Genomic DNA, 57,671 nt, shown 5'->3' with positions numbered 1-57,671 from the left:
GGCGTGCGCCCGTGCCTTGCCGGTCTCGGTCTGCACGATGTCCAGGATGGTGTCCTGCTCGGCCAGCACGATGTCGTGGAACCGGCGCAGCACCGCGACCCTTTCCCGCACCGGACGCCGCGCCCACTGGCGCTGCGCTTCGCGGGCGGTGGCGAACGCGGTCTCGATATCGGCGGTGGAGGACTGCGGCAGGTCGACGATCTTCGCGCCGGTCGCGGGCGCGAACACTTCGACCGCGGGGGCGCCGCCCGCGACGGCGTGCGCGAGCAACGGCCGCACCAGCGCGGAGGGCAGCGCGTCGGCGGTGACCGGGTGGGAGGCGGTGGTCATGTTCGGCCCTCTCGAGGACGGTGGGCCGCGTGCGCGCCCTATTAAATGAACAGTGGTGTTAGATTAATGTCTATGTCACTGCTCGTGTCAAGCTGTTCGTCGTGGCGCACAGGTATCCCGGGGGCCGCTTTGTGAGGTGGCACCATGCCCGCTGAGTCGACGGCCGCACGGCGCGGCAGACCGCCGCAGACTCCGGAACAGGCCGAAGAGGTGCGCGCCCGGATCGTGCTGGCGACGGCGGAAGTGTTCACCCGCACCGGTTCCCGCGGGCTGAGCGTCGCGCAGATCATCGAGCAGGCCGGGTTGGCACGGCCGACCTTCTACCGCTACTTCGCCAACGCGAACGAACCCCTGCTCGCGGTGCTCGACAGTTCCAACGACGGGTTGGTCGGCGGCATCCGCACGGCGTTGACGGGCACCGACGAGCCGGTCGAGCTGGGCATCCGATTGATCGACGCCTACCTGGACTGGGCGCGCGGGCACGGCCCCATGCTGCGGCCGCTGTTCGCCGAGCTGCACGATCCGGGCTCGCCGGTGTCGGTATATCGGGAGCGCGCGCTCGACGACATCCGCGCGCTGGTACGCGAGACGTTCGCCGGGCTGGGCCGTCCGGTGCCGAGCCCGCTGGACCTGGACGCCGCGCTGCACCTGTGCGAGTACGTCGTCTACCGGATCTCCGCCGGTACCGCACCCGGCGCCGAGCCGGACGCGGACACCGTCGCGGCGGCACGCCTGACCATGATCCGGGTGCTGCTCACGACGCTCGGCACGCGGGCCGATGTGGAATACGCGCTGACGCTGCCCACGATCTTCCCCGCCGAGCCTTAGCCCGGCCCGCGCGTCAGCGCGGAACCGGGGTGACGGGGCGGCTGTCGAGGACGCGCTGTTCGACCCGGTGGATCAGGCCGTGCACGCGCGGGTCCCGGGCCAGCCTGCTGTCCAGCACCACGTTGATCGCGCCGCGGAACAACGCGTAGGGCTCCCACTGTGGCGGCGCGATGGTGCGCGCGGCGCGACGGGCGATGCCGTCGGCGATGGATTCCGCCGCGTCGCGCACGGTGATGCGCAGGTTGAGCGGCCACGGCAGCAATGCGCCCAGATCGGCGCCCAGATCGTCTTCGTCGAGGGTGCCGTGGGTCATCGCCGTGTCGACGATGCCGAAGTACGCCACGCCCGCGGTCGCGCCGACCGCGGCCAGCTCCACCCGCAGCGCCCGCCCGAACTGCTCGACGGCGGCCTTGCTGACCATGTAGGGCGAACCGGCCATGCCCGGCGCGAACGCCGCGGCGGAGGAGACCACCACCACGTGCCCTTTCGCGGCGACGATGTCGTCCAGCGCCGGATGCACAGTGTTGAACACGCCGGTCACGTTGATGCCGATGACCCGATCGAAGTCGCCGGGATTCATCGTCCGGATGGTCGCGGGCTCGGGCACCACGCCCGCGTTGGCCACCATGACATCGATCCGTCCGAACCGCTCGCGCACCCGGGAGATGGCTTCGCGCATCCCGATTCGATCGGAGACGTCCGCGCGCACGACCAGCGCCCGCTCCCCCATCGAGCGCCCGACGGCCGCGGCGGTGGCCTCGTCGATGTCGATCAGCGCCACCGAAGCGCCCGAGGCGTAGAGCTTTTCGGCCAGCGCCCGGCCGATGCCGGTGCCCGCGCCGGTGATCACCACCACCCGGTCGCGGACATCCAAGTGCTCGGCGGGCGGGGAGAGAAGCTGACGCAGCAGATCGACGACCACGGCGCTCACCCCGCCCGCAGCCGGTAGGACTCGTGATCGAAACGACTTGTGCGCCTGCGATACTCGAAGCTCCAGTTCGGGTACAGCCCCGCGTTGCCGCCGTCGGCGGTCTGGTAGTAGCTGCGGCAACCGCCGGTCAGCCAAGCGGTGTCGCGACTGCGCTCGGTCACCTCGTCGAGGAAGGCACGCTGCACATCCTCGCGCACATCGATCCGCTGGATGTTCTGCGCACGCATGGTGGTCACGGCATCGACGATATAGCGCACCTGCGCCTCGATCATATAGATGGCGGACTGATTGCCCGCCGCCCCGAACGGACCCAGCGTGCAGAAGAAGTTCGGGAACCCGGCCATAGTCGTGCCGAGGTAACTGCTCGGCCGCTCCCGGTACCGCTCACCGATGGAGCGCCCGCCGATTCCGTGCACCCGATCGAAAACGGCGGGGGGAACACCGAATCCGGTACCCCAGATGATCGTGTCCACAGGGTGCTCCGCGCCGTCGGCGGTGACGATCGACCCGGCGCGGATCTCTCGGATGCCCTCGGTCACCACCTCGACGTTCGGTTGGGTCAGCGCCGGATAGTAGGCGTCGGAGAAGATCGCACGTTTGCATCCGATCACATAGTCAGGGGTGAGTTTGCGCCGCAGCTCGGGATCGCGCACCTGACGCAGCAGCTGGAGTCTGCCGAGCGCCTCGTACGGATGGCGGAATCGCTTGTCCACGAAGCCGACCAGACCGAACCCTTCGATGCCGGTGTAGTACAGGCCGCGCAGCGCGCGGCCGAGCGCGGGCACCCGGCGCAGCAGCGCGCGTTCGGCGGGCAGCGTGCGGCGATCCAACCGCGACACGATCCACGGCGCCGAACGCTGGAACACGGTCAACTCGCCCACCAGCGGTTGGATCTCGGGGATGAATTGGACGGCCGACGCGCCCGTGCCGATCACCGCGACGCGCTCGCCGGTGAGATCGTGCTCGTGGTCCCAGTGCAGTGAATGGAATTGCGCCCCTTCGAAGGTCTCCGCGCCCGGCAGCCGCGGGATCCGCGCCTCGCTGAACGGCCCGACGGCGGAGACCAGTACGTCCGCGGTCAGATCGCCGCGATCGGTGCGCAGCCGCCACCGCGTGCCTGCTTCGTCCCAGCGCGCCTCGAGCAGTTCGACGCCGAACCGCATGTGGCGCACCACGTCGTGGCGCGTCGCGACCGAGCGGAGGTAGGCGAGGATCTCCGGCTGCGTCCCGTAGGTGCGCGACCAATTCGGATTGGGCGCGAAGGAGTACGAATACAGATGCGAAGGCACGTCGCAGGCACAGCCCGGATAGGTGTTCGCGCGCCAGGTGCCACCGAGATCGTCGGCGCGCTCGAGCAGCACGAAATCCTCGATACCCGCCTCGCGCAGCGCGACCGCCAGACCGATTCCGGCTATCCCGGCTCCGATCACCGCGATCGGGACGTGCTCCGGATGCGCAGCCACTGCCATGTCCTCCTCCCACCCGCGGGCGACGTTGCCCGCCGAGCTCACAGATCCAGTTCGAGTTCGCCGCCGTGCGCGCGGGAGACGCAGGTCAGCATCGCCTCGGCGCGCTCGGACTCGAGCAGCGACCGGTCCCGGTGTTCCACCGCGCCCGCGAGCACCCGGGTCTTGCAGGTGCCACAGAAACCCTGCCCGCAGGAGTAGGCCACGCCGGGCAGCACGCGGCGGATCGCGCTGAGCGCGGACTCGTCGGCGGCGACCTCCACGTCGAACCCGCTGCGACGCAACCTGATCCGGAACGGCTCCCCGTCCCGCACGGGCAGCGGCGAGAACCGCTCGGTGTGCAGCGAGGCCGAGGGATCGTGCAGCGCGAGCACCCCGCGCGCGGCCTCGGCCAGCGGCGGCGGCCCGCAGACGTAGACCGCGGCGCCGGGCGGCGTCTGCTCGAAGATCATCCGCGCGTCGGGTACGCCGAACTCGTCGTCCGGCCGCACCACCACGTCACCGCCGGTGTAGCGAGCCAAGTCGTACAGGAACGGCATGCGCGTCCTGGAGCGGCCCAGGTACATCAACCGCCACGGCACCCCGGCATGCTCGGCCGCAGCGACCATGGGCAGGATCGGCGTGATCCCGATGCCGCCCGCGACGAACAGATAACACGGCGCGGCGACGAAGGGGAACGCGTTGCGCGGCCCGCGCACGCCCAGGCGGTCACCCACCCGCAGATCCCGATGGATCTCCGCGGAGCCGCCCTCGCCGTCGGCGATGTAACGGACCGCGATGCGGTAGAACCCGCGGTCGGCGGGGTCGTTGGTGAGCGAATACTGCCGCTGGCGACCGGAGGCCAGGAAGACGTCCAGATGTGCGCCGGGCGTCCACGCGGGCAGCGGGCCGCCCTCGGGGTGGCGCAGCCACAAGCTCACCACACCGTCGGCCTCCTGGCCGATCCGGTCGACGACCACCTCGAATTCGTAGCCGGTGCGGCGGACCGGATCCGGGCGCGAGAGCAGTCGCGCGGCGTCGCCTTCCACGAACAGCCGCTTGTAGGCGTCGGCCGCCGAGCCGATCAGGCGCAGTGCGGGCCCTGGCTGGAACCGCTCGACGGCGGTCACCCGCGCGCCGCCCGTGCCGCGGGCGACTGCGCGAGGTAACGCAGGGCGTTGTCCATCGGGCCGAGCTGCGACGGGTGGAAGCCCGGCCGCAGGTAACGCGGAATCTCGGTGAAGAAGGTCGTGAAGCTCGGCACCACACCGCGCACCGAGGCGCTGGCCATTTGGAGTGGCCAGAATCGGCCTTTGTGCTTCGACGGGTCCTTGTGGAACAGGTAGCCCCCGGAGATGACGAACAAGACGAGCAAGCCCGCGCTGGCCAGCAGCGCCTGCCGCGCCTTGCGCGCGTATCCGCCGTCGACGTGCATGTACGCGTCGTAGACGACGCTGCGATGCTCGACCTCCTCCGCGCCGTGCCAGCGGATCAGATCCAGCATCGCCGGGTGCATGCCCTTGGCCTCGAGCTTGTCGTTGGTGAGCAGCCACTCCCCGATGACCGCGGTGTAGTGCTCCATGCCCGCGAACAACGCCAGCCGCTCGCACAACCACTCCCGCTTGGCCCGGCCGGACAGCCCGTGGTCGCCGAGTATCCGGTCGACCAGCCAGGTGACCCGGTCGACCATCGGGCCGACCTCCAGGCCGAGCCGCTCCAACTGTTCGCGCGCCTTCTCGTGCGAACTGGCATGCATGGATTCCTGGCCGATGAAGCCGCGGACTTCCTCGCGTAACCGCTCGTCGTCGATCAGCGGCAGTGCCTCGGCCAGCGCCTGCGCCATCGCGCGCTCGCCTTCGGGCAGCACCAGGTGCATCACGTTGATGATGTGGGTGGCCATCGCCTCGCCGGGGATGTAATGCATCGGCACCGTGGCGAAGTCGAACTCCACGGCCCGCGCGTTGATGGCGTGTGTCTGGTCGGCATATACGGCAGAACCCATCTCGCACCCCTCGTGATCGATCGGTGGTCTTCGCAATGTATTGGTGACATCACATGCTGTCAACATCACATGATGTCAATTCGGCCGCTATGAGAGGATGACGGCCATGGACGAAGCCGACGGGTCGATTCCGGGCATGCGCCGCTGGCGCGGGCAATCCCCCGCCGATCGCGTCGCCGCGCGCCGGGAACAGCTGATCGAGGCGTGCACGGAACTGATGGCCACCGTGGGCGCGGCCGAGACGTCCATGCGAGGTGTCTGCCGTCAGGCCGGACTCACCGAGCGCTACTTCTACGAGAGCTTTCCGAACCTGGACGCGCTGCTGACCACCGTGCTGGACACCGTGGTACTGGGCGCGCGCGACCGGTTGCTGGACGAGCTGCCCAACGCACCCGTCGAACGCGACGCGATGTTCCGCCACATGGTCGCCGTCTTCACCGACTATCTGCTGGAGGACCGCCGCCGCGGGCGCATCATGTTCGTCGAGTCGCAGGCCACGCCCGTGCTCTTGCCGCGCGCCTATGAACTCATCGGCCTTTTCACCGCGCCGATCGCATTGGTCATCAGCGCGGGCGACTACACCGAGCCGATTCCCGACGAGCACGATCACGAACTCAACGCCAGCGCCATCTTCGGCGCGCTCGCCTATCTCTATCGCCCGTGGCTCGACGGCGAGATCCCGGTCTCCCGAGAGCGTTTCGACGCGCACACGTCCGACGTGCTCGAACGGATCGCCACAGCGCGCTCCTCGCTGAGCACCGAAGCCTAGCCCCGGACGCCGAGCGCCCGATCGGATCATGCGGCTCGACGGGCGCCACGTGAACGTGGCCGACCGGCCGCTCCGGGCCGGTGATCGATCACACGCGGCCGCCGGTCGAACGCAGCTCGACGCAGCATTCGCCCGCTGCCGGCGCGAGCATCGCCGTCACAGTGTCGGCTTCCAGGCCGTTCAGAAAGCCACGCAGGTAGGCGTGGTTGATTCCGCACACCAGGTCCGGGGCCTTGGCCGCGAGTGGGTGGAACGGGCAGTTCCGCAGGCGCACACATCCCGCGCTCTCCCGGCCGGGTTCGAACCCTTGATCGGTCAGCGTCGACTGCAGCAGCGTCAGCGCACGTTCGGCGCCGAGGCGTCCCGGCCGAAGTTGTTGCCGTAGCGCCTGTCCGTGTTCGGCGCCGCGGTCGCGGGCTATCCGCATCGCGGCCTCCCGCGAGGTCTCGTCGGCCGACTCGGCGAGGACGGCGTCGGCGAGTATCTCCGCGAGCACCTGGTGGCGGCGTTCGGGAATGCTGACCTGGACCTCGGTGTCGGCGGGCTCGTAGACCTTCGGCGTGCGCCCGACCCGCCGGACGCCGCCGACCTGCTCGTAGCGGGCCCGCAGCAACCCGGCCTCGACGAGCTTGTCCAGGTGGAACGCGGCCAGCTTGCGGGATATCCCCACCTGCTCGGCGGCCTCGTCCCGGGTCACCGGGCGACGGGCGCGCCGGATGAACCGATACATCCCGCGCCGCAGTTCGTCGTCGAGGGCGGCCACTGCACCGATCGCCGCATCGCTGGTCACAGGATCACGATAGCACTCACCACACTGGTCGAAATACGTTCCGAGTCGATATATGGCGAGCTCTTGACCATATCGGGAAATTTAACCAATAATAATTGTCGTAATCAGCCGACCGCATTCGGACCAGCCACGGCGGTGCGCCACGAGCCGCCCTCGACATGGGGAGCCAGCGTTCATGTCCCATTCCGCGTTACGAGTCGTCCACGACTCCGGCGCCACCGTCGACCTGACCGCCGCCGAGCGCGCGGCCGGCGAGTTCCTCTCCGCGCTCGGCGTCGGCCTCGACGACGAACACCTGAAGGCCACCCCGGGCCGCATGGCACGCGCCTACGCCGAACTGTTCACTCCCCGCCCGTTCGACCTGACCACTTTCCCCAACGACGAGGGCTACGACGAGCTCGTACTGGCCCGCCGCATCCCGTTGCGGTCGGTATGCGAGCACCACCTGCTGCCGTTCGTCGGGGTCGCCCACGTCGGTTACCTACCGGGCGACCGCATCCTCGGACTGTCCAAGCTCGCCCGCATAGTCGAACACTTCTCCTGCCGCCCCCAGGTACAGGAACGACTGACCAAACAGATAGCCGACTGGCTGGCGACGAATCTGAGCCCCAAAGGGGTCGGGGTCGTCATCGAAGCCGAACACACCTGCATGACCCTGCGCGGCGTGCAGGCGGTCGGCACGACCACGGTCACTTCCACCATGCTCGGCACACTGCGTGACGACGCCCGCTCTCGTCAGGAGTTCTTCTCCCTCACCGGGATCGCGCCCTGACCATCTCCACCGTCGAGCTACAACACCCCCGAGCAGCGACCGCCCACACTGCGGCGTCGCTCGGATCGTTCGGTGCGTCCAGTAGCGAGCAAACCTTCTGCGCCACAGCGATGTTCGGCGCGTATCGAAGCACTGGCCGCATCGCTCCGATCCCGCGCGGGACGCACGGTTCGCAGTGAAGTCACTCACATCCGACGAGAGAGACGCCTCCCCGAGTACTCGCACATTGCCGCCATTCGGCAATAGCCGATCGGTTGCCATTCCGAAAGCGACGCATTCGCCCACCCGGGGCGCCACGTACTGCCCGCGACGCGAAACACCGTGACAAGCCGAAACGGCAGCTCACATCGCAATACTGCGAACGCCATAGCCAGCCGATCACCGGTTGGTGATACCTCACGAAACAGATACCATCGGCAGTGATTTCCGTCTCAGACGGAAGGCCCGAAGGTGATATAGCCATTCGTTGTTACTGTCGGGTAGTGTTCACTGCACCGACGATCAGAGTCGATCCGGAACCGTATTTCCCCACGATTTCAGGAGCGCTCGTGTCTCCCCATTCTCGTTTCGAATCCATCGGCGCCTATCTGCCTTCCAGAGTCGTCACCACGGAGGAGCTTCTTTCCGGGCTGAAAGAAGCTCCTTCATTCGATCTTGAGAAAATAACCGGCGTCCGTGAGCGCCGGGTCCGCGACACCAGGCCGGAAAGTCACGAGGACTCGTTCACACTGGCCATGAAAGCTGTGGAAGACTGTCTGTCGAGGTCACAGTATGCGCCGGAGGAGATCGACGTCATCATCTCCGCCTCGATCACGCGGAGCAAGCACGCGACCAGGGTGTACATGGAGCCGTCGTTCGCCGGTTCGATAAGCCGCCTTATCGGTGCCAAGAACGCGATCACATTCGATATCACCAATGCCTGCGCGGGAATGCTGACCGGCACGTACATCCTGGATCGGATGATCCGGTCCGGCGCCGTTCGTAATGGCCTCGTGGTCAGTGGTGAAGCGATTACCCCGATCGCCGAGACCGCAGTTGCCGAGATTTCCCAGAAATACGATCCGCAATTCGCTTCGCTGTCCGTCGGCGACTCCGGCTGCGCGATCGTGCTGGATCGCGCGGTCGATGAAAACGACATGATCCACTACATCGAAATGATGACCGCCGCGGAATACGCGCAGTTGTGTCTGGGCATGCCGAGCGGCAAGACGCAAGGCATCGCGATGTACACCGACAACCGCAGGATGCACAACGAGGATCGCTTCCTGCTCGGCACCAATACCCAGCGGAAATTCCTCGAGGCGCAGGGCAAGACCTTCGCCGACGAGAAGTTCGACTACGTCATCCACCATCAGTTCGGCGCCACCGCCATCCCGTGGATGAACGCGATCGCCGAGCGCGAGTTCGGCAGTCCGATGCCGCCGGACCTGCGGGTCATCGAGAAGTACGGAAATACTTCCACCACTTCGCATTTCATCGTGCTGCACGATCAGCTCAGCGAGCAGAGCATCCCCGCGGGCTCGAAGTTGCTGCTGGTGCCCGCGGCTTCCGGCATCGTCACCGGGTTCCTGTCCACCACCATCTCGTCACTGAAGGTCTGAGGCCGGTCATGAGTGTGCGTATCAAGTCCAGCGCGATCAGCCGCGGCGGCGACACCAACAGCATCGTGGAGCACAACGGGCGCGCGGCCAAGCGGTGCCTCGAGCGTGCCGGCATCCGTCCCGACCAGGTCGGCCTGCTGATCAACGCGGGTATCTTCCGGGATTCCAACACCGTCGAGCCCGCGGTGTCGGCGCTGATCCAGAAAGCGGCCGGAATCGGCCTGGAGTACGCCAAGGACGACCCGAGGACGTTCTCGTTCGATCTGATGAACGGCGCGATCGGCGTGCTCAACGCGGTGCAGGTGGCCACGTCGGTCCTGGAGACCGGTAGCGCCGAGCACGTGCTCGTCGTCTCCGGCGACACCCATCCGTCCCTGCTGCGTTCCGTCGGCGACGACCGGTTCCCGTACGCCACCTGCGGCGCGGCGCTGCTGCTCGAACACACCGACGAGCCGACCGGCTTCGGCAGGGTGCACACCGTCGCGGGCGAGGGCACGCCCGCGGTCGAGGCCTACGTCGACGTGACGACCATGGGCAACACCGGCCGCGGCGCCATGACGGTGGAACGCGAGCCCGGCTTCGAGGACCGCCTGCTGGAGGTGGCCGTCGACGCCGCGCGCCTGGCGCTCGCCGAGTCCGACCATGCCTCGCTCGACGAGATCGCGCTGATCGCCTCGACGCCGAGCCCGGAGTTCCCGAAAAAGCTGGCCGCCGCGCTCGGCATCGACGAAAGCTCGGTTCGCACACCGGATCTGCGCGACGGCGACCCGCACACGGCCGCGCTCACCGCGGCCTACGACCAAGCGGTAGCGGACGACACCCTCGCCGCTCATCGCCAACTGCTGTTCGTCGCGGCGGGCGCGGGTCCCTCCGCGGCGGCGGCGCTCTACCGGCTGCCAGTCTTCGCCGGGGCGCCTGCGTGACAACGGGAACCTACTGGCAGGCCATCGATCGGTTCCGTGCGGTCGTCCGCACCGACCCCACCCGGGTGGCCGTGCGCTACGCGGACGGGGTCGGCCCCGATGGCCTGCCGGCCTACCGGCACCTGACCTATCGCGAGCTGGACGCGTGGTCGGACACGATCGCCCAGCGGCTCGCCGCGTCGGGTGTCGGCACCGGGACGCGCACCATCGTGCTGGTGCTGCCGAGCCCGGAGCTGTACGCGATCATGTTCGGGCTGCTCAAGATCGGCGCGGTGGCCGTGGTGATCGACCCGGGCATGGGCGTGCGAAAGATGTTGCGCTGCTTGCGCGCCGTGGATGCCGAGGCGTTCATCGGCATCCCGCAGGCGCATGCGCTGCGCGTGTTGTTCCGGCGCGGCTTCCGCACCGTCCACACGGTGGTGACGGTCGGCAGACGCTGGTTCTGGCGCGGCGAGTCGCTGCGGGACTGGGGCCGTACGCCCACCGGCTCGATGCCCGTGGGCCGCCCGGCCACCGAGGACGATTTGCTGCTCATCGCTTTCACCACCGGCAGCACCGGCCCGGCCAAAGCCGTACAGCTGACACACGGCAACCTGGCCGCGATGGTGGAGCAGGTGCATGTAGCACGCGGGGAGGTGGCGCCGGAAGCCTCCTTGATCACCCTTCCGCTGGTCGGCGTGCTGGATCTGCTGCTCGGCTCGCGTTGCGTGCTGCCGCCGCTCATCCCGAGCAAGGTGGGCGCGACCGATCCGGCGCATGTGGCCGACGCGATCGAGAAGTTCGGGGTGAGTACCATGTTCGCCTCCCCCGCCGTACTCATCCCGCTACTGGAATACCTGCGTGCCCACCCGACTCCGCTCGCGTCGCTGGAAAGCATCTATTCCGGTGGCGCGCCGGTGCCGGACTGGTGCATCGCCGGACTGCGCGCGGTGCTGGGCGAGGACGCGAAGGTGGTGGCGGGATACGGGTCCACCGAGGCGCTGCCGATGTCCACCATCGAGTCCAGGGAACTGCTGGACGGTCTGGTCGAACGGGCGCACCGCGGCGCGGGAACCTGTATCGGCAGGCCCTCCTACCAGGTGCAGGCGCGCGTCGTCGCCATCACCGACGACCCCATACCGACGTGGGCGCGGGCCGAAGAACTCGCGGGCGGCCTGGCGGACACGCGTGGCATCGGCGAGCTGGTGGTGAGCGGGCCGAACGTCAGCACCAGGTATTACTGGCCGGAACAGGCGAACGCGTTGGGCAAGATCGTCGACGGCGATCGGGTCTGGCATCGCACCGGCGATCTCGCGTGGATCGACGAACAAGGGCGGATCTGGTTCTGCGGCCGCAAGAGTCAGCGCGTGGTCACGGCGCAGGGACCGATGTTCACCGTCCAGGTGGAGCAGATCTTCAACACCGTCGCGGGTGTGGCCCGCACGGCGCTGGTCGGGATCGGTCGGCGCGGCGCGCAGCGACCGGTGCTCTGCGTCGAAGTGAAGCCGGGCGCCGACCCGGCCGTCGTCGAGCCGGCGCTGCGGGCCCACGGCGCGCAGTTCGACCTCACCAGGACGATCGCCGACTTCCTTGTCCATCCGTCGTTCCCGGTGGACATCCGGCACAACGCCAAGATCGGGCGCGAAGAGCTCACAGGGTGGGCGGCCGAGCGCCTCGGAACGGACACCTGATCATGAAAACAACCGCACTGCGGGCGGTTCCCGTCCTGGGATGGCTGTATCTGGCGGGCGGCGCGCTCGCCGCGACCACCGGCCGTGTCCCCGACAGCCGGATCCTGCGCACCGTCTGGTGGATCGACGCGTTCCTCAGCGTCGTCGTGCACGCGGCCCAGATCCCGGTGGCCTTGCGCGCCGCCGAGGGATCCGGCAGCGGTCGCCTCCGTACGGCGATATTGACGCAGATCTTCGGCCTGACCTGGTGGCGGACCCAGCCCGGCAAGGAGAAAAGGCAATGAGCAAAGTTCTGGTGACCGGCGCGTCCGGTTTTCTGGGCGGAGCGCTGGTGCGCAGGCTGGTGCGCGACGGCGAGCACCATGTATCCATCCTGGTGCGCCGCACCAGCGATCTGTCCGACCTGAGCGCCGACCTCGACAAGATCCAGCTCGTCTACGGCGACCTGACCGATCCGGCGTCGCTCGAGCGAGCGACCCGCGGCGTCGACATCGTGTTCCACAGCGCGGCACGGGTGGACGAGCGCGGCACCCGGGAGCAGTTCTGGAACGAGAACGTCCGGGCCACCGAGCGGCTGCTGGAGGCGGCCCGGCGCGGCGGGGCCGCCCGGTTCGTGTTCATCTCCAGCCCGAGTGCGCTGATGGACTACTACGGCGGCGACCAGATCGACGTCGACGAGTCGGTGCCGTATCCGCGGCGCTACCTGAACCTGTACTCGGAGACCAAAGCCGCGGCCGAGCGGGCGGTGCTGGCCGCCGACACCGAGGGATTCCGCACCTGCGCGCTGCGCCCGCGCGCGATCTGGGGTGCGGGCGACCGGTCCGGTCCCATCGTGCGGATGCTCGGGCGGGCCGGCGCGGGAACGTTGCCGGATTTGTCGTTCGGCCGCACCGTGTACGCCTCGCTGTGCCACGTCGACAACATCGTCGAGGCCTGTGTTCGAGCAGCCGCCTCGGACACGGTGGGCGGCAAAGCGTATTTCATCGCCGACGCCGAGAAGACCGACGTCTGGGGTTTTCTCGGCCAGGTGGCCGCCCAGCTCGGATACCAGCCGCCGACCAGGAAACCCAACCCCAAGGTGATCGATGCGGCGGTGCGCGTCATCGAGACGATCTGGCGCATCCCCGCCGTCGCGACACGCTGGTCGCCTCCGCTCTCGCGCTACGCCGTCGCTCTGCTCACCCGCAGCGCCACCTACGACACCAGCGCCGCCGCGCGCGATTTCGGCTACCGGCCGGTCGTGGACCGCGACAGCGGGCTGACCGCCTTCCTCACCTGGCTGGAAGGCCAGGGCGGAGCGGTCGAACTCACCCGCGACCTGCGCTGAGCACTTCCCCGTTACCGGAGACCAGCATGAGCAACGCCCCTGTCTTCCGCAGGAAGATCACCCCCACCGAACGCCTCTATTTCTCCACGCGACAGGTCACTCCGCCGTTCGTGATGCACATCGCCGTCCACGGCGAGGGCAGCCTTGATCCGGCCGCCGTGCAGGCCGCCGTCGACGTGGCCTCGGCGGCTGCTCCCGGCACCCGCCTCGTCCGCGACGGCCGCGACTGGGTGGACAGCGGTCTGGCCGCCACCGTGCGCGTAGTGCCGGGATGGTCGCTGAACTACAACGCACTGGAGCACGACGCGGTGCTCAACAGCCCGATCGGTCCCACGCCGGATCGCACCACCGAGGTGCTGCTGCTCACGGGTGCGCAGACCACCGTGCTGTTCCGCGCCTTCCACGGCGTGATGGACGGCATGGGCATGCGCATGTGGGTGGACGACGTATTCCGCGCCCTGCGGGGGCAGCGTCCGCTCGGCGCTCCCGACCCGGTCGCGGACGCCGAACTGGTCGCGCGGGTCGGCGCTGCGGGCAGACCGACTTTGGTGCTGCCCACATTCCAGGCGCCGTCCGGACGCGGCCGCCAGGATCCGGCGGCCCCGCGCTGGCTGCTGCGCCACCGCACGATCGAGGCGACCGGCAGGGGCATCGTCGCGCGCGTGGCGGCGATCCTGGCCGAAGAGTCGGAGACGAAGTCGCGCTTCATGATTCCGGTCGATCTGCGCAGGCACGATCCCGGCTCGCGGTCCACAGCGAACCTGGCGCTGCCCCTGTTTCTCGACGTGGCGCCAGGCGAAGACTGGGAGGCGGTCAGGGAGCGGATGCGGGTCGGTCTGCGGGAGAAACGCGAACTGAACGAATTGGACAACGGCAAGCTGTCGAAGTTCCCGGACGCCGTCATTCGCACGGTGCTGCGCGGGAGCAACTGGCTGGGAGCACGGCTGAACCGGAACATGGTGTCGGCCACCGTCTCCCACATGGGCGCCTGCGATCTCGACGAGATCGCCGTGCCCGGCTGGACACCGACCACCATGCGGTTGCTGCCGCAGCACAGCGGCGCGATGCCGCTGCTGTTCGCCATGGTCGAATCGCGCGGGAAGCTGGAGCTGACCGTCTCCTGCCGCAACGGCGTGGGCATCGAGCCCCGGCTGGAGGCGCTGCTGGACAAGATCACCGCGCGGCTCGAGGCCGAGCTCGCGCCGCACGATCTGGCCGCGGCATGACCGCCATCGCCCGGGGCGTCCTCGCCCGGCCACGGATGGTGCTCGTCGTCGTGACCGGGGTGATGCTGCTGTCCGGCCTCCTGGGCATCGGGGCGTCGGACAAGGTCACCGCTGCCGGGTTCATCGATCCCGGCAGCGAGTCCGCGCACGTGGATCAACTCGTGAGCGAGCACTTCGGACCGCAGAATCCCGACGTGGTCGTGCGCTACACCGCTCCGGAGGGACAGACGCTCGACGACATCGGCCCCTTGGTGCAGGAGGCGCTGGCGCGGATCGATCCGGCGGTGCTGCAACGGCCGATCGAAACCTATTGGAACGCTGGGTTCGCGCGAAAGCAGTTCCTGCGCGCGGCGGACGGACGGCACGCGCTCGCCGTGGTCTATCTCGCCGGTGACGCCAACCAGCGTGTCGCCGTGTATCCCGACATCGAACCGCTGCTTCGCGTTCCGGGTGTTCCGGCCGATCTGTCCGGCTACAGCGCGGTCTCCACGGAGATCAACGCGCAGTCCCAGCACGATCTGGTCCGGGCGGAAGCGCTCTCGCTTCCGCTGACGCTGCTCATCCTGGTGCTGGTGTTCGGCGGCCTGGTCGCCGCGTCCTTCCCGGTCGTGGTCGGCGGCCTGACCGTGCTCGGCGCGCTGGGCGCCATCCGCGTGCTCGCCGAACTCACCGAGGTGAGCACATTCGCGGTGAACATCGCCTCCCTGCTCGGCCTCGGGATGGCCATCGACTACGGGCTGTTCCTGGTCACCCGATTCCGCGAGGAGGTCGCCGAGGGGCACGACGTGCGCGCCGCGATCACCCGCACTTACTCGACCGCGGGACGCACCATCGCGTTCTCGGCACTGCTGCTGGTTTGCGCGTTCGCGGGTACGTTCGTCTTCCCGCAGGCGGTGCTGCGCTCGCTCGGCATCGGCGCGATCACCGCGGTCGCCCTGGCCGCCGGACTCTCGCTCACCGTGCTGCCCGCCCTGCTCGCCCTGTTCGGCGCGCGCATCGGCGCCGCGCGCGCGATCGATCGCACCGACCGGTTCTGGGGCGGCCTGGTCGACCGCGTGCTGCGGCGGCCGGGGCTGGTGACCGTGGTCGTCGGCGCCGTCCTGCTGGTCTTCGCGGCGCCGTTGGCCGGGCTGCGGCTGGGCGACATCGACCACCACGCGTTGCCCCCGGACAACGCCATGCGCGTCACCATCGAAGAACTCACCGCGCAGTTTCCCGCGGCGGGCAGCGGAGCCACCGCCGTGCTGCACGGCACGAACGGGCCGCCGCAGGCGGCCGCGGTCGATGCCGTCGCGGCGGCACTGGGCAAGGTCGACGGTGTGCGGCAGGTCGTCCAGGTGGGTCGCGCCGAGGATTTCGTCGTCTTCCACGCGTTCCTGCGCGATACCGATCGCACCGAAGCGGCGAGCGCCTCGGTGCGCGGCATCCGTGCCCTGACGCCGCCGGACGGCACCGTGCTGTGGGTCGGCGGCGACACCGCGGCCACCGTGGACAGCGTGCGGTCCATCGTCGCCGGGATGCCGTGGATGATCCTCGTAATGGTCGGCGCGACGCTGGTGCTGCTGTTCACCGCGTTCCGCTCGATCGTCTTGCCGCTCAAGGCCGTCGCCCTCGCCTTCCTGAGCCTCGCCGCGACCTTCGGCGTGCTCACCTGGATCTTTTGCGGCGGGCATCTGTCCGGTCCGCTCGGCGTGAGCACAGGCCCGATCACCGCGGGCATGCTGGTGCTGATCCTCGCGGTCGTCTTCGGGCTGTCCACCGACTACGAGGTGTTCCTGCTGTCGCGCATGGTCGAAGCGCACGACGCGGGCGCCGACACCGCGGCGTCGGTGCGCGTAGGCACGGTCAAGACCGCGCGCGTGATCACCGCGGCGGCGACCTTGCTGGTCATCGTCACCGGGGCGTTCACCCTCTCCCCGCTGACCCCGATGCGCTTCCTCGGTCTGGGCATGATCATCGCACTCGTCGTGGACGCCACGCTCGTGCGCATGCTCTTGGTGCCCGCTCTGGTCCAGCTGATGGGCCCGGCCAACTGGTGGTCACCGCGCCGCCGCATCATCCCGGCCACCGTCGGCCGCATCCGGGAACGCACGTCGGCAGCCTGACGGAATCCAGCGGTGCTAAGCGACCAGTTCCAGCAGGCCCCGTGGATCCCACGGCATCGGCCCGGTCGGGAAACTCATCCGGACCAGTCGATGCGGGGCGACCGCGTCGAAGTGGGCCACCGCGGGTGGCAGGAACCCGCCGATCACCTTTTCCACCATCGTGTTCAGCCCGGTGAGCCGCGGCCGCAGCCGTACCTGCCAGCTGGTGATGCGACCGGCGGGTACGTCGACGACGGTGCGCTGCTCCACTTTCGCACCGAGCGGGACGTGCACCGAGAAGGCGAGCCACAGGTCGACGCACTCTTCGGCGCCCTCGGCGAAGTCCAGGCCGCGCAGCAGCGTCAGGCCGCCGGCGAGCGGCATCACGTTGGCCGGAAAAGGCGCGATCCCGCCGCCGAACTGAAGATGGGTGGTGCCGACGAAGTTGGCCTCTTCGCGGCTGACGACCGTGGTGCCCGAGCGTGTCTCGGCGCGATAGCGCTCGGCCGACAACCGATCTCCGGAGCGCTGGAATCGCTGCTCGATGGTCATCGCGAAATTCGCGGGTCCGAGACCGACCTCGAGCATCGAGCGGTAACCGTCGCCGTCGTGCGATACCACGCTGATCAGATCGAGCTTCGGCGGCCGATCGGTCACGCTGACGGTGTAGACGGACTTCTCTCCGTCCGGTATCCCCGGGTCACGAAAAGCGGTGCGCATATGTCCTCCTCACACTGTGTCCTCGGCCGCCGCCGCGAACACCGCTTCGAGGGTGGCCACGTAGCGCTCGACGGAACCGTGCGCCACCGGCGTGTCCGGGTAGATGACGCTCAGCGTGGTCTCCGACGCGAGCCGGTTGATCCAGATCAACACCTGTTCGGACGCGGCGCGATTGGCGTACAACCCGCACGACGCCAGGTCGAAGACCTCGTTGCCGAGCAGTTCCCGGGCGTCGACGTAGGAGATCATCGGCGTGGACCAGCCCGGTTCCAGGTCGAGATCGGAGTCCGCGGGCAGCAGTTCCACCACGCGCTGGAACGAGGTGGGAGCCAGGCGCAGGCCGTTCTCGTAGGCGTGCTGCGCGATGGCCGCGGCCCGGGCGAAGGTGGTGGTCGGCGCGATCGGAAAGGCCACCGGCAGCAACGTCACATACCAGCCGACCGACGCGCGTTCGGCGGCGGAACCGCGGGTGCTGACCGGTGTCATGCCGAAGTAATAGTCGCTGTCGACGAGCTCGCGCTCGGCCAGCGCCGCCGCGGCGAAGATGCCGCCGACGAATTCCGCGCCGTTGTCACGGCAGACCCGCTCGAACCGTAGCGCGGTGTGCTCGTCGAACAGCGTGACCGTGCGGTGCGCGCTGCGGCTGTACACATCGGTCCGCCTGCCCAGATCCAATGGGAAGGAGGGCAGTTCGCCGTCGTTCCCGCGAATGAGCTCCAGCCACTTCTGTACGCCGGGCGAGGCGAGCGTCATCCGGCCGGTGTACTCCCGTTCGGCGGTGCAGTAGTCGAGATAGCTGGCCGCGGGATGCAGCATGCCGACGTCCTCCCACACCTCGCGCAGATACAGCAGCGCGAGGTCGAACCCGGACAGGTACTGGCCGAATCCGTCGGTGTGCAGATGATCGACCGCCAGGTAGACCGTCGTCGAATCCTCGCGTTCGATCGCCCCGAAGGTGAAGCAGTCCCAGTCGAAGGGCCCCGGCGTCGTCTTCTGGACGTGATCGCGGATCGCCCTTGCCTCGTCCACGTGGCCGTAGTCGACCGGCACGAAATCGACGTCCTCCGCGGGCACCAGGTGACGCTCGATCGCACCGGCGGCGTCGACCCGGAACCAGGTTCGGAAGGTGTCGTGGCGCAACAGGAACGCGTTGACCGCCCGCGTCATCGCGGCCAGGTCGAGGCCGCCGGTCGGGATCTCCGCGGTCACCAGGCACAGGCCCGAGTACCGGAAATCCGCGTCGGCGTGCCGATCGGCGAGCCGCAGATACTGCTCCTGCTGGTGCGAGGGCGGAGCCGGGTGCACCGGCGCCCGGCGGGCGCGCGCCACCGACTCCGGTGACGCCGCCCAGCCGACCAGCCGGCCCGGCCCCGGCTCCCATTCATCGATCAGCCCGAAACGGACCACGGGGACACCTCGTTTCGACGGCGGTCGGTCACGGTCTGGCCCCAGCTGTCATCAGCGCCGGAACGCGCTCGGCCGCAGCGTCATTCGAAGCGGTCGGCGCGACCGGATCCGCGACCGGCTGCGCCTGACCGGAATCGGCGGCCAGGATCAGTTCCGCCACCTTCGGTCCGGCCTGCTCCAGGCTGAACGAACGGCCCATCTGCAGTGACATCAGGTCGATACCGAGGGTCTTGGTGACCCGCGCGCCGAGTTCCACCGCCATCAGCGAATCCAGCCCGAGTTCTGGCACCGGAACGGTCATGTCGATGGACTCGACCGGCACGCCCATGACGACGGCGAGTTCCTCGGCCATCTTGCGGGCGACGAAGGCCCCGCGCTTGCCCTCTTCGATCGCGGCCACCTCCGCGCGCAGCCGAGCCAGCTCGGAGGTGTCCTTGGCGGAGGCCTGCGCGAGCGCGGTGGTGCGGCCCGTGCGGGTCAGCTGCGGGAAGGTGCCGGTCAGCTTGGCCCAGTCGGTCGGGATGATCGCCGCGCGGGCCACGCCCAAGCGCAGTGTCTGCTCGAGATAGGCGGTGGCGTCGGCCATGTCGATCGGATCGAAGCCGACCAGATCGAGGTACTTGAGGGCCGTCTCGTCGGCGGCCATGCCGCCCGTCGCGCCCGACAGGTGACCCCAGCCGACGCACAGCGCCCGCTCGCCGGCCCGGGACCATTCCTCGGCCAGCGACTCCACCGCCACATTGGCCGCGCAGTAGTTGTACTGCCCGTAGATGCCGTACATCGAGCCGCCCGAGGAGCACAGCACGAACATGTCCAACCCGATCCCGGCGTCGGCCACGGCTCGATGCAGTACCCGGGCACCGTGCACCTTCGGGCGATACACCTTGTCCAATTCCTCGAATCGCATCGCGTCCAGGCGATTGTCGGCCACCGCGCCCGCCGCGTGGAACACTCCGCGCAGCGGGTGCTCGGCGCTGTGGGACCGCGCGACGATCGCGGCGACCGCCTCCGGGTCGGTGACGTCGGCCCGCTCCTCGATCACCTCGACGCCTACGGTGCGCCACGCCTCGAGCTGGCGGCGTGCCTCCTCAGTCCTCGCGCCGCCGCGGCCGAGCAGTACCAGCCGCCGCGCCCCGCGCAACACCAGCCAGCGCCCGATGGCCATCCCGAACCCGCCGAATCCGCCGGTGACCAAATACGTCGCCGAGCTGTGGATCTCGAGATCCGGTAGGTAAGGCCGCACCGCCGGGGCGGGTGAATCCAGGCGCAGCGCGATCCGGGACAGACCGGTCGAGCGGATGGTCTCCTCGAACGCCCTTGCCACCTCGTCGGTCTCGAACAGCCGGTAGGGCAACGGTTTGTAGGTGCCCGCGAGCACCTTCTCGTAGACCCGCTGCAACAAACGAGCCAGCCGCTGCGCGTCGACGGCGACCAGGCGGTCCAGATCCATCGAGAAGTACGCCAGGTTCTTGTCGAAGTTGGACATCTCCAGCAGGCCGCCGGTGTAGATGTCGGCCTTGCCGACCTCGACGATGCGCCCGAATTCCGCGACGGCGTTGAAGTTCTGGCGCAGGATCTCACCCGGCGCGCTGCTGAGCACCACCTCGACGCCCTTGCCGCCGGTCAGCTCGAGCACGTCGTCGACGAAGTTGAGCGAGCGCGAGTCGATCGCGTGATCGGCACCGAGGGCGAGCACGTGGGCGCGGCGCTCGTCGGTACCGGCGGTGCCGATGATGCGTGCCCCACGATCCTTGGCCACCTGGATCGCGGCCGTGCCGACGCCGCCCGCGGCGCCGTGGATCAGCACCGTCTCCCCCGGTTCCAGCCGGGCCAGATCCAGCAGCGCGTACTCGGCCGTGCCGAAGGCGATGGTGCTGGTGCAGTAGGCGGGATCGGCGTCGGCGGGCAGCGGGATGGTCAGTTGCCGGTCGACGACGACGTAGCGCCGCATCATGCCCTTGGCGGCGACCGCGACCAGATCGCCCACAGCGAGGTCGGTGATCTCCTCGCCGACCCGCACCACCTCGCCGACGCCCTCCATTCCGGGCACGGTGCCGAAATAGGTTGGCGCCAACTCGCGCTCACCGAGCAGACCGATGACCTTGAGCGGATCCTTGTAGTTCAGACCGATGATCTTCATCCGCACCTCGACCTGTCCCGGTCCGGGTCGGGGCCGCGGGCACTGCCGCCATGCCAACGCCGACAGCAGGCGGGTCCGGGGCAAGTCCAGCGCGAAGTTGGCTTCCGGGTCGGTCATTGGTTCGGCGGTGTCGAGGGCGTCCAGGCGCGCCTGCAGCGGCTTGGTCACCAGCGGCGCCCAGCGCGTGCCCGCGCGCAGCACCACCTCGTCGAGGTTGTCGTTCCAGAACGCGCCGGGCACGGCCAGTTCTCCGAGCAGTTCGCCGATCTCGGTGCCGGGTTCCACGTCGATCAGCCGCCAGCGCAGCGCCGATTGCTCGTTGAGCAGCACCCGGCGCGCACCGGCCAGCGCGGCATGTTTCGAGTTCGGCGGAATCGGGCTGTCCGGCAGCGCGAACGCGCCCTCGGTCACCAGCGTGGCATGGCACCAGCCGTCACCGAAGACGCTCTGCGGCCCCTGTTCGGTGGCATCCGGGTGGACGAACTCGTCGAGAGCGACCGCGATCCGCTCCAGTGTCCACAGATCGGCGACATCGTCCTCGACGGCACCCGCGACCACGCAGACGTGCAGCCGGTCGGCGCCTTCCGCCTTGGCGGCGGCCAGGGTGGCGGCCAGATCGGCGGCGAGTTCGCGGCTCGCCACCCCGGCCACGTAGAGCCGGGAACCCGGGATCGCGGCGGCCAGCTGCCCCGCCCGGCGGCAGTCGCCGCCCAGCGCGACGATCACCGTGGACACCGAATCCCGCGGCAGCGCGGCGGGATCGAGGGCATCGCGCGGTTCGAGCGTCTCGGCGTAGTAGAAGTCGACCATCCGGTGCAGCGGATCCTGGCCCGGCGCGAGCGCACCGATCTGCAGGCCGCTCAACCGCATCACGAGGCTGCCTTCGTCGTCGAGCAGATCCACCTCGGCGCGCAGCCGGGCCCGGGGATCGCGCCGCGCGACCACGGTGATCCGCTCGGGCAGCGGCGCGACCAGCCGCACCGCCGCGACACCGACCGGCACCAGCGTGCCCTCGTCGATCCTGGCGTCGGCGAACAGCAGGGCCGCCGACTGCATCGCGGCATCGACCACCGCGGGGTGGGCGAGATGTCCGGAATCCGCGGCGATGGCGCCGTCGACGGTGGCCACCACCGCGTCCGCGCCGACGCGCACGGAGGTGACACGACGGAAGGCCGGACCGTACTGCAGTCCCGCCGCGGCCAGACCGCTGTAAAACATCCGCGGGTCGATGTCGAGACCGACGTCCAGGGTGGGCACCGGGACCTTCGTCGGCTTGTGGCTGCCGGTCAGCGTGCGGCCGAACGCGTGCACCGTCCAGGCCGTCCCGGTCGCCGAGCGCGATCGGATCATGAACCGGCCGCTGGCCTCCTCGACGGTGAGCGCCACCAGCGGCACGTCCGGCGCGCCCATGATCAGCGGGGCCACGAACCGAACCTGTTCCAGCGCGACGCGTTCCACGCCCAGACGGGCGGCCGTCGCGCTCAGGGCGGCGTCCAGGTACGCCGCGCCCGGCATGATCTTGACGCCGTTCACCACATGATCGGCCAGCCACGGCAGCAACTCGGTGCCGACCTGTAGCAGCCAGTCCGGCCTGCCCTCGACGTCGGGATCACCGAGCATGGCGTAGGCGCCGGGGGTGCCCAACCGGGCCTGCTCGAACAGCGGCAGCGCCGCGTGCAGCCGGGTCCGTTGCCACGGATAGCGCGGCAGCGGCACGTGCGGGGTGGCGCGCTCCGCCGGGAACAGCTTGTCCAGGTCGAGCACGCCCGCGCCGTAGAGGCCGATGAGGGTGCGGCGGATGCTCACCGAATCCGGCTGCTTGCGATCCAGCGTCGGTACCGTCGTGCCGTTGACGTCCGCGCCGAGCAGCGCTTCGCGGATGTTGCCCGAGAGCACCGGGTGCGGGCCGACCTCCAGGAAGACCCGGCTGTCCGCGCCGATCAGCTTCCCGACCGCGTCCGCGAACCGGACGGGCTGCCGCACATTCGCGCACCAGTACTCCGCGTCCCAGTCGGGGCCGACAACTTGTTCGCCGGTGACCGAGGAGTACAGCGGCACGGTCGGCGTCATCGGCGTGAGCCCGGCCAGCGAGGCGCGCAGCTCGTCCAGGATCGGGTCCATCAACCGGCTGTGGTACGGCACCTCGACGCGAAGTCTGCGCGCGAAAATGCCGTCTTCGGTGAGCTTTTCGGCGATCTCGTCGAGGCGGTCGACGTCACCGGACAAGGTGAGCGAACTCGCACTGTTGATCGCGGCGACATCCACCCGCTGGTCGTCGCCGACGAGTTCGCGAGCCTGCTCGGGCGACATCCCGACCGCGAGCATGCCACCCGATCCGGCGGTCGTCGCCTGCAACCGGGCCCGGTGGTAGGCCACCAGCACCGCGTCACGCAGCGACAGCATGCCGCTCACGTAGGCCGCCGACACCTCGCCCACGCTGTGTCCGACCGCGGCCGCGGGCCGGATGCCGTACTCGGCCAGCTCCCGCACCAGCGCCACCTGCACGAGGAAGTTGGCCGGCTGCGCCACCTCGGTGCTGGTGACCCTGGACTCCTGCTCGGGCCGCAGCAGCTCCTCGATGATCGACCAGCCCGCGATCGAACGGAACTCGGCGTCGACCGCCTCCGCCGTGTCGGCGAAGACACCTCGGCTGCGGAGCGATTCGCGTGCCATCCCCCACCACTGCGGACCCATGCCGGAGAACACGAACACCGGTTCGGCCGTGCGCGCCACGATCGTCCGCGCGGCGTCGCGGCCCTCGCCCGCGGCGAACGAGCGCAGATCGCGGACGAGGTCGGCGGTGTCGCCGAGGAGCATGCCCGTGCGGTACTGATGGTGCGCCATGCGCGTCCAGGCGGCCTCGGCCAGTTGTTCCGGGTCGGCGCCCGCGGCGATCAGATCGCCGAATCGACCGGCCAGCGCCCGCGCCGCGCCGGTGCTGCGCGCCGAGATCGGCAGGACGCCGAAGTGCCGCGGGGGCGAGACAGGTTCAGCGGCGGTCGGCCGGAACTCCTGCAGGATGGTGTGGGCGTTGGTGCCGCCGTAGCCGAAACCGTTGACCGCGACCGTCATCGGCTCGGCGTCGGCGGGCAGCGGCTCCGCCTCGAGTTGGACGTGCAATCCCAACTCGTCGAACGGGATGTCCGGATTGGGTTGGTCCAGCCAGCCCTGCGGCGGGATGGTGCGATGCCGGATCGCCAGCGCCGCCTTGATCACGCTCGCGATACCGGCCGCGGCCTCGGTGTGCCCGAGTGTCGACTTCACGGAGCCGACGCCCAGTGAGCCCGTGCGCCCCGCGGGCGCGCCGAACACTCGGCCGAGCGCGCGCAACTCGACCGGATCGCCGACCAGCGTGCCGGTGCCGTGCGCCTCGACGTAGGTGATCGTCCCCGGCGCGAGGCCAGCGCGGCCGCACACCGAACGCGCCAGTGCCTCCTGGGCTTCGGCGCTGGGCACGGTGATCGCGGTGGTGCGGCCGTCCTGATTCGAACCGGTCGCCTTCACCACCGCGTAGATCCGGTCGCCGTCGCGGACCGCGTCGTCGAGCTTCTTCAGCGCCACCATGCCCGCGCCCTCGCCCCGCCCGTAGCCGTCGGCCGAGGCGTCGAAGGACTTGCAGCGGCCGTCCGCGGCCAGGAAACCACCCTTGCACATCAGGACGAAGGTCTCCGGTTGCAGCATCACGTTGACGCCGCCCGCGAGCGCCACCTCGCAGTCGCCGTTCTCCAGCGCCTGACAGGCGAGATGAAACGCGACCAGCGACGACGAGCACGCGGTATCGACCGTGAGCGCGGGTCCGACCAGGTTGAGCGCGTAGGCGATCCGGTTGGACAGCATGGTGTAGGACGCGCTGGCCGGGGTGTGCATGTCGGTGTGGAACAGAGCCGGGCCGACCACGCCGATCACCGACTGGTCCACCACGAATCCGCCGACGTAGACGCCGATCGAGCCGCCCGCCGCGCGTCGCGCGATCCCGGCGTCGTCGAGCGCCTCCCAGGTCACCTCGAGCATCAGCCGCTGTTGCGGATCGAGCACGGTCGCCTCGCGAGGGGAGATGCCGAAGAAGTCCGGGTCGAATTCCCACGGGTCGATCGTCATGAACGCCGCGCGCTTGGTGTAGCTGCGCCCCGGCGTACGCGGTTCCGGATCGTAGTAGCGGCGGTAATCCCAGCGATCGGCCGGCATTTCGACCACGCCGTCCCGTTTGTCCAGGACGAATTCCCAAAATGTTTCGGGCGAGTCGATGCCCCCTGCAAACCTGCAGCCGATGCCGACAATTGCAATATCCGACATGCACATCCTCCGGGTCGGATCCAGTTCGATCGCCATTCTTTTTCCGGCGATTCACGAATCAGCCTGTGCACACTTGGCGTCCGGCCCAGCGTAACGGCCGCCACACCGGCCGTCGTGGGCTCAGGGAGACTTCACAATCCGCTTGCGAACCGAGTTGTGGCATCTCGAAATTCCGGATCGACTGCCGGTGAAATGCCTTGGCATTGCTAGGTTTCAACCGTTCCCGGCCTCGCCGAAATACGATGTCACCGGTTAGGAGGCGGCATTGTTCGCCGAGTTCACGCACTGGACCGATACGCTCGTCCGGCGGCGGTTCACCGTCATCGGGTTCGTCGTCGCCGCACTGCTCGCGCTCGGTGCGTACGGCCTCGGGTTGGACGAGCACCTCAGCGTCAGCGGCTGGAACGATCCGACTTCGGAATCCGCGCGGGCGGTCCGGCTCAAAGACGAGGCGTTCGGCCACGACCACATCGCCGATGTGCTCTTGCTGTATCGCGCCCCGGCAGGCAAGACTATCGACGACCCCGCCTTCGCCGCGACGGTCGTGGGTCACTTGAACGGCCTGCCGCAACGCTTTCCGGACCGGATCGACAAGATCAACGCCACCTACTGGTCCACCGACACCGGGCTGCACCTACCGGACATCTTCGGCTCCGAAGCCCGCGACTACGCCTTCGCCTCCGTCGCCATTCGCGGCAGCGACGACACGGAGATCATGCGCAACTACCGAAAAGTCGCCGACCAGTTCCGGATACCTGGCATAGACATGGAGGTGGCGGGCGGGCAACCCGTCGCGGCCGCCCTCAACGACACCATGGCCCACGATCAGCGTCGCATGGAGCTGTTCGCCGTTCCCGCCGTGGCGGTGCTGCTGTTCTTCCTGTTCGGCGGCGTCGTGGCGGCCGCGCTGCCGCTCATTGTCGGCGGACTGACCGTGCTGGGGGCGTGGGGGGTCATTCGGGCCATGACCACCGTCGTCGAGGTGAACTCCTTCGTCTCGCCGGTGGTCTCGATGGTCGGCCTCGGCTTGGCCATCGACTACGGTCTGTTCATCGTGAGCCGGTTCCGCGAAGAGCTGGCCGACGGCCGCGAGGTACCCGAGGCCGTGCGGCGCACGGTCGCGACCGCCGGACGCACCGTGGTGTTCTCCGCGACCATCGTGGTCGTCGCCGCGGGCGCCATTCTGCTGTTCCCGCAAGGCTTTCTGCGCTCGTTCGCGCTCGGTGCGATGGTGACGGTGGCGCTGGCGGCGCTGATCTCGATCACGTTGCTGCCCGCCATGCTGGCCGTGCTGGGCCCCCGCGTGGACTGGTTGGGTTTCAACCGGTTCCACGCGCGCCGCGCCGGCGATCGAGAGGCGGACAATCCGTGGGGCCGCGTCGCTGGATGGGTGATGAAACGACCTCTGGCCGTGGCGGTTCCCGTGGTGGCCGTCCTGGTGCTGCTCATCGTCCCCGTGCGCGACGTGGCCTTCGGTGGCATCTCCGAGCGCTTCCTGCCGCCGCGTCATCCGGCCCGCACGGCGCAAGAGCACTTCGATCAAGTCTTTCCGCTGCGGCAGATCAATCCGGTCGATCTGGTACTGATCACCCACAACACCGCCGATATCGAGGCGGTGGTCGCGCAGGCCGGACGAGCCCCCGGACTCATCGCGCCGTTCCCGCGCGCGGTGCAGGGACCGGCGCATCCGAGCGTCTTCACCACTTCGACCGTACTGCGGGACGCGCACGACGCGAACGCGACCATCGACTATCTGCGTTCCATGCCGGTGCCGAAGGGAACGACGGTGCTGGTCGGCGGGCAGCCCGCGGTTCAGCGCGACAGCGTCGACGCGCTGCTGCGCCGGATGCCGCTGATGATCGCGCTCGTCTTCCTGGTCACCACCGTGCTGATGGTGCTGGCCTTCGGCTCCCTGGTGCTGCCGCTCAAGGCCGCGCTGCTGAATCTGCTCGGGCTCGGCTCCACGCTCGGCATCCTGACCTGGATCTTCGTTCAGGGCCACGGCGCGCGGCTGCTGGAGTTCACCCCGCAGCCGATCATGGCGCTGGTACTGGTGCTGATCGTCGCCGTGATCTACGGGCTGTCCACGGACTACGAGGTATTCCTGCTCGCCCGCATCGTGGAGGCGCGGGCCGCGGGCGCGACGACCACCGAGGCGGTGCGCGCGGGCATCGCCCGCACCGGCTGGATCGTCACCGCCGCCGCCCTGATCCTGTTGGTGGTGACGGGAGCCTTCGCGCTGTCGGATCTGGTCATGATGCAGTACATCGCCTACGGCATGGTCGCGGCGCTGTTCATCGACGCGACGATCCTGCGGATGCTGCTGGTGCCCGCGACCATGCGCCTGCTCGGCGACGCCTGCTGGTGGGCTCCGTCCTGGCTGCGGCGCGGCGGCCCGCACCGAACGTCTCCGGAGCCACGCACCGAATCCGTCCACGGCGCCGAACACCCGTAGTTCTCGAACGGCCGGGGCACCCCCAGCGTGGAGCGCGGCCGACACCAGGGGGCGAGCCTCGCCGAGTTGTCGCCGTCAGCCCGCGACCGACCAACTGAACGGACTCGTGGCGGCACGCGCGCGGTTCGGCAGCGCCAGCGCCAGTGCGGCCAGGCCGAGAGCCGCGACGGCGACGGCCGAGAGCATGATCATGCTGCCAGGCAGCGTGTGCGCGCGGAAGAACAGCGCGCTGAGCACCGCCAGTCCGACCGAATTGCCGATCTGCTCGATGGTGGGCAGCACGCCCGACGCCTCGCCCATGGCCTGCTCGTCCAATTCCGCCAGCATCAGCGGTTGCAGCGGCACGCCGAAGACCCCGACGCCGAGGCCCGCGAGAAACGTCGGCCCCAGCACCAGCGGAAGGTTCACGACGCCATCCCCTACGTACAGGTATCCCACTCCCACCGCGACGCAGCCGCCGAAAACGGCGATACCGCCGGCCAGCGCTCGAGTCCCCCAGCGGCGCATCAGGATCGGTGACAGCAGCGCACCCGCGCCCGCACCGAGGGCGAACGGCGTCATGGCGATCCCGGTACGCAGCGCGGAGAACCGCAGCACGTCCTGCAACAGGATCGAGACGGTGAACACGAACGCGGTGAACAGGCCGAAGAAGATCGCCACCAGTGCCGATCCGATCGCGAATCCCCGGTCGGCGAAAAGGTCCAGCCGCACCAGCGCGCGGCCGCCTCGGCGGCGCGTCGCGCGCTCGTGTGCCACGAACACCGCGCCGAGCACCACCGCGGCCGCGATGTACACCCCGTGCAGGGCCCGCCAGCCCGCCTGTTGACTGTCCGACAGCGCGAACAGCAGCCCGAACAGCGCCGCGGTGGCCACCACGGCCCCGCGCAGATCCAATGGCTCCCGATCCCTCGCCGGGCCCGATCGCAGGTAGCCCGCGGCCAGCGCGATCGCCACCACACCCAACGGCAGATTCATCAGGAAGATCGCGTGCCAGCCGAGCCCGAACGGGTCAAGGGTGATCAGCGCGCCGCCCAGGATCGGGCCGAGCATTCCCGCGAAACCCGCTGTCGCGCCGTACGCGGCGAAGGCGTATTGATGATGCTCACGGCGGAAACTCGCGGTGATGATGGCGATGGTCTGCGCCGCCATCCCCGCGCCCGCCACGCCTTGGACGATCCGGGCGAGCACCAGTTCCATCGCGGTGGTGGACATCCCGCACCACACCGAGGCCACCGTGAAGGCCACCGCCGACCACAGGAACATCCGGCGGCGGCCGGCGATCGCACCGACGCGAGCGGCGGTGAGCAGCACGCAGGCGAACGCCAGCGAGTACCCGGCCACCACCCACAACTGCTCGGACCGCGACGCCCGCAGCTCCGCGGTGACGACCGGGAGGGCGGTGTTGACGATCGTCACATCGATCATCTGCATGAAGACCGAGATCAGGCACGCTCCGAACGATCCGAGCGCCACCGCGGCCTCTTTGCGGGTCATCGGATCGCCGCTTCGATCATCGGCCACGAATTGCGCAGATCCTGATGCCAGTAACCCCAGGAGTGGGTGCCGTTGGGCCGAAAGTCGAAGGTCGCATCGACACCCAGCTGACGCAACCGGTCCTGCAACTGGTGCGTGCACAGGTTCGCCACCGCCTCCAACGGTGCCCCGAATACCAGCTGGTAGAGCAGGTGCGCGAGGTCGCCGTGCGCGCCCTCGAAGTTGTCCTTCGGGCCGGGCAGCCCGGTACCGGTGGCAACGTAGATGGCGGTGCCGCGCAGCCGGTCCGCGTGCAGGTACGGATCGTTGGCGCGCCATGCGGGATCGGTCGGCGGCCCCCACATGTTGACGACGGTGCCACGCTGTTGCGTGACCACCGCCTGAACCACCGCCTGCCCCGCGGGGTCGCTGGTGCGCACGCAGCCGCTGTAGGAACCGATCGCCTTGTACAAACCCGGTGCGGCCATGGCCAACTGGAACACCGAGGTGCCTGCCATCGAGATGCCCGCGATGGCGTTCGTCCCGGTGCCGTGGAAGGTGGCGTCGATGAGCGGCGGCAGCTCTTCGGTGAGGAAGGTCGACCAGCGCTGCCTGCCGAGGACCGGGTCGTCGCTGCGCCAGTCGGTGAAGTAGCTTCCCGCACCGCCGAACGGGATCACGACGTTCACCTGCTTGTCGCGAAAGAAGTCGACGAGATCGGTGCCGTCGAGCCAATTCCCCTCCGAACCACCGTTGGCGCCGTTGAGGAGATAGAAGGTCGGCGCCGGTGTGTCCGGATCTGCCGCGCGCAGCACCCGAATTCGCGTAGCGCTGTTCATCGCCGCCGAGTACACCTCGAGTTCGGATTGCCGGTCGGATTCGAGCCGGGTTTCCACTATTCGCGAGCCGTCCGCTGCGACGGGTCGCGATGGATCGGCGCGGACCACCGGCTGTGCGCCGATCATCACGCAAGTGAAAATGAGCACCGCGGCGAGTACCGCGCCTGTTCGATGCGAATATCCGGGCATGTCGACTCCTGGCCCCGGGTAGGAGGGCTCGAATTCGCAGTCAATAACATCGGGCGGCCCACCCGCCGGATTTTCGAGTGATCCTGTGTTTCCTACCAATTCGATTCGTCGACTATTTGCCGTATTTCCCAAACCGGGCGCGCGACCATTGCGATCCCGGTGCGGCGGAACCTAGCGTCGAGCGCATGGCGTTCCCTCGACTGTGCCGCGACTCACGCGGAACAGTCCGGCGCGCAATGCTCTTCGCACTGCTGATGCTGATCTGCTCCGGAAGCCCGGCGGTCGCCGAGCCACCCGCGATGCGACCCGCACACGGTCGAGCCGTCGAGCTGACCGTCTTCTCCCCCGCGATGGGCGCATCGGTATCGGTCATCGTGCTGCCACGCCCGGACCCGTCCCGTCCGGCTCCGGTGCTGTATCTGCTCAACGGCATCGACGGCGGCACCGCGGGCGACGGCTGGACCGACCGGACCGACGTCGACCGATTCTTCGCCGACCGGCAGGTGACCGTGGTGGTGCCGGTCGGCGGCGCGGGCAGCTACTTCACCGACTGGCGCGCCGACGACCCGGTTCTCGGCCGGCCGCGCTGGACCACGTTCCTCACCCGCGAGCTTCCCCCGATCATCGACGCCACCTTCGGCGGCACCGGCGCCAACGCCATCGCCGGAGTCTCGATGACGGGCACCTCGGTGTTCCAGTTGGCCATGGCCGCACCGGGTTTGTACAAGGCGATCGGTTCCTACAGCGGCTGCGTGCGCACCAGCGACCCCGCCGGACAGGCCATGGTGGCCACGATCGTCACCGCGGAAGGCGGCACGGTGGCGAACATGTGGGGACCGCCGGGCGATCCGGCCTGGGCGACCAACGATCCTTACGTGCACGCGGATCGGCTGCGCGGCACGACGATCTACGTGGCCGCCGGAAACGGGCAGGCGGGCCCGCTGGACCAACCGCACAGCACGGGAATCGACGGCAACCCCGCGAAGATGGCGGACCAGTTGGCCATCGGCGGCATGCTCGAAGCCATCTCCGACCGCTGCACCAGGTCACTGCGCGACCGCTTCGCAGAACTCGGCGTCCCCGCCACCTTCGATCTGCGGCCCAGCGGCACCCATTCCTGGGGCTACTGGCAGCACGACCTGCACAACAGCTGGCCCTTGTTCGAATCCGTTCTGCGCTAGCGGCTCTGGGGCGATCCGCGATCAGCGCCGTCAGGCGCACCCTTCCAGGGTTGCGTGTGCCAGTTCCTCGACCACGTCGCCGATCTCATGACGCTTACGCAGCGCTTCGAGCTGGCGTCGGGCGCCGTTGCCACGCTTGCCGAGGTCGGCGATCGCTTCGGTGACGAAGGTTTGGTCACCGAAGTCCCGCAGCGCGGGCTCGATGTGCGCGACGAGTTCGTCCAGCAAATCTCGGTGTGGAACCACACGCCCTTCGACGGGATCGAGTCCGTCGCCGTCCAAACCCGACTGCGCGGCGTTCCAGTAGGCAGCGCGAAGTACTTCGGCAGGGACGGGCGGGGCGGGTTCACCCTGTTCGATCGCCCGCACCCCCATGGTGACGGTGGCCCTGATCAAGGCGGCGAGCAGCGCGGCTTCCTCCACGGTGGCGGGTACGTCGCTGACCCGCACTTCGACGGTAGGGAACGATTCCGAGGGCCGGATGTCCCAGTACACCATCTTGTTGTCGAGAATGCTGCCGCTGGCGAGCATTGTCGCGACGATCGCGTCGTAGTCCTCGACGGAGGCGAAGTACGGTGGCGGTCCCGCGCTGGGCCAGCGCCGCCACAGAATGCTGCGCCAACTCGCGTATCCCGTCTCGCTGCCACGGTAGATCGCCGAATTGGCGGTCAACGCGAGGAATACCGGCAACCACGGACGCACGTGATTGCCGACCAGTATCGCGGTCTCGCGATCGGGCACACCGACGTGCACATGGCATCCGGACAGCCCTTGTTCATGGGCGATCATGCCGAAGCTGTCGGCGATCCGCCGATATCGAGGCGTATCGGTGACCGGGAACCCTTCGGGCACGGTCGGGGGCACCGCGACAGCGAGGAGCCGAGCGTCATTGGCGGCCGCGCATTCGGCGACGGTCCTACGCAGCGTGCGCAATTCCGTGAGCAGGTCGCCGATATCGGAATGCACCCCGCTACTGGTTTCCACCTGACAGCTGGTCAGCTCCAACTGCAGATCGATGTCCGCCTTCTTCGCCGCTTCGGCAACTCGGATGTTGGCCGGTGCGGGGGCGCCGGTTTCGGGGTCGGTCAGCAGGAATTCCTCTTCGACACCGACAGTCGGTACATGGTTGTCCATGGTCGTGATCACGCCCTTCGATACTTCGGCCGGTATTCCTCGGTGGTAGCGGCCCGTCTCGCGCCGATGTGATCCGCCCAGGCCACTTGCCTACCTGTGTGTCGGCGGAGCGAGCAAATGTGTTCGGGCCGTACCCCCTTCGCACATGCCCAAACGATCGGGCACCGGCTGGTCAGCCGCCGTAGCCGGTGCGGTGGCTCTCTCGATTGAGATCGCGCCGACGGGGTAGATGCCACGTACCTGCGGTGTATCCACCCGTCTTCCGGTCACCGCGCACGACGGAGGTAGCGACATGGCCGAACATCACGACACGGCACCCGGCAGCGTGCCGGCAAACGTTCTGTCGCGCAGGGACTTCGCCGACAGGGTGTTACGTGCCGCGGCAACTCCGGAACGAATCGCCGACGTCGTCGCGCGGATCGTGGGTGAGCGCATCGAGATCGGGCCGGTGCCGGTAGCTTTGAACGGACTCGTGCGCGCCACCGCGATCGCCGAAGCCGGACCCGTACACGCCGTGCGATGCGACTGCGGACCCTGGGATATGACGATCGCGGTGCCGATCCTGCTGCGCCTGCGCGTCCGCCTGCCCGGTCGAACGCTGCGATACATCGGCGCGGCCCGCGTACTGATCCGGCTCGCGTTGATTCCCCGCGAACCCTGCGGATTGTTACTCCGGACCGACGAGGTCCACGCCGATGACCTCACCATCAGGATGCGCGCTCGCGACCTCACATCCCGACTCGCCGGAGGGATCGGCCGGGTCGAATCCACGGTGGCCGAGCACATCCTGCGCTACATCGACGAACTGTTCGCCGGCCCCGCGTTCGGCGGCATACGCGACATCGATATCGCCGACATCATCGACCGCGCCTGGGACGCGGGTCTCGTACTCCGCTTCCCGGACCGAGCCGCGAGCTGATCCGCATCAGGGCGGTACATCGACTCGGACCGGCGGGGGCGAGGGCGACACATTCCTCGCCGGCCGCCGGCCCCAGGTCCGCAAGGCAGGACCGTCGCAGCGCGGCATCACATCGTGCGTTGCGCCAGCCACGCGTTCGGCCGACATGGGGTGGACGGTGGCGGCTTCGGCTCCGGGTCCCATACGCCGGACACGCCGACGGGGATGGCGCAGAGCCGCGCCTGCGGATGTGCGGCAACGGGCGGGAACTGGCATCTGCCGGGTTTCCCGACCGGGTACTTGCGCGGCACTCAAGTTAGTGCTATAAGAAATCTGTGTCCAATGGCACAACTTATCTGATTCGTTCTATGCAGAATAGAGTGAGTTGGAGGTGACGACCATGCTGATGCGCACTGACCCGTTCCGCGATGTGGAACGTTGGACGCAGCAGGTGTTCGGCACAGCGGCCCACCCGGCGGTCCTGCCCATGGACGCCTGGCGTGCGGGCGACCAGTTCGTCGTCGAGATCGACGCGCCCGGCATCGATCGGGATTCTCTCGACCTGAATGTCGAGCGCGACGTCGTGACCGTTCGCGCGCGCAGGCCGGAACTCGACGCCGATCGCGAGATGGTGGCCACCGAGCGGCCTCGCGGCGAGTTCAGCCGCCAACTGCTCCTCGGCGACGACCTCGACGTCGACCAGGTCCGCGCCGACTACGCCGATGGCGTGCTCCGTCTGACGATCCCGCTGGCAGACCGGCCCGAGCCGCGCAAGATCGAGGTCGCTCGCGGCAACGGGCACAAGGCGATCGACGCCTGAACCCGGGACGGGAGACGTCGTCATGCCCGATTCGGCTGTACGTCCGCGGTCACTCGACGAGTGCGACGCCTGGCTGCTGGATCCCGACCTCGAACGATTGTTCGCCGAGGTGGACGCGATCCTGTGCGAGGCAGGGGCCCGGTTACGCGGGCGGGCGCACCCGTCCATTCCGGCGCCGGGACCGCGGCGCGCCTCGAGCCCCCGTCCCGGCCGGAACACGCTCGGGACGCACGGGTGGCACCCCGAAGCGGGGCCTGCCACCGAACGCGGTCCTCCGCACAACCGCCACCGCACAGTGACGGAATTCCGAAGAAGGAGGTGATGCCCGCATCCCACTGAGAAACCGGTTCCGCGGCGAGGCGGTCGCCCCCTGCACCAGGCGCTTGCGAGCACCAGCGAGCATCTGCTCCACGCGCACCGCCACACCATGTGGCACGCAGGGATGACAGCTCGCCGCAGGAACAACCTCTCGTAGTCACGTCACTCTTCTCCTGATCGGGGGAGGGACCGCAGACCCCTCCCCCGACTCCGACCGGCGGTTTGCCGGGACGCGGCCAGGGTAGGCCGGAAGAGATTCATCAGGGTGCCAAGAGGAGGCTGTGATGCGACGCGCGCTTCTGATCGTTCACGATATGCCCGCGGGATTCCCGCGGTGACCGACAACTCTCGTCACGTGGGTGGCTATGCCGCGACGATGGTTGCGTACGCGACTGTAGTGGCGGCGGTCGCACTGCTCGGGAACGCGACAGGTCGCAAGCTTCCGCGCGATATGACCATCCGTGATCTGGTGGTCACCGCGTTCGCCACGCACAAGCTGTCCCGCTTGGGGACGAAGGCCGCGGTGACGGCTCCGGTGCGCGCAGCGTTCACGCGACCGGTCGCAGCTGACGGTGGGCCCGGAGAGGTGGCCGAGGAGCCGAAGGCGACCGACGGCATCGGGCGCAGCATCGGTGAGTTGCTCAGCTGCCCGTTCTGTTTCGACGTATGGGCGATCACCGGTTTGACCATCGGACACGTTTTCGCGCCGCGGATGACGCGCGTGCTGACCGACGCCGCGGCCGCCTTGGCAGGCGCCGATTTCCTGCACCTCGCATATGCCACCGCTCAGCAGATCGCCGAGGGCGAACACCCGGCGCTGGTGGGCTGACGAAGCGGTGTCGCACCGATCCGGTTACATGGGCCGCCATCCTGCGATACCTGGTTGGGAGCGACCCGCCCGCACCGTCGAAATCCTCGGTGCGGGCGGGCCCGTTGCAGCCACAAGGTTTGTGGCTATCGCCCCGGCCGCAGCCGCAATCGGCATCGGCGGCTGGATCGATGCGATCGCGGCAGGTCGTGCGGCGCGGGGGTGGTATGGGTGCGGGTGTAGGTCAGCACCTGGGTGGCTTCGGGTCCGCGGTCGGTGTCGGCGGCCGTGAACACGACCGGTTGCCCAGCGGTGAGTGTCTTGTAGCCGGGGGCGCAGATGGCGGTGTATCGGACGAACACCGCCTCACCGCCATTGTCCGGGGTCAAGAACCCGAAACCTTTTTCCTTGTTGAACCAGGCCACACATCCGTGCTGCCAGCGCGGCAGTTCCGCGGCGCCGGTGTGCGGGTCGGGATGGACGTTGCTGTCAGTAGGCGAGGCAATCGTAGTCGTCATCGGCGGTAGGTGTGATCCAGGCTTGATCGATGCGGTCGCTGATATCGGCGGTGTCGAACGCGGCACGGATGCGCTCGGTCAGCGGGTGCAACCCGCCGGTGTCCAGTCCGATATCACGGTCGTCGGCACGCACGGGGGTCTGCTGGTCGGCCAGGTCACCGTCACCGTAGAGCGGGATCGTGGTCATTCGTCACTCCTCCGAGGTGAATTCCGGTTTCGGGAGGTGGGCTCGGAGCCCGCCGAGCCCACCCGTGAGGAAGAGTCGAGAACGAGAGATCGACAATCGTCGTTTCCTTGGGATACAGCAATCACCTCGCTTTCACGATCTCGTGCACCTCTGGAAGGGGGTGATAGCGAAACGTTCCTGCCCGGGTGGATCGCACGCCGGGACCAGCATGGCCGTCACCTCCACTCAGTCTTATCTCTCAATGACAGATTGGATTATCTCTGTCAGCCAACACAGATTTCTTCTACCACTCCTGTGATATCCGCGCAAGTCCCAACCCCTGCCTCTTCCTCTCTCGTTCGTCGCCCGGTGCTCGACGCCTTCACCGGCTTGATACAGCGCGAAGGGGATACCCCGGCTGAGAGCCGAGCGCGCGTGGCGCAGGCATGCGGCTATCGAGACCGAGGGAAAGGGGCCCGCATCGTGTCGAGCACGCTCGTCGCGCTCTACCAGGCGTCGGGCGAAGGGCCGCCCGGCCTGCTGCCCGCACGCCAGCAGATGGCGTTCTCACTGGGCTGGCACATCGTGCTGGCCTGTTTCGGCGTCGCCTTTCCCGCCATGATCTACGTCGTGCATCGCCGTGGCATCGTTCACCACGACGCCGTGGCGCTGGGCTTGGCGAAGCGGTGGGCGACGGTGTCGGCGATCTTGTTCGCCATCGGCGCGGTCTCCGGAACGGTGCTCAGTTTCGAAATGGGGCTCTTGTGGCCGGGGCTGATGGGCCGCTTCGGCGACGTGCTGGGCTTGCCGTTCGCCTTCGAAGGGCTTTCGTTCTTCATCGAAGCGATCTTCCTGGGCATCTACCTCTACGGATGGGGTCGCATGCCGCCGCGCCGCCACCTTGCCATGCTCGTGCCGATGGGGGCCGCCGGGGTGGTCGGCACCTTCTGTGTAGTCAGCGTCAACGCGTGGATGAACAACCCGACCGGATTCCGGCTCGCCGACGGTGAGGTGACCGAGGTGAATCCGTGGCGTGCGATGTTCAACGGCGGGGTGTACCTGCAGTTCGCGCACATGTGGGTCGGAGCCTTCATGGTCGTCGGATTCCTCGTGTCCGGCGTCTACGCCGCCGGTCTGCTGCGTGGACGTCGCGACCCTCATCACCGGCTCGGGTTCACGGTCCCGTTCGTCTTCGCGACCGTCGCCGCGCTCGCCCAACCACTCCTAGGGCACGTGCTGGGGATGCGGGTGCACGATACGCAACCGTCGAAGCTGGCCGCGTTCGAACTGGCCGCCACCACCGAAGGGCCCGCCCCGCTGCGATTGGGCGGCGTTCTCGTCGATGGAGAGGTGCGGGGAGCGCTCGAGATCCCCCGGCTGGGTTCCGTCATCGCCCGCAACTCGCTGACCGCCCCGGTACCCGGATTGGACTCGGTGCCGGTGGCGGATCGGCCGCCGGTCAACGTCACCCACCTCGCCTTTCAGACCATGGTCGCCATCGGCACCCTGCTCGCGCTCATGGTGATCGTGTTCTGGCTGCTGCGCTGGCGGCGCCATGACCCGTTGGCCGAACGTTGGTTCCTGGGAGCGGCGGTGGCCGCCGGACCGTTGGCGATCCTGGCGCTGGAATGCGGCTGGATCGCGACCGAAGTGGGCCGTCAGCCGTGGACGGTCTGGCGGGTCCTTCGCACCACCGACGCCGCCAGCACGAGCACCGGCTTGTGGTGGACCTATGTCAGCGTGTTGCTGGTGTATGCCGGGATGACGGTGGGCGCGATCGTCGTCCTGCGTTCCATGGCGCGGCGCTGGCGCACCGGCACCGCGACTATCACCGCCCCCTACGGACCGGGCGCGTCGCCGGTCGACCAGGCGCAGCGCGCCCGCAGCGTCGGAAAGCCGTGACCGATGGATCTCTCGGACGTCGTCGCGACCGCGATGTTCACCGGGGTGGTGCTCTACGCGCTGTTCGGCGGCGCGGATTTCGGCTCCGGATTCTGGGACCTGACCGCGGGCGGACCCCGGCGCGGCAGCCGCTTGCGAGTGCTCATCGACCACAGCATCGGACCGGTCTGGGAAGCCAACCACGTGTGGCTGATCTACATTCTGGTGTTCCTCTGGACCGCCTACCCTGCGGTGTTCGCCGCCGTCATGACCACCCTGTTCATCCCGATGAGCCTGGCGCTGCTCGGAATAGTGCTGCGCGGGGCGAATTTCGCGTTCCGCAAGTACTCCGCGACGCTGCGTCAGGCGCGCTTGTTCGGCGCCTTGTTCGCGGGCGCGTCGCTCATCACGCCGTTCTTCTTCGGCACCGCGGTCGGCGCGATCGCCTCCGGCCGGGTGCCCGCCGACGGGTACGGCGACCGGTTGCGGTCGTGGTTGAATCCGACCTCGATTCTCGGCGGTGTTCTGGCGGTCGGGACGTCCGCATTCCTGGCCGGCGTCTTCCTCACCGCCGACGCCGCGCGCTCGGGCGACGACGCCCTCGCCGGATACCTGCGCCTGCGCACACTGATCGTCGGCGGCGTGACCGGGGCGGTCGCGATCGCGGCGATCGCGCCGATCCGTCACGACGCACCTACCCTCGGCGCCGGACTCCTCGGGCGCGCCCTTCCGCTCATCGCGGTCTCGGCGGCCGCGGGGGTGCTCACCCTGACCTTGGTGTACCGCCGCCGATTCGGGTGGGCGCGCGTTCCCGCGACGGTCGCGGTCGCCGCGATCGTCATCGGGTGGGCCGTCGCGCAGACGCCATGGATCCTCGTCGATCAGATGCTCATCGCGGATGCCGCCGGTGCACGAGCAACCCTGGTGGGACTGCTCGCCGTCGTCGCCGCCGCCGCGGTCACCGTGCTACCCGCCCTGGGCTATCTGTTCTGGCTCACCCAGACCGACGCGTGGGTCCGCGACGAGCCCGCGCGTACCGGCTCACCGGAACAGGCGTAGCTACTCCGCCCCAGCGGCACCAGATCCTGGGGTTGCCGGCGGCAGGACCCGTACAGCAGCCGGCACCTGTTCGAATCGGCGCTGCGGGCTCTGGCGCGATCCGCGATCAGCGCGTTTTCTTCCACGCGGCGTACCGCCCGGGCACGCAGACCGCACAAGGCCGGTAGCCAGCGGAGATCGCGTCGGATTCGGTCGCGAAGAAGACGCGATGCGTGCGGTAGGCGCCCCTGGCGAGCGCACGGAGCGCCGAAGGGCAGTCCAGACGGCCGTAGATGCGGCTGCGACGGTGGCCGCCGTATCGCCCGGGGACGATGCTCCGATACGGTCGGCCGTCGCCGTCGAGCAAGGTGTACACGATGGCTATTCCGCGTCGTGCAGCACGAGACCGAGAGTGTGCCGCACACCGCTGCGCACGCGGCTGACACCGTGGCGGATCGGGGCGCGGGACCAGCCGCGACTGGATGGCGTCGGCCGATCGCGGGTGGTGAAAACCAACGCGTGCCCCTGTTCGAGCACCGACACGATCGCTTTCGACTGAGCGCGCGGGCGTTGCTCCACGAGCAGGAATTCCCCGCCGGTGTAGTCGATCCCGGATCGGTCCAATCCGATGACGACCTGCAGCGGGAAGACCAGCTCGCCGTACAGGTCGCGATGCAAGGCGTTCCAGTCACCGGCGTGGTAGCGCAGCAGGATCGGGGTCGGCTTTTTCTGCCCTGCGGCATGGCAGGCGTCGAGCCAATCGCCGAACTCCTCCGGCCACGGCGCTGGGTCGCCGAGACGGTCGGCCCAGGATCGGGCGAGCGGCAACAGTTTTCGATAGAAGGCCGTCCGCAGGCGCATGATCGGCTCGGGCACCGGATGCGCGAAGTATCGGTAGGTGCCTTCACCGAATCGATAGCGCGCCATGTCGACGGTGGATCGGAACCGGGTCAGGTCGTCCCACATGGCGGTGAATTCGGCGCACTCCTGCGGAGTGAGGATCGGCCCGGTCGCCGCGCAGCCGTGCGCGTCGACTTCCGCGAGCAGCGTCCGCCAAGACTGGGCGTCGACGCGATCCGCCAGGGCGGCGGCTTCGGCCCGCCCCGGGACGGGAGCGGGCCCGGCACGATGCTCCGCGCGGTGACCGTCCCCAACGGTTCCGGTGCTCGGCTCGCTCATGCCGCCGCCTCCAGATCCAACAGCGCGTGCTTGGCGACGACGCCGCCGACGTACTGTCCGATGGACCCGTCCCCGCGTACCACCCGGTGGCACGGGATCACCACCGGCAGCGGGTTGCGCGCGCAGGCGGAGCCGACGGCGCGCACCGCGCGCGGGTTCCCGACGGCCGCCGCCACCGCGCCGTAACTCGCGCGCTGTCCGTAGCCGATGGCGGGCAGGTGCTCGATCACCTGGCGGCGGAACCCGGCGGCCAGCCGCAGATCCAGCGGCAGGTCGAAACGCGTCCGGTGGCCCGCGAAGTACTCCTCGATCTGCCGGGCCGCCACGTCCAAGCGGGCGGGCGCGGCGAGGATCCGCGGACTGATCCGCGCGGCCAGTGTGGCGAGTACCGCGTCGTGGTCTTCGGTCGGGTAGGCGACGCGGACCAGTCCAGCGGGCGTCGCGGCCAGCAGCAACGTCCCCACCGGGGTCTCCAGCGAGCGGTAGGCGACATCGAGCAGGCCCGCGGCGTCGGCCTCGGCGGTCAGTCGCGCGTGCAGCGTGGCGAGCAGGTCGGCGTCCGGGGTCAGCGCGCGCGACAACCCGTCACCGTGATCGAGGGTGGCCATCATGATTCGTCCTTCGGGTAGAGCTTGCGCAGGGTCTTCAGGCCGTCCGCGGCGGCGCGGCGGGCGGCATCCGGAGAATTGCCGAGCAATTCGGCGATCTCCGCGTGGGGAAGCCCGGCCAGATAGTGGTAGGCGACCGCTTGGCGCTGCTTGGTCGGCAGCGCCCGCAGGGCGGCCCACAGGTCGGGGTCGTAGTCGGCGGGTCCGGGGGCGGTAACGGGACGTTCCGGCAACGTCTCTGCCGGGACGGGAGCGCGCGTCAGCGCCCGGCCGACGTCGATCGCGCGGCGATGCGCGATGGTGACCAGCCATGCCTCGATGTTCGTGTCCGGGGAAAGGCCGGGAAACGCCCGCAACGCGGAGAGAAACGTTTCCGACCAGGCGTCGGCCGCGTCGGACGGGCCGAGCACCGCCCGGCAGACGCGCAACACCATCGGGCCGTATTCGGCCACTATTTCCTCGAACGGGGGCAGGCTCACACCAGGTAGACGCCGCGGGCGCCGCGAATGTGAGATCCCGTCATCGGGGCCCTTCCCGGCGCGACAGCCCGCTGGCGCGCAGCACCCGCCGCGCGATGCCAGCGCGGATGGACTCCTCGGTACCGATGATCCGGACGTGGCGGCGTGCCCTGGTGATCGCGGTGTACAGCAATTCCCTGGTCAGCAAGGTGGATTCGGGCTCGGGCAGGACGACGGAGACGGTGTCGTACTGGCTGCCCTGGCTGCGGTGGATGGTCATGGCGAAGACCGTGACGACCGCGGGGAATTGCGTGGGATGCACCAGGTACGGTTCGCTGCCGCGTTGCAGGGCCGCGCGCAACGAGCCGTCGGGCATCCGCACGACGACGCCGGTGTCGCCGTTGTAGATCCGCGCCTCGTGATCGTTCGCGGTGACCAGCAGCGGTTGTCCGGGATACCACGGCGCCTGCTGCGAATCGGGGCCCGCCCCCGCGGCGGCGGCCCACTCCGCGCCCATCCGGTCCCAGCGCTCCACGCCGAACGGCCCCTGCCGGTGCGCGCACAGCAGGCGGTGCGTTTCCAGCGCCTGCAGCGCGCCCGTCGCGTCGCCGTCCAGGGCGGCGGCGGTGACCGTCGTCGCGGCCCGCACCACGTCGGCGCGGACCGCGGTCAGCTCGTCGGGCGCGCTGAGCGACAATTCGTCGCCGCCCGCGCGCAACAGCTCGAGCGCGGCGTCCGCATCCCCCGCCCGCACCGCGACGGCCAGGTCGGCGATCCGTCCGCCGAACCTGCGGCCCCGGGTCAGCCGGACGATGCCGCCGCGCAGGCGGGTGCGCTCCAGCGCGGTCAGGGCCTCGGCGTGCTCGCCGGTCGCCTCCGGACCGAGGATCTCGTCGAGCACGGGATTCGGGGTGGCCGCGACGGGTCCGGCGACCAGGTCGGCGAGCACCGCGCCCGCGTCGACCGAGGCGAGCTGGTCGGGGTCGCCCACCAGGACCAGGCGGGTGTCCGGGCGCAGCGCGGCCAGCAGCCTGCTCATCATGGTCAAGGAGACCATCGAGGTCTCGTCGACCACGATCACGTCGTAGGGCAGCCGGTTGAATTCGTGGTACTTGAACCGGGTACTGCGGCCGCGCTGCCAGCCGAGCAGCCGGTGCAAGGTGGCGGCGGTGAGTTCGGGCAATCCGAGCGAAATCGCTTGCTCGCGAACGGCTTCCTGGAGGCGAGCCGCCGCCTTCCCGGTGGGAGCGGCCAGCGCGATGCGCAGCGCGGGCAACTTCGGCTCGGTCTCGCGGTGCGCGGACAGCAAGGCGATGATCCGCGCGATGGTGTGGGTCTTGCCGGTGCCGGGCCCGCCCGCGACCACGGTGGTCCAATGTGTCGCGGCGAGCGCGGCGGCCAGGCGCTGGCGATCCGGCGCCGTGCCCGCCGACGCGTCGAACAACCGGTCCAGTTCGCGGCGCACGATGCCGGGAGCGACCACCGGATGGTGTGCGGAGCGCTCGGTGAGCACCCGCCGGATCGTCTGCTCCTGCCGGTAGTACCGATCGAGATAGAGCAGCGGACCGGAATCGCCCTGCCCCTGGGATTCGACGAGTCGCAGCGGCCGCAACGGACCCGCCGGTCCACCGCGCACCAGCGGACTCACCCGCAGCGCGGCGACCACGGCCGGGATGTCCGGCCACGGTAGCGTCGCCGGATCGATGCCCGCGTCCCAGTTCTCGTCGGCGTCGACGCCGATCTCCCGCATCCGGTGCAGTTCCAGGCACACCGACCCGGAGCGCACCGCCCGCACCGCCAGCGCCGCGGCGAACAGCACCGGCTCCGACGATTCCCGGCCCAGCCGGCCCAACCGCAGCGCCACGTGCACGTCGGCGGCCGAGAGCACACCGGCCTCGTTGAACGTGCGCAGCAGACCGGTTCCGCGCTGCGCCACCTGGATCGAGGTCACCGCCCCGCCTCCCCTGCCAGCAGCGCCGACAGCGCCACGACCAGATCGGCGGGCGGATGCCAGTCGAAGACGCCACAGCCCGCAGGCGTCTCCGGTCCGATCATGCCGCGCACGAACAGGTATCGGACTCCGCCGAGATGCCGGGCCGGGTCGTAGCCGGGCAACCGCCAGCGCAGATAGCGATGCAACGCGACCGAGTACAGCAGCGCTTGCAGCGGATAGTGGGAACGCAGCATCTCCGCGGCCATGCGGTCGCGGGTGTAGTGCGCGACGGTGAGATCACCCGTGCCGAGCCGGTTGGTCTTGTAGTCGACGACGACGAATCGAGGGTGCGCGTCGCCCGCGACGCGGAGCACGGCGTCGATGCTGCCGGTCAGGTAACCCCGCAGCGGTATGTCTTCGAGCGCCGCCAGCTGTTCGGCGTAGGGGAACAAGTCGTCGTCGACCGAAAGGTGCTCACGCAGCAACTCGGCGACGCGCCGCAGGGTCGCCGCGGTGGCGCCGACGCGGTCCCCGCCCGCCAGTGGCAATTCGAATTCGAGTTCGCTGAGACGGTCGCCGGGGGCGATGCCGGCCAGGCAGCCACCCTCGAGCGGAGTACGCAGCACCGCCAGCAGCGCCGTCGCAAGCACTTCGGTATCCACTTCGGCCATCAGTTCGCCCACCGCCTCGCGGCACCGATCGCGCACCTCGGCCGCCAGATCCGGACGATCGGTGTCGATCCGCTCCAGGACGCCGTGCACAAAGGTGCCGAACTCCGCGCCGTAGGGCAGCGCGTTCATCAGCGACGCCGCGCCCGACGGTTCCGGCTCCGCCGCGCCGATGAGGGAGGCGCCCGCGGGCTCGTCGCCCGGCCCCGGCGCGCCCTCCGGTTCGCCGTCGGGTTCGGGCGCCGCCGGGCCGTGCGCGGAGGCGGTCAGCGCCGAGTACGAGGTGCGCCGCCACTGCTGGTCCAGCGCCCGGTCGAAGCGGGCCGCGGCCAGTGCGCCCGGCGCGGGCCCGGTGCGCGCTCGCCGGATCGCGACGCCGTCGGTCCCGGCCACCGCCGTCACCGAGATCGCCGCGCCCGCGTCCTGCGCCCACGTCGTAAGCATTTGCGCGGCAACGGTGTCCGCGGGTACCGCGGCTCGGGCGGCGACGGCCGCGCCACGATCGGCGCGGCCGAAAACCATGCGGTGCAACGGCGACGCCGCGGTGGTGATCGCGGGCGCCCACCAGGCGACGATCTGGCACATGGCGCGGGTGAGCGCGACGTACAGCAGCCGGAGTTCCTCACCCGCCTCCTCGGCTTCGCTGCGCGCCTTGCGTTCGGCGTATCCGGGAGCGTCCGCGCCGCCGACATCCAGCACGCGCGCACCGTCGTCGGCGTGGAACAGCAACGTCGCCGGATAGGGGTTCTTCGCGCTGTCCCAGGCGAACGGCAGGTACACCACCGGGAATTCGAGTCCCTTGCTCGCGTGCACGGTGGCGATCTGGACGGCGGCGGCGTCCCGGTCGAGCCTGCGGCTGCGGTCGGCGACGGCGCCGGAGGCGGGATCGCGCACGCGGTCGGCCAGCCACCGGGTCAGCGCGGTCAGCCCGAGTCCCTCGGTGAGCGCGACTTGGTCGAGCAATTGCGCGAGGTGCCGCAGGTCGGTGAGCTGCCGCTCCCCGTTCTCCACGGCGAGCAGCCGCGGCGCCAGGCGGGTTTCGGCGGCGATCTTCTCGAACACGGCCGCGAAACCCGCGCGGGTGAACAGCCGCGCCGCCTCACGCAACTGAGCGCTCACCCGGCCGACCAGATCGGCTCCCTCGCTGTCGATCTCGGCCGCGGTCACACCGAACAGCGGTGTGCACGCGGCCAGCCGCACCCGGTCGCCGCGATGCGGCTGTTCCAGCGCCCGCAGCACCCACAGCCAGTCGGTGGCGCTGTCGGTCGCGAAGACGCTGATACCGCCCGCGAGCACGGAGGCGACGCCGACGCGGTCCAGCGCCGCACGCACCACATCGATCTGCGAGCGGGTCCGCACCAGTACCGCGATGTCGCCCGGCCCGATCGGCCTGCGCGCCGTGTCGACCGCCGCGATCGAATCGGCTTCGGACGGTACCGTCTCCGCTTTCCCATCCAGCTGCACACCGGATTCGAGCAGGTGCACGATATCGGCGGCGAGATCGGCGGCGACCTTGGCCCGCATGCGCCCGACGGCCGGGAAGCCGGATTTGTTCAGCGGTCCCGCGCCCGTGCGCGGTAGGCACCGGACCCGCAGCGGCGTGGTGAGTTCGGAAGGTCCGGACAACCGGGACCATGGTCTGGTCGGGGCGACCGGATAGACGCGGATCTCCTCGTGCCCCAGGGCCGCCGCGCCGTGCAGGTGATCCAGCGCGGCGAGCAGTCCGGCGTCGCTGCGCCAGTTCGTGGTGAGTTCTTTGCGGACGTCGGCGTGCGCCACCGCGTCCAGGTAGCTGAGCACCTCCGCGCCGCGGAAGGCGTAGATCGCCTGTTTGGGATCACCGACCAGCACCAACGTGGCATGCCCGTGGAACGATCTGCGCAAGATGTCCCATTGCAGCGGGTCGGTGTCCTGGAATTCGTCGACCAGGGCGACGCGGTAGCGCGCCCGGATGCGACGGCACGCGCGCGGGCCGTGCTCCGGGTCGGCGAGCACGTCGTGCAGCACTACCAGCAGGTCGTCGAAGTCGCGCAGCCCGGCCAGCCGCTTGCGGCGCTCGGTCTCCGCGCGTACGGCGCGGGCGAACGCCACCCGCTCGCCTGCCTCGCCGTCGGGCTCGAGCGCCGCATGCCGGTCCCGCACGGCGGCCAGCGCGAGCGTGCGGGCCTCCTTCACCGAGAACGGCGGTTCCCCGCGCGCGTAGCGGTTGAGATACAGATCGTCGACGACGGTGCCGACGAGATCGTCGACGGTCTCCACCAGCCTGGTGCCCGGGTCGTGTTCACCCGCGAGGCCGAGTTCGTCGAGCATGCGCTGGCAGAAGCTGTGCGTGGTGGCGATGGTGCCCGCGTCGAAATCCGACAGCGCGGTCAGCAACCGTCGCCGCCGCGACCGCACCTCGTCTTCGCCGGCCTGCGCGAGGTGCCGGACCAGTTCGTCGGCGTGCGCCCTGGCCGCGACCGGGTCGGTCAATCCCGCGGCGACGGCGACGAATCGGTCGCGGGTGCGTTCCCGCAGCTCCTGGGTCGCCGCGCGGCTGAAGGTCACCAGCAGCAGCTGGGACACCTCGACACCCGCCTCGGCGACATAGCGTACGGCGAGACCGACGATGGCGTGGGTCTTGCCGGTGCCCGCGCTGGCCTCCAGCACAGTCGTGCCGGTGGGCAGCGGTCCGTACGGTTCGAACGCGGCCGCATCGAAAGCGTTTGCCGGGAAGGAGGTTTCCTGCACGGTCATGTGCGCCTCCCTCTTGCGCGGCCGGTGGTCACACACTCGGCGGACGGCGCGCTCGTCCTGGTGACCGGCCACGTCACACGGACCCGAAACGACTGTCCGAGCTGACATTCTGCCGCGCCCCCGGCCGCCCACCGGCGACCGACACGCGCCGCGGCGGCGTATTCCGGTGTCACGTGCCGCGTCGGTTCGCGATCGGTCACGGCTGGCCCTGGCTTTCCGCGGCCAGCAACGGGGCCCACATCCGCCGGGCCAGCGCGCCGAAGCGGGTGCTCTCGCCGGGTTCGCCCGTCGCGGCGGGCGCGGCCATGAGGTCCTCGAGCCGGGGCGCCGGGCCCCAGACGTAGCGAAGGTGGCGGTCGGTGTGATCGCCGAAGGGCCCCGGACCGTTGGGGCCGCCGTTGAATTCGCGCTCCGCCGCCGCGATCGCGTCGTCGGTGCTCGCGCCGCGGAAACGACGTTCGGCGTATACCGCGGTGGCGGCGGGCGCGACGGGCAGCGGTTCGGTCAGGCCCTCGTCGCGCAGCGCGACGAGCCTGCGCAAAATCTCCCCGGCCGCGGGCGCGTCGGGTGCGGTGAGCTCGCAGCGCCAGGTCGGACGGCCGAATTGGCCGCGGCCGGTGCTCACCGCCCGCCAGGAACGGTCCTCGGTGACGGTCAGCGCCAGCAGCGAAACCCACGCTCCGATCCGGTGTTTGGGCGCCAGCCGGGAGAAGGTGGTGCGGACCAGGGTGTCGCCGCGCACCTCGGGCACGGTGCCGGTGAGCCGCCGCCCGTTGCCCAGGTCGACCGCGATGTCCACCGCGCGCGCCGGGCCCGCGTAGTCCGCCTGCGCGGCGCGCACCAACCGGTCCACGGTGTGCTCCACCTCGTCGAGCACGGCGGCGCCGAATCCGAACGGCGGCAGCGTGCCGCGCCGCCACTCCGCCGCCCGCAGCCCGGCCGGATCCGCGCCGGTCAGGCGGGCCGCGAGCAGGCGTTCGCCCAGCTCCCACTTGGCCAGGCCGTCCAGTTCGATGGGCAGCCGGTCGGCGATGTCCTCGTCGTGCTCGGGAACCCGCAGACCGAGCCGCTGCCACAGGAAAGCGCGCACCGGGTGCTCCACGAACGAGATCAGATCGGCCAGCGCGACATCCGCCGTTCGCGCGGCGGGCAGCGGCGCGGCCAAGAATCCCGGACGCGGCAGCGCGGGTCCATCGGCCGCGTGCGCGCCGGCGAGGGCCACCTTGTCGAAACTGAACGGCTGCTCGGCCCGGAAATTCCGGCGATCGAAGGATTGCAGCGGATGCCGCGTCACCACCGAGCGCATCGCCGCGGCGCCGACGTGGGCCCGCAGTGCGTCCAGCAGCTCGGCGACCGGAACGGCGGGCGGCCGGTGCGCCCCGCTGACCGGGTCGGCGCCGGTGTGGAACACCAGCAGCGTGTCCCGCGCCGCGAGCACGGCGTCCAGCAGCAGCTGCCGGTCCTCGCTGCGCGGATCGCGTTCGCCCAGCAGGGGTTCACGGGCCAGCACGTCGTCTCCGTCCGCGGCGCTCGCGCGCGGGAACATCTCGTCGTCCAGGCCGAGCAGCGCCACCACCCGGTGCGGCACCGACCGCATGGGCACCATCGTGCAGACGGTCAGTTCGCCGGTGCGGAAGTTGGCCCGGGTGGGGCGCGCCGCCAGCCGCGAACGCAGCAGCACACCGACGTCGGCCAGCCGCAACGACACCTCGCCCGCGTGGTCGGTGGCGGCGGCGAGTTCCTGCCTGGCCTCGGTACGCACCCAGGCCTGCGCGTCCGGCACGTCGGTCAGCAGATCCAGCGCGCGGCCGAGCGCGGCCGCCCATTCGTGCGCGGGACGGGGGCCGCGCAGGTCGCGCAGGCACACCGCGAGCCGGTCGACGAACTCCGCGAAGCGTCCGGCCAGATCGACGTCGTTGCTGTCCACGTCGTCCAAGGGCAGCGCGAGATCGAGCCAATCGTCGGAGGTCTCGCCAGCGGTGACCCCGAGCAGGATCCGGTCCACCGCGCTGTTCAGCGTGTTCTGCGCGAAATCGGCGAGCCCGAACGCTTGGCGCTGACGCTGCCCGATGCCCCACCTCGCCCCGGAATCGGCCGCCCACTCGCGCAATCGCTCGATGTCGTCGTCATCGAACCCGCAACGGCGCCTGACTGTTTCGGCGGCGGCGAGATCGAGCACCTGGGTCACCGTCACCCGGCCGTCGGCCAGCTCGAGCAGCACTGCGATGACCGCGAGCAGCGGATTGGTCACCCCGCGTCCCCGGTCGGCCAGGCGCACCCGCAAGCGGTGCGCCGGATGCTCCGAATCGCTCTGCGTCTCCGGCGCTCCCGGCGCGCGCTGCCCGAACGCCGCGCGCACCAGCGGCGCGTACGCCTCCACCTCCGGGCACATGATCAGCACGTCACGCGGCTCCAGCGTCTCGTCGGCCGCGAACAGCCCGAGCAGGCTTTCCCGCAGGACCTCCACCTGCCGTGCGGGGCCGTGACAAGCGTGCACCTGCACGGTGCCGTCGGCGCCGACCTGCCCCGCCGCCGGGGGCCACTGGTCGTCCCGGATACCCCGTTGTAGCGCACGAAGCAATGTCATGGACGAACCATGCTGTGCCGCAACGTCATCGAGTTCGCTGATCGGATGATAGGTGTCGGTTCCGGTGACCGCGGACGCGGCCAACCGCTGCTGCAACTCCCGGACGTCGCGCCCCAGTCCCGCCAGCAGCGGATGGGTGACCGCCGTGGCGCTGCGGTCCTCGGCGCGCGTGCGGGCAGGGGGCAGCTCGCTCAGGGTCGACCAGAGGACGGGACTCGGATGCACGAGCCACAGGTGCACGTCGCGGCCGGCGGCCAGCGCCGACAGCACGGCCAACTGGTCGCCGGCCAACCGGGTCACGCCGAACAGCGACAATCGCGGCGGCAGCGCGACCAGATCCGGCCGCGCACGCAACCGGGCACAGGCGGCGTCGAGCCGCTCGGCCGGGCTCGGCGTCCCGATCTCGGCGCGCAGCCCGCGCCAGAGCATCGGCTGCCAGAGCAGGTCGTCGGGTACCGGAGCGCCCGCGCCATCGGTGTCGAGGCCCGCCGCCCACTCGGTGATCAGCGCTGGACGCTGAGCGGCGTAACTGTCGAACAGCGCGGCGACCTGTGCCGCGGTCGCGTAACGCCGTCCGGCGCGGTGCTCGCCGCCCGTGGCGTCTCCTGCGCCGAGATGCCTGTCGGGCACCGCGCACCAGGGCTCGGACAGCGAGGCGTCGATCACCCGCAGCAGCGTCCACACCGCCCGCTCCTGCGCCCACGGATCCTCCGCCTGCGCCACCCCGCTCGCCGCGGCCAGCGCCTCCGCGACCAGCGCGGAAGGCGAGGGGAAGGCGATGTTGGCGCACACACCGTCGGCCGCTCCGCCCGCGCCGAGCACTCCCGAGAGCGTCTGCGTCAGCCAGCGCTCCACGCCTTTCGCCGGCACCGCGACCACCTCGGGCGCGAACGGGTCTTCCTGCGGCGACGCCAGCACCCCGGCGAGCGCACGGGCGAGGACGTCGGCGCGCTCGGCACGGTGGATGTGCAGCGGCATCTGCGCCCTCTCGATCGGTGGTGTCCTGCCCGGCCTCGGACTTCGTGCACGTTTATACGCCCAGCGACCGACGTGCAACCGCACCGCCCCATCCGGAGTCCAGTGAAATAGACCACACCAGAACGGATTACTCCGACGTGTCACGCGGGCGCCGCCGCGGCGATGTGCGACAGTGCTGCACCGGGGAGGAGAGCTTGCACCGGGGCGGAACGAGAGAGCTGCACCGAAAGGCTGGTTCGCGTTCTATGGATGCGATGGTGATTCCCCTGCTTCCGAAAGGCGGATTCACGGTCCGCCGGATCGGTGACCGCTGGGACCTGATCAACTCGCGCCACTACGGTCGCACCGTAGTCCTGCATTCCTGGCCGAGGGACCGGCACACCGAGGCCTTCGAGCACTGCTACCGGCTCAACGGACGCACCGTCGAGGAACTGCGCGCCGCCTTCCGCTGACGTGCCCGGCCGGGGGTGACGATCGAATTCCACTGCGGCGCAAGCAGCCGGAACGGGCGCTAGCACACCCTGGATCCGAGCTCAAGACGTGCGTCCGGACCCGCGATGTGCGATCGTCATCCCTCGTGCGTTATCCGTCCCCCGCCACCCGAACCGTTCCCCGCGTGGCCGCTTCCGCCTGTGTCCTCGCCGCAGCGGCGATCATCGCTCCGAGCCTGCCCGCCGCGCTCCCGACCGCGGGCGCGGTGCCGCTCGCGCACACGCAGGGCTGCCTGCCCGGCTTCGACTGCGATCTGAGCAGCCGCATCGCGAAGGCCGACGCCTACCTCAACAACCGTCCCGGTGTCACCGGCTACGTCCTGCGCGACCGGGTGTCCGGCGGGGTCTACGCCAACGCCAACGCCGAGAACGCGGTCTGGACCGCTTCCACGATCAAGCTCGCGATCGCCGCGGACCTGCTCAACCGGGCGCGGGTCGGCGCCATCAACCTGACTCCCGAGGACCGCGGTCTGATGGAGGGCATGCTCGCGACCTCGAACGACGGCGCCGCCGACCTGCTCTGGACCAAGTACTCGGGCATCGACCGGATGGCGTTCAACAACGCCTTCCGCGCCAACGGGATGACCTCGCTGGTTCCCCAGCCGACCAATACCGCGCTGTTCCCGGACTGGTCGTTCCAGAAGTGCACCGCCGCCGACCTCGACCGCCTGATGGACAACGTCCTCAACCACATGCACCCCGACGACCGCAACTACCTCGTCGACCGGATGCGCGCGGTGGACTCCAACCAGCACTGGGGCGTGTGGGGCGCGGGCGCGAGCATGCGTCCCGGACTGAAGAACGGCTGGTCGGCCGAACAGGGCGGCTGGGTGGTCAACTCGGTCGGCTTCGCGGGACCGGGCGAGCGCTACACCCTGGCCATCATGAGTTCGCTGGGTGACGCGGGCGGCTACACCGAAGGCGCCGAGACCGACACCAAGCTCGCGGAGATCCTGCTCGCGGGCCGCTGACCGCCCGGCCGCTCAGGCGGCCGCGCGCCTGCGCAACGTCATCGGCGCACCGTCCCTGGGGAAGGGAATCGTGGTGAATCCCCAGGGCATGCGGTATTTCTCGGGTATCCGCCACTCGTATGCACGCACCAGGGCGGCGGTCACCGTCTTCACCTCGAACGTGCCGAAGTGCATCCCGATGCACTTGTGCGCGCCCGCTCCGAACGGCATCCACGCGAGGCGGTGCGACTTGTCCTCGCGCCGCTGTTCGCCGAATCGTTCCGGATCGAAGCGTTCGGGGTGGGTCCACAGTTCGGGCAGCAAGTGATTCACCTGGTAGGCGAGGTCTACCGGGGCGCCGGCCGGAATGTAGTGGCCTGCGATCTCGGTGTCACGCACGGCGCGGCGCGACAGTCCAGGAACCGGCGGCATCAGCCGTAGGCTTTCCCGGACCACCAGGTCCAGATCGTGCAGCGCCTCCAGGTCCGCGATGGCGGGCGGCCCGTCGCCGAGGCGCGCGTCCATGTCGAGCACCTCGGCGCGCACCCGCTGCTGCCACTCCGGGTGCTTGCCCAGGTAGTACGCGACGGCGGTGGCGGTCGTCGTCGTGGTGTCGTGCGCCGCCATGATCAGGAAGATCATGTGGTTCACCACGTCGGCGTCACCGAAGACGCCGCCGTCCTCGCTGCGCGCGTGACACAACCCGGAGAAGAAGTCCGCCGTCTCGACGCGGCGCTTCTCCGGCAGCATCGCGGCGAAGTAGTCCTCGAGCACTCTCCTGCCGCGCAGCCCGGCCCGCCAGTTGCCGCCCGGCACCGAATGCCGGATGATCGCCAGCCCCGCGTGCGTGCAGTCGACGAACGCGTCGATGAGCTGGCCGCGCCGCGGGCCGACATCGACTGCCATGAACGTCTCGCCGGCGATCTCGAGGGTCAGCTCCTTGATCGCCGGATACAGCCGCACCGTGCGTTCGGCGTCGCGCCCTACCGGCACCCAACGTGCGATGTACTCCCGCGCCACCGGCGTCAGCGCCGCCAGGTGCGCTTCCAGCCGGTCCCTGGTGAACGCCTGCTGCATGATCTTGCGGTGGAATTTGTGCTCGTCGAATTCCAGCAGCAGCAAGCCGCGCCGGAAGAACGGGCCGATGAAGTAGTCCCAGCCCTGGCCGAAGTCACGGCGCCGGTGCCCGAGTACTTCGTCGAGTGCGTCCGGTCCCGCGACCAGCACCCGGTCGACACCGAGCGATGTGTTCAGCGAGACGGGTCCGTACCTGCGGTAACGCTCCATCATCTCGGCCGGGCCCCAGCGCATGTAGTGCAATGCCCGGCCCAGGTAGGGCAGCCCGGCATCGCCGCGCACCGCGACGGTGTCGCTGCCCCGCGGCGGGGTGGCCAGCACTTGGCGCCGTTCCGGCAACAATCCCAGCGCCCGATCGATCAGATGGCCGTGCGGTACCTCGATCAGCGCGATGTTCTCCGAATCGGCCCGCACGCTGGGCTTCCGGCCGATCGCACGGTCACCGGCGACCATGGCAATCCTCCCTGAGCGACAGTTACCATCGTAGGCTCTCGACCTCGCCCGCTCGGCCGGTTCGGTCGCGACGATCCTCCCCGCCCAGGCCCGGCGGCAGTGAGATATCGCACCGCAACACGCCAGGAACGGACATCTCGTCGTGACGGTGCCCGACTCGACGGCTACGGTTTAGCTGTCAGGAACCCCCGCCGGGGACGACCCCCAGGTCCATCGAGGAGCAGGACGATGAGCACTCAGACTGTCGAGAACGGCCGGCACCGGGTGGTGGTGATCGGCTCGGGCTTCGGCGGCCTGTTCGGCACCAAGCACCTCAAGCGCGCCGACGTCGACATCACGCTGATCTCGAAGACCTCGACCCACCTGTTCCAGCCGCTGCTCTACCAGGTCGCCACCGGCATCCTCTCGGTCGGCGAGATCGCGCCCGCCACGCGGCTGGTGCTGCGCAAGCAGAAGAACGCGCAGGTGCTGCTCGGCGAGGTCACCGACATCGACCTGACCGCCAAGACGGTCACCTCGCGCCTGCTCGACCAGGACACCGTCACCCCCTTCGACAGCCTGATCGTCGCGACCGGCGCGCAGCAGTCCTACTTCGGCAACGACCGGTTCGCCACCTACGCGCCGGGCATGAAGACGATCGATGACGCGCTCGAGCTACGTGGCCGGATCCTCGGCGCCTTCGAGCAGGCCGAACTCGCGACCACCCAGGAGGAGCGCGACCGGCTGCTGACCTTCGTCATCGTCGGCGCGGGCCCTACCGGCGTCGAGCTGGCCGGACAGATCGCCGAGCTGTCCGACCGCACGCTGGAGGGCACCTTCCACAACATCGATCCGCGCGACGCGCGGGTGGTGCTGATCGAGGGCGCGGGCGCGGTGCTCGGCCCGATGGGCCCGAAGCTGGGCGGTAAGGCCGAGCGGCGCCTGGAGAAGATGGGCGTGGAGATCCAGCTCAACGCCATGGTGATCGATGTCGACGCGTTCGGCGTCACGGTGAAGGACTCCGACGGCACGATCCGCCGCATCGAGTCGGCGTGCAAGGTGTGGTCGGCGGGCGTGCAGGCCAGCCCGCTGGGCAAGCTGATCGCCGACCAGTCCGACGGCACCGAGGTCGACCGCGCGGGCCGGGTCGTGGTCGAGCCGGACCTCACCGTCAAGGGCCACCCGAACGTCTTCGTGGTCGGCGATCTGATGTCGGTGCCGAACGTGCCGGGGCAGGCGCAGGGCGCGATCCAGGGCGCGACCTACGCCGCGCGGCAGATCACCGCGGGGCTGAAAGGCCAGACGCCGCAGGAGCGCAAGCCGTTCAAGTACTTCAACAAGGGCAGCATGGCCACGATCTCGCGGTTCAGCGCCGTGTGCCAGGTGGGGAAGCTGGAGTTCGGCGGGTTCATCGCGTGGCTGGCCTGGCTGGCGCTGCACCTGTACTACCTGGTCGGCTACCGCAGCCGGATCATCACCGTCATCCAGTGGTTCGTCACCTTCCTCGGCCGCAGCCGCGGACAGATGGCGGCCACCGAGCAGTGGGTGTTCGCACGATTGGCCCTGGAGGCGATCAGCAACGGCGACGACGAGGACGCCGAACAACTGGCCGCCGCTCTCGGCGCTTCCACCAACAGCCGGGTCGCGGTGGACAAGGCGCATACCGACGCGAAAGCCGGCTGATCCCGCCGTAATAGCGCGTTCGACCAATCCAGGTCACCGGCAGATCCGAATGTGGGGCGTCGACGTCTCCTTCGGATGAAAGGTGATCTATGGGCACAGGCAAGCACCGAGCACCCAAACCGCACCGGGCGAAGTTGGGTCCTCTCGTCGCCGTGGGAACGGTTCCTCTCGTTCTCGCGCTGGTGGGAACCGGCACCGCGAACGCGGCACCCGATCGGCCCGTTCCGGTGACCCGGACGGATCCCACCGATCAGCCGGCCCAGTGGCCCGCGGCCGAGGCGCCGAACGTGCGCCCGTACGAAGGTGTGCGGATTCCGGACGACACGCTGAGTTCGTTGCAGTGGGCGCGTCCGTTGCCGAATCCGAAGTATCTGGCCCCGCTGGAAGGGCTGCACGGCCCCGTTCCCGTCGCCCCGGTGCCGCCGATCGCGCCGCCGCCGCACAAGCTGCGCTTCGGAGACGTGCAGGTCGACGCACCGGATTGGCTCTACCGGGAGCAGGCGATCCAGCTCAACGACGGCGCCGCGATGGCCGAGGCGAATATCGCGACGTACCTCGACTCGATCGGGATGGAACGCACGAGGTCCGATCGGGTGGCGGGCCAGACCGTGGGCGCCGCCGCCATCGGCGCCGCGGCCGGCGCCGCGTTCGCGAGTCCGTTCGCGCTGTTCGGAGCGGCCGTCGGCGGAGGTCTCGCCCTGGCCATCGGTCTGCCGTTCGCGCCGATCGGTCTCGCCGCGGGCCCGATCGGGGCCGCTTACGGCGCGGCCCTGATGGCCGCCCCGTTGGCTGCCATCGGTGCGGGGATCGGCGCGGGACTCGGTGCGGTGCACGCGCTGAGCGCACCTCCCCGGGCGCAGGGCGCGCCGGAGGCGGTCGATCCGGCCCCGGAGACCACCGCCCCGGCTTCGGAAGCCACCGACACAGCTCCGGAGGCCGGAGACACGGCCCCGGAGACGGCCAACGGCTGATCGGATGGGGCTTCCGAGGAGCGAGCCGGAAAGGTGGGAACCCGACGACGCTGTCGGGCTCCCACCCTTTCTATCTCCAGCTCTCGGCCGGATTACACCTGTGTCGAACGAAACGATTGATCAGCGCCGCGGCTCGGCATGCTCCACCCCGGAGACGCCCAACAGCGCCCCGGTGCGGGTGAACAAACTGCCACCCGCCGCCAGCGGCAGCCGAGTCTGCGTCAAACCCGTTGTCGCCGCGGCACATTCGTCCGGATAGACGAGTTCGCTCTCCAGGGCGCGAGGCGCGGACAGCGCGTCATCGGCCGCTGTGTCCGCGCCCAGCGCCAGCCGGTGGCGCAGCAGAGGCGTGCCGTCGACATCGGCGATCAGGTCACCGCGCCATATGCCGCCGTCCTCGCCCGCGCGGCCGATCTGGACGCGTTCGCGCATTCGCAGCCGGGCGCCGGAATCCAGCCGGATCGTGGTGACAGTGTGGTGCCGCGCACCGCCCGCGACGATCATCGGCTCGGGATCGAAATCCAATACTCCCGCACTACCGACCTCGAGCTGCCAGCGTCCGCACGATTGCGGCGTCGCCGCGCCCGGCAGTGCCAGTGTCGCCGCGACCGAGCGGACCACCAGTTCGGCACCCGGCGCGACCACGATCACGATGTCGAGTTCGTCGCCGCCCAGCGGCGTGGCGGCGGTGCCGATCAGATGGACCGCACGCGGTCCGGTGCGGCGGGCCGACAACCCGCCGCTCGCATGAATCTCCGGAAGCGTCCCTGGGCGAGCGAGGATGCGTAGCTGCGTGCGCACCGGCGACACTCAGTGCGCGGCGGCGGATTCGCCGGCGCCCGCCCGGTCCTGCTCGGCGACCGTGCGCAATTGCTCGCGTACCCAGGCCAGCACCGGCGTCGCCGCGGGATCCTCGGTGAGCGAGACGAGCACTGTCGGCCGGTCCGCGCGCACCCGCGCCGCATCACGCTCCATCACACCGAGGTCCGCGCCGACCAACGGCGCCAGATCGGTCTTGTTGACCACGAGCAGATCCGAGAACGTCACGCCGGGACCGCCTTTGCGCGGCACTTTGTCGCCACCCGCCACGTCCACCACGAAGATCTGCACGTCGATCAGGCCGGAGGAGAACGTCGCGGTCAGATTGTCGCCGCCGGATTCCACCAGGATCAGGTCCAGCGGCGGATTGGCAGCTACCAAATCGTCGATCGCGTCGAGATTGGCGGTGATGTCGTCACGAATGGCGGTGTGCGGGCAGCCGCCGGTCTGCACGGCGGTGATCCGCTCGTCCGGCAGGACCGCGTGCCTGCGCAGGAAGTCGGCGTCCTCAGTGGTGTAGATGTCGTTGGTCAGTACCGCCAGCGACAGCTCGTCGCGCAACTGCCTGCACAGCGCGGCCACCAGTGCGGTCTTGCCCGAACCGACCGGGCCGCCGATACCGATGCGCAGCGCCTCCCCGGGTGTGCGGGCCCGTTTCGGCCGCTCGTGCCCGTGGTCGTGCGGCTCACCGTCGATCAGGTGCGGGGGCATGGGGCGGTCTCCTTCTTCCGGGACATCAACTCGCGAACAGGGGCATGTCCCGCTGCCGATGCCGCTCGGCGAGCACGTCCTGCAGCGGGTCCGACATCGCGGCGAGACCGGTCACGGCCTCGGCGGCGACGCGATCGCACAGGTCGGCCAGCCGGACCGTGCACGCGGCGATCGCGGCGGGGTCCAGAGCCAGCAGACGCTGGGCCGCGGTGGCGGCGCCGGTGAGGGTCGTGTAGACGACCACACCGGCGATCTCCCGGGGCGGCACCGCGGCGGCCGCGCCGACCATTCCGAAGACCGTGGACAGATGCGGTGTCGTGGCGAGCGGCGACCAATCGTGCCGGGGCCACAGCTGTTTCGCCAGGCGCAACAGACCGCGGCCCTGGGCACGGGACGCGGCCCGCGCCGCGGGTG

The 57,671-nt window shown here is 69.6% G+C and carries 46 protein-coding genes (2 of these 46 running past the window's edge); 21 read left to right on the top strand and 25 right to left on the bottom strand.

Translation table 11 applies throughout. From position 1 onward, the window contains the following. Positions 1 to 330: the start of a succinic semialdehyde dehydrogenase gene (locus tag ACIA5H_RS27995; protein ID WP_397078386.1), read on the bottom strand. It extends 1,242 nt beyond the left edge of the window; only the first 330 of its 1,572 coding nucleotides appear in the window; its start codon is at positions 328 to 330; the stop codon falls past the left edge of the window. 144 nt (positions 331 to 474) lie between these two features. Here ACIA5H_RS27995 and ACIA5H_RS27990 point away from each other — a divergent pair, with 144 nt between their 5' ends. Beyond that, entirely contained in the window at positions 475 to 1,158 is a 684-nt protein-coding gene (locus tag ACIA5H_RS27990; RefSeq protein WP_379251806.1) for a TetR/AcrR family transcriptional regulator, read from the top strand. A 13-nt stretch (positions 1,159 to 1,171) separates the two neighbouring features. Here ACIA5H_RS27990 and ACIA5H_RS27985 read toward each other — a convergent pair whose 3' ends face one another. Genes ACIA5H_RS27985 through ACIA5H_RS27970 form a run of 4 tightly spaced genes read right to left on the bottom strand, consistent with a single transcriptional unit; the run spans position 1,172 to position 5,536 of the window. Beyond that, positions 1,172 to 2,080: a short-chain dehydrogenase/reductase gene (locus ACIA5H_RS27985; RefSeq protein ID WP_397078384.1), complete on the bottom strand. Its 909-nt coding sequence runs from the start codon at positions 2,078 to 2,080 to the stop codon at positions 1,172 to 1,174. Between the two features lie 5 nt (positions 2,081 to 2,085). Next, positions 2,086 to 3,558: a flavin-containing monooxygenase gene (locus ACIA5H_RS27980; protein WP_397078382.1), complete on the bottom strand. Its 1,473-nt coding sequence runs from the start codon at positions 3,556 to 3,558 to the stop codon at positions 2,086 to 2,088. 38 nt (positions 3,559 to 3,596) lie between these two features. Continuing rightward, complete coding sequence (locus ACIA5H_RS27975; RefSeq protein WP_397078380.1) at positions 3,597 to 4,664, bottom strand: PDR/VanB family oxidoreductase; 1,068 nt, start codon at positions 4,662 to 4,664, stop codon at positions 3,597 to 3,599. Further along, positions 4,661 to 5,536: a metal-dependent hydrolase gene (locus ACIA5H_RS27970; RefSeq protein ID WP_356961934.1), complete on the bottom strand. Its 876-nt coding sequence runs from the start codon at positions 5,534 to 5,536 to the stop codon at positions 4,661 to 4,663. The genes ACIA5H_RS27975 and ACIA5H_RS27970 overlap by 4 nt, the downstream gene beginning before the upstream one ends. 106 nt (positions 5,537 to 5,642) lie before the next feature. Between ACIA5H_RS27970 and ACIA5H_RS27965 the strand changes: the two genes are divergently transcribed. Beyond that, positions 5,643 to 6,305, top strand: coding sequence for a TetR/AcrR family transcriptional regulator (locus ACIA5H_RS27965; RefSeq protein ID WP_397078377.1), 663 nt, complete (start codon positions 5,643 to 5,645; stop codon positions 6,303 to 6,305). An 88-nt stretch (positions 6,306 to 6,393) separates the two neighbouring features. On the opposite strand, the gene ACIA5H_RS27960 is transcribed toward ACIA5H_RS27965, so the two are convergent. Beyond that, positions 6,394 to 7,095: a helix-turn-helix transcriptional regulator gene (locus tag ACIA5H_RS27960; protein ID WP_397078375.1), complete on the bottom strand. Its 702-nt coding sequence runs from the start codon at positions 7,093 to 7,095 to the stop codon at positions 6,394 to 6,396. 175 nt (positions 7,096 to 7,270) lie between these two features. On the opposite strand from ACIA5H_RS27960, the gene folE reads away from it, so the two are divergent. The 8 genes from folE to ACIA5H_RS27920 all read left to right on the top strand — a co-directional run bounded on the left by folE (position 7,271) and on the right by ACIA5H_RS27920 (position 16,719). Continuing rightward, positions 7,271 to 7,867 (top strand): GTP cyclohydrolase I FolE, encoded by a 597-nt coding sequence (folE, locus tag ACIA5H_RS27955; protein ID WP_364431053.1) that lies wholly within the window; start codon positions 7,271 to 7,273, stop codon positions 7,865 to 7,867. 548 nt (positions 7,868 to 8,415) lie between these two features. Next, entirely contained in the window at positions 8,416 to 9,468 is a 1,053-nt protein-coding gene (locus ACIA5H_RS27950; protein WP_397078413.1) for a 3-oxoacyl-ACP synthase III family protein, read from the top strand. 8 nt (positions 9,469 to 9,476) lie between these two features. Next, positions 9,477 to 10,391: a hypothetical protein gene (locus tag ACIA5H_RS27945; protein WP_397078373.1), complete on the top strand. Its 915-nt coding sequence runs from the start codon at positions 9,477 to 9,479 to the stop codon at positions 10,389 to 10,391. Next, positions 10,388 to 12,061, top strand: a complete 1,674-nt coding sequence (locus ACIA5H_RS27940; protein ID WP_397078371.1) for a fatty acid CoA ligase family protein — start codon at positions 10,388 to 10,390, stop codon at positions 12,059 to 12,061. Before ACIA5H_RS27945 ends, ACIA5H_RS27940 begins: the two co-directional genes overlap by 4 nt. A gap of 2 nt (positions 12,062 to 12,063) precedes the next feature. Beyond that, entirely contained in the window at positions 12,064 to 12,345 is a 282-nt protein-coding gene (locus tag ACIA5H_RS27935; RefSeq protein ID WP_397078369.1) for a hypothetical protein, read from the top strand. After that, positions 12,342 to 13,388 (top strand): NAD-dependent epimerase/dehydratase family protein, encoded by a 1,047-nt coding sequence (locus ACIA5H_RS27930; protein ID WP_356961925.1) that lies wholly within the window; start codon positions 12,342 to 12,344, stop codon positions 13,386 to 13,388. Before ACIA5H_RS27935 ends, ACIA5H_RS27930 begins: the two co-directional genes overlap by 4 nt. A 26-nt stretch (positions 13,389 to 13,414) precedes the next feature. Then, positions 13,415 to 14,614 carry a peptide synthetase gene (locus ACIA5H_RS27925; RefSeq protein WP_397078366.1) on the top strand — a complete coding sequence of 400 codons (1,200 nt, stop codon included), beginning with the start codon at positions 13,415 to 13,417 and terminating at the stop codon, positions 14,612 to 14,614. Next, on the top strand, positions 14,611 to 16,719 hold the full coding sequence (locus ACIA5H_RS27920; RefSeq protein WP_397078364.1) for an MMPL family transporter: 2,109 nt from the start codon (positions 14,611 to 14,613) through the stop codon (positions 16,717 to 16,719). Before ACIA5H_RS27925 ends, ACIA5H_RS27920 begins: the two co-directional genes overlap by 4 nt. 15 nt (positions 16,720 to 16,734) lie before the next feature. On the opposite strand, the gene ACIA5H_RS27915 is transcribed toward ACIA5H_RS27920, so the two are convergent. Genes ACIA5H_RS27915 through ACIA5H_RS27905 form a run of 3 tightly spaced genes read right to left on the bottom strand, consistent with a single transcriptional unit; the run spans position 16,735 to position 25,258 of the window. After that, positions 16,735 to 17,418, bottom strand: a complete 684-nt coding sequence (locus ACIA5H_RS27915) for a hypothetical protein (protein WP_355070955.1) — start codon at positions 17,416 to 17,418, stop codon at positions 16,735 to 16,737. A gap of 9 nt (positions 17,419 to 17,427) precedes the next feature. Further along, positions 17,428 to 18,825, bottom strand: a complete 1,398-nt coding sequence (locus ACIA5H_RS27910; protein ID WP_397078362.1) for a condensation domain-containing protein — start codon at positions 18,823 to 18,825, stop codon at positions 17,428 to 17,430. A gap of 28 nt (positions 18,826 to 18,853) precedes the next feature. Then, positions 18,854 to 25,258 carry a type I polyketide synthase gene (locus ACIA5H_RS27905; RefSeq protein WP_397078360.1) on the bottom strand — a complete coding sequence of 2,135 codons (6,405 nt, stop codon included), beginning with the start codon at positions 25,256 to 25,258 and terminating at the stop codon, positions 18,854 to 18,856. A gap of 265 nt (positions 25,259 to 25,523) precedes the next feature. Between ACIA5H_RS27905 and ACIA5H_RS27900 the strand changes: the two genes are divergently transcribed. Continuing rightward, the gene (locus ACIA5H_RS27900; RefSeq protein WP_397078358.1) at positions 25,524 to 27,713 is read left to right on the top strand and encodes an MMPL family transporter; all 2,190 of its coding nucleotides are present in this window, start codon (positions 25,524 to 25,526) and stop codon (positions 27,711 to 27,713) included. 75 nt (positions 27,714 to 27,788) lie between these two features. On the opposite strand, the gene ACIA5H_RS27895 is transcribed toward ACIA5H_RS27900, so the two are convergent. Further along, on the bottom strand, positions 27,789 to 29,234 hold the full coding sequence (locus tag ACIA5H_RS27895; protein WP_397078356.1) for an MFS transporter: 1,446 nt from the start codon (positions 29,232 to 29,234) through the stop codon (positions 27,789 to 27,791). After that, positions 29,204 to 30,214 carry an alpha/beta hydrolase gene (locus ACIA5H_RS27890; protein ID WP_379251820.1) on the bottom strand — a complete coding sequence of 337 codons (1,011 nt, stop codon included), beginning with the start codon at positions 30,212 to 30,214 and terminating at the stop codon, positions 29,204 to 29,206. Before ACIA5H_RS27890 ends, ACIA5H_RS27895 begins: the two co-directional genes overlap by 31 nt. 236 nt (positions 30,215 to 30,450) lie before the next feature. Between ACIA5H_RS27890 and ACIA5H_RS27885 the strand changes: the two genes are divergently transcribed. Then, the gene (locus tag ACIA5H_RS27885; RefSeq protein ID WP_379251821.1) at positions 30,451 to 31,395 is read left to right on the top strand and encodes an alpha/beta hydrolase; all 945 of its coding nucleotides are present in this window, start codon (positions 30,451 to 30,453) and stop codon (positions 31,393 to 31,395) included. A gap of 30 nt (positions 31,396 to 31,425) precedes the next feature. Here ACIA5H_RS27885 and ACIA5H_RS27880 read toward each other — a convergent pair whose 3' ends face one another. After that, positions 31,426 to 32,529, bottom strand: coding sequence for a glutamate--cysteine ligase (locus ACIA5H_RS27880; RefSeq protein WP_397078411.1), 1,104 nt, complete (start codon positions 32,527 to 32,529; stop codon positions 31,426 to 31,428). 292 nt (positions 32,530 to 32,821) lie between these two features. Here ACIA5H_RS27880 and ACIA5H_RS27875 point away from each other — a divergent pair, with 292 nt between their 5' ends. The 3 genes from ACIA5H_RS27875 (at position 32,822) to ACIA5H_RS27865 (ending at position 35,394) form a co-directional block, all read left to right on the top strand. Beyond that, positions 32,822 to 33,448 carry a hypothetical protein gene (locus ACIA5H_RS27875; RefSeq protein WP_397078353.1) on the top strand — a complete coding sequence of 209 codons (627 nt, stop codon included), beginning with the start codon at positions 32,822 to 32,824 and terminating at the stop codon, positions 33,446 to 33,448. A gap of 379 nt (positions 33,449 to 33,827) precedes the next feature. Beyond that, entirely contained in the window at positions 33,828 to 34,247 is a 420-nt protein-coding gene (locus ACIA5H_RS27870; RefSeq protein ID WP_397078351.1) for an Hsp20/alpha crystallin family protein, read from the top strand. 652 nt (positions 34,248 to 34,899) lie between these two features. Next, complete coding sequence (locus ACIA5H_RS27865) at positions 34,900 to 35,394, top strand: DUF1360 domain-containing protein (RefSeq protein ID WP_379251824.1); 495 nt, start codon at positions 34,900 to 34,902, stop codon at positions 35,392 to 35,394. Positions 35,395 to 35,519: 125 nt separating this feature from the next. On the opposite strand, the gene ACIA5H_RS27860 is transcribed toward ACIA5H_RS27865, so the two are convergent. Beyond that, on the bottom strand, positions 35,520 to 35,891 hold the full coding sequence (locus ACIA5H_RS27860; RefSeq protein ID WP_397078349.1) for a cold-shock protein: 372 nt from the start codon (positions 35,889 to 35,891) through the stop codon (positions 35,520 to 35,522). Continuing rightward, complete coding sequence (locus ACIA5H_RS27855; RefSeq protein WP_379251826.1) at positions 35,863 to 36,078, bottom strand: hypothetical protein; 216 nt, start codon at positions 36,076 to 36,078, stop codon at positions 35,863 to 35,865. The genes ACIA5H_RS27860 and ACIA5H_RS27855 overlap by 29 nt, the downstream gene beginning before the upstream one ends. Before the next feature lie 462 nt (positions 36,079 to 36,540). On the opposite strand from ACIA5H_RS27855, the gene ACIA5H_RS27850 reads away from it, so the two are divergent. Then, complete coding sequence (locus tag ACIA5H_RS27850) at positions 36,541 to 37,959, top strand: cytochrome ubiquinol oxidase subunit I (protein ID WP_397078346.1); 1,419 nt, start codon at positions 36,541 to 36,543, stop codon at positions 37,957 to 37,959. A gap of 3 nt (positions 37,960 to 37,962) precedes the next feature. Further along, the gene (locus ACIA5H_RS27845) at positions 37,963 to 38,997 is read left to right on the top strand and encodes a cytochrome d ubiquinol oxidase subunit II (RefSeq protein ID WP_379251828.1); all 1,035 of its coding nucleotides are present in this window, start codon (positions 37,963 to 37,965) and stop codon (positions 38,995 to 38,997) included. Between the two features lie 106 nt (positions 38,998 to 39,103). On the opposite strand, the gene ACIA5H_RS27840 is transcribed toward ACIA5H_RS27845, so the two are convergent. The 7 genes from ACIA5H_RS27840 to recC all read right to left on the bottom strand — a co-directional run bounded on the left by ACIA5H_RS27840 (position 39,104) and on the right by recC (position 50,123). Next, a complete protein-coding gene (locus ACIA5H_RS27840; protein WP_355070936.1) occupies positions 39,104 to 39,352 on the bottom strand; it encodes an Ada metal-binding domain-containing protein in 249 nt (82 codons plus the stop codon). A gap of 5 nt (positions 39,353 to 39,357) precedes the next feature. Then, positions 39,358 to 40,155 (bottom strand): 2OG-Fe(II) oxygenase, encoded by a 798-nt coding sequence (locus ACIA5H_RS27835; RefSeq protein WP_379251829.1) that lies wholly within the window; start codon positions 40,153 to 40,155, stop codon positions 39,358 to 39,360. Continuing rightward, positions 40,152 to 40,763 carry a methylated-DNA--[protein]-cysteine S-methyltransferase gene (locus ACIA5H_RS27830; RefSeq protein WP_397078409.1) on the bottom strand — a complete coding sequence of 204 codons (612 nt, stop codon included), beginning with the start codon at positions 40,761 to 40,763 and terminating at the stop codon, positions 40,152 to 40,154. Before ACIA5H_RS27830 ends, ACIA5H_RS27835 begins: the two co-directional genes overlap by 4 nt. Then, entirely contained in the window at positions 40,763 to 41,236 is a 474-nt protein-coding gene (locus ACIA5H_RS27825; protein ID WP_379251922.1) for an RNA polymerase sigma factor, read from the bottom strand. Before ACIA5H_RS27825 ends, ACIA5H_RS27830 begins: the two co-directional genes overlap by 1 nt. A 46-nt stretch (positions 41,237 to 41,282) precedes the next feature. Beyond that, a complete protein-coding gene (gene recD, locus ACIA5H_RS27820) occupies positions 41,283 to 43,172 on the bottom strand; it encodes an exodeoxyribonuclease V subunit alpha (protein WP_397078343.1) in 1,890 nt (629 codons plus the stop codon). Then, positions 43,169 to 46,558 (bottom strand): UvrD-helicase domain-containing protein, encoded by a 3,390-nt coding sequence (locus tag ACIA5H_RS27815; RefSeq protein WP_397078341.1) that lies wholly within the window; start codon positions 46,556 to 46,558, stop codon positions 43,169 to 43,171. Before ACIA5H_RS27815 ends, recD begins: the two co-directional genes overlap by 4 nt. A gap of 196 nt (positions 46,559 to 46,754) precedes the next feature. After that, the gene (gene recC, locus ACIA5H_RS27810; RefSeq protein WP_397078339.1) at positions 46,755 to 50,123 is read right to left on the bottom strand and encodes an exodeoxyribonuclease V subunit gamma; all 3,369 of its coding nucleotides are present in this window, start codon (positions 50,121 to 50,123) and stop codon (positions 46,755 to 46,757) included. A gap of 254 nt (positions 50,124 to 50,377) precedes the next feature. On the opposite strand from recC, the gene ACIA5H_RS27805 reads away from it, so the two are divergent. Both ACIA5H_RS27805 and ACIA5H_RS27800 read left to right on the top strand, forming a co-directional pair. Next, entirely contained in the window at positions 50,378 to 50,575 is a 198-nt protein-coding gene (locus ACIA5H_RS27805; protein ID WP_355070929.1) for a hypothetical protein, read from the top strand. Between the two features lie 164 nt (positions 50,576 to 50,739). Continuing rightward, entirely contained in the window at positions 50,740 to 51,585 is an 846-nt protein-coding gene (locus ACIA5H_RS27800; protein ID WP_397078336.1) for a tat pathway signal sequence, read from the top strand. A gap of 12 nt (positions 51,586 to 51,597) precedes the next feature. On the opposite strand, the gene ACIA5H_RS27795 is transcribed toward ACIA5H_RS27800, so the two are convergent. Then, complete coding sequence (locus ACIA5H_RS27795) at positions 51,598 to 53,094, bottom strand: cytochrome P450 (protein ID WP_397078334.1); 1,497 nt, start codon at positions 53,092 to 53,094, stop codon at positions 51,598 to 51,600. A 228-nt stretch (positions 53,095 to 53,322) separates the two neighbouring features. On the opposite strand from ACIA5H_RS27795, the gene ACIA5H_RS27790 reads away from it, so the two are divergent. Beyond that, positions 53,323 to 54,756, top strand: a complete 1,434-nt coding sequence (locus ACIA5H_RS27790; RefSeq protein WP_355070924.1) for an NAD(P)/FAD-dependent oxidoreductase — start codon at positions 53,323 to 53,325, stop codon at positions 54,754 to 54,756. A 152-nt stretch (positions 54,757 to 54,908) separates the two neighbouring features. Then, positions 54,909 to 55,727 (top strand): hypothetical protein, encoded by an 819-nt coding sequence (locus ACIA5H_RS27785; protein WP_397078332.1) that lies wholly within the window; start codon positions 54,909 to 54,911, stop codon positions 55,725 to 55,727. Between the two features lie 120 nt (positions 55,728 to 55,847). Here ACIA5H_RS27785 and ACIA5H_RS27780 read toward each other — a convergent pair whose 3' ends face one another. The 3 genes in view from ACIA5H_RS27780 to ACIA5H_RS27770 are tightly spaced (at most 25 nt apart) and all read right to left on the bottom strand, a layout consistent with a single transcriptional unit that may run on beyond the window. Continuing rightward, positions 55,848 to 56,528, bottom strand: a complete 681-nt coding sequence (locus ACIA5H_RS27780) for an urease accessory protein UreD (RefSeq protein ID WP_397078330.1) — start codon at positions 56,526 to 56,528, stop codon at positions 55,848 to 55,850. Between the two features lie 9 nt (positions 56,529 to 56,537). Next, positions 56,538 to 57,257, bottom strand: coding sequence for an urease accessory protein UreG (gene ureG / locus ACIA5H_RS27775; protein WP_397078328.1), 720 nt, complete (start codon positions 57,255 to 57,257; stop codon positions 56,538 to 56,540). Between the two features lie 25 nt (positions 57,258 to 57,282). Continuing rightward, a protein-coding gene (locus ACIA5H_RS27770) for an urease accessory protein UreF (RefSeq protein ID WP_397078326.1) crosses the window boundary here: on the bottom strand, positions 57,283 to 57,671 show its 3' portion. 277 nt of this gene lie beyond the right edge of the window; only the last 389 of its 666 coding nucleotides appear in the window; its start codon lies off the right edge, out of view; its stop codon occupies positions 57,283 to 57,285.

Origin of the sequence: Nocardia sp. NPDC051900 (genome assembly GCF_044452545.1) — a bacterium.
Taxonomy (GTDB): domain Bacteria; phylum Actinomycetota; class Actinomycetes; order Mycobacteriales; family Mycobacteriaceae; genus Nocardia; species Nocardia sichangensis.
Note: the sequence above shows the minus strand (reverse complement) of the source record. Positions and strands in the feature narration are given on the sequence as shown.

Coding starts and splice junctions, on each gene's coding strand:
- ACIA5H_RS27945 (WP_397078373.1), top strand. CDS start 9,477: ATGAGTGTGCGTATCAAGTCCAGCGCGATCAGCCGCGGCGGCGACACC.
- ACIA5H_RS27830 (WP_397078409.1), bottom strand. CDS start 40,763: ATGGCCACCCTCGATCACGGTGACGGGTTGTCGCGCGCGCTGACCCCG.
- ACIA5H_RS27890 (WP_379251820.1), bottom strand. CDS start 30,214: ATGCCCGGATATTCGCATCGAACAGGCGCGGTACTCGCCGCGGTGCTC.
- ACIA5H_RS27965 (WP_397078377.1), top strand. CDS start 5,643: ATGGACGAAGCCGACGGGTCGATTCCGGGCATGCGCCGCTGGCGCGGG.
- ACIA5H_RS27795 (WP_397078334.1), bottom strand. CDS start 53,094: ATGGTCGCCGGTGACCGTGCGATCGGCCGGAAGCCCAGCGTGCGGGCC.
- ACIA5H_RS27875 (WP_397078353.1), top strand. CDS start 32,822: ATGGCCGAACATCACGACACGGCACCCGGCAGCGTGCCGGCAAACGTT.
- ACIA5H_RS27860 (WP_397078349.1), bottom strand. CDS start 35,891: ATGACGACTACGATTGCCTCGCCTACTGACAGCAACGTCCATCCCGAC.
- ureG (WP_397078328.1), bottom strand. CDS start 57,257: ATGCCCCCGCACCTGATCGACGGTGAGCCGCACGACCACGGGCACGAG.
- ACIA5H_RS27930 (WP_356961925.1), top strand. CDS start 12,342: ATGAGCAAAGTTCTGGTGACCGGCGCGTCCGGTTTTCTGGGCGGAGCG.
- ACIA5H_RS27845 (WP_379251828.1), top strand. CDS start 37,963: ATGGATCTCTCGGACGTCGTCGCGACCGCGATGTTCACCGGGGTGGTG.
- ACIA5H_RS27980 (WP_397078382.1), bottom strand. CDS start 3,558: ATGGCAGTGGCTGCGCATCCGGAGCACGTCCCGATCGCGGTGATCGGA.
- ACIA5H_RS27970 (WP_356961934.1), bottom strand. CDS start 5,536: ATGGGTTCTGCCGTATATGCCGACCAGACACACGCCATCAACGCGCGG.
- ACIA5H_RS27790 (WP_355070924.1), top strand. CDS start 53,323: ATGAGCACTCAGACTGTCGAGAACGGCCGGCACCGGGTGGTGGTGATC.
- folE (WP_364431053.1), top strand. CDS start 7,271: ATGTCCCATTCCGCGTTACGAGTCGTCCACGACTCCGGCGCCACCGTC.
- recC (WP_397078339.1), bottom strand. CDS start 50,123: ATGCCGCTGCACATCCACCGTGCCGAGCGCGCCGACGTCCTCGCCCGT.
- ACIA5H_RS27905 (WP_397078360.1), bottom strand. CDS start 25,258: ATGTCGGATATTGCAATTGTCGGCATCGGCTGCAGGTTTGCAGGGGGC.
- ACIA5H_RS27925 (WP_397078366.1), top strand. CDS start 13,415: ATGAGCAACGCCCCTGTCTTCCGCAGGAAGATCACCCCCACCGAACGC.
- ACIA5H_RS27870 (WP_397078351.1), top strand. CDS start 33,828: ATGCTGATGCGCACTGACCCGTTCCGCGATGTGGAACGTTGGACGCAG.
- ACIA5H_RS27815 (WP_397078341.1), bottom strand. CDS start 46,558: ATGACCGTGCAGGAAACCTCCTTCCCGGCAAACGCTTTCGATGCGGCC.
- ACIA5H_RS27805 (WP_355070929.1), top strand. CDS start 50,378: ATGGTGATTCCCCTGCTTCCGAAAGGCGGATTCACGGTCCGCCGGATC.
- ACIA5H_RS27880 (WP_397078411.1), bottom strand. CDS start 32,529: ATGGACAACCATGTACCGACTGTCGGTGTCGAAGAGGAATTCCTGCTG.
- ACIA5H_RS27935 (WP_397078369.1), top strand. CDS start 12,064: ATGAAAACAACCGCACTGCGGGCGGTTCCCGTCCTGGGATGGCTGTAT.
- ACIA5H_RS27885 (WP_379251821.1), top strand. CDS start 30,451: ATGCTCTTCGCACTGCTGATGCTGATCTGCTCCGGAAGCCCGGCGGTC.
- ACIA5H_RS27855 (WP_379251826.1), bottom strand. CDS start 36,078: ATGACCACGATCCCGCTCTACGGTGACGGTGACCTGGCCGACCAGCAG.
- ACIA5H_RS27915 (WP_355070955.1), bottom strand. CDS start 17,418: ATGCGCACCGCTTTTCGTGACCCGGGGATACCGGACGGAGAGAAGTCC.
- ACIA5H_RS27835 (WP_379251829.1), bottom strand. CDS start 40,155: ATGAGCGAGCCGAGCACCGGAACCGTTGGGGACGGTCACCGCGCGGAG.
- ACIA5H_RS27920 (WP_397078364.1), top strand. CDS start 14,611: ATGACCGCCATCGCCCGGGGCGTCCTCGCCCGGCCACGGATGGTGCTC.
- ACIA5H_RS27990 (WP_379251806.1), top strand. CDS start 475: ATGCCCGCTGAGTCGACGGCCGCACGGCGCGGCAGACCGCCGCAGACT.